This window comes from Saccharothrix sabaoui, assembly GCF_051756985.1.
Lineage (GTDB): Bacteria > Actinomycetota > Actinomycetes > Mycobacteriales > Pseudonocardiaceae > Actinosynnema.
Map to the genome: position 1 here is coordinate 1 of NZ_JBPKJK010000027.1, position 55,949 is coordinate 55,949.

General features: G+C 73.4%; 56 protein-coding genes, 1 tRNA gene and 1 riboswitch. Of the genes, 35 read left to right on the top strand and 22 right to left on the bottom strand.

The features are described from left to right. Nucleotides 1-3 precede the first annotated feature (3 nt). Complete coding sequence (locus ACR807_RS10945) at nt 4-1,293, bottom strand: ABC transporter substrate-binding protein (RefSeq protein WP_438921134.1); 1,290 nt, start codon at nt 1,291-1,293, stop codon at nt 4-6. Between the two features lie 158 nt (nt 1,294-1,451). Here ACR807_RS10945 and ACR807_RS10950 point away from each other — a divergent pair, with 158 nt between their 5' ends. The 3 genes from ACR807_RS10950 to galT are packed head-to-tail and all read left to right on the top strand — an operon-like array spanning nt 1,452 to nt 5,328. Continuing rightward, nucleotides 1,452-3,449: a beta-galactosidase gene (locus ACR807_RS10950; RefSeq protein WP_438921135.1), complete on the top strand. Its 1,998-nt coding sequence runs from the start codon at nt 1,452-1,454 to the stop codon at nt 3,447-3,449. Between the two features lie 2 nt (nt 3,450-3,451). Then, nucleotides 3,452-4,249: a DeoR/GlpR family DNA-binding transcription regulator gene (locus ACR807_RS10955; RefSeq protein ID WP_438921194.1), complete on the top strand. Its 798-nt coding sequence runs from the start codon at nt 3,452-3,454 to the stop codon at nt 4,247-4,249. Next, the gene (galT, locus tag ACR807_RS10960) at nt 4,246-5,328 is read left to right on the top strand and encodes a galactose-1-phosphate uridylyltransferase (RefSeq protein ID WP_438921136.1); all 1,083 of its coding nucleotides are present in this window, start codon (nt 4,246-4,248) and stop codon (nt 5,326-5,328) included. Before ACR807_RS10955 ends, galT begins: the two co-directional genes overlap by 4 nt. A 96-nt stretch (nt 5,329-5,424) precedes the next feature. On the opposite strand, the gene ACR807_RS10965 is transcribed toward galT, so the two are convergent. Then, the gene (locus ACR807_RS10965) at nt 5,425-6,030 is read right to left on the bottom strand and encodes a proteophosphoglycan 5 (RefSeq protein WP_438921137.1); all 606 of its coding nucleotides are present in this window, start codon (nt 6,028-6,030) and stop codon (nt 5,425-5,427) included. A 171-nt stretch (nt 6,031-6,201) separates the two neighbouring features. Here ACR807_RS10965 and ACR807_RS10970 point away from each other — a divergent pair, with 171 nt between their 5' ends. Next, nucleotides 6,202-8,007 carry a S1C family serine protease gene (locus tag ACR807_RS10970; protein WP_438921138.1) on the top strand — a complete coding sequence of 602 codons (1,806 nt, stop codon included), beginning with the start codon at nt 6,202-6,204 and terminating at the stop codon, nt 8,005-8,007. A gap of 98 nt (nt 8,008-8,105) precedes the next feature. Here ACR807_RS10970 and ACR807_RS10975 read toward each other — a convergent pair whose 3' ends face one another. From ACR807_RS10975 to ACR807_RS10995, 5 genes are all read right to left on the bottom strand, one after another. After that, nucleotides 8,106-8,525 carry a hypothetical protein gene (locus tag ACR807_RS10975; protein ID WP_438921139.1) on the bottom strand — a complete coding sequence of 140 codons (420 nt, stop codon included), beginning with the start codon at nt 8,523-8,525 and terminating at the stop codon, nt 8,106-8,108. Further along, nucleotides 8,522-9,601 (bottom strand): molybdopterin-dependent oxidoreductase, encoded by a 1,080-nt coding sequence (locus ACR807_RS10980; RefSeq protein WP_438921195.1) that lies wholly within the window; start codon nt 9,599-9,601, stop codon nt 8,522-8,524. The genes ACR807_RS10975 and ACR807_RS10980 overlap by 4 nt, the downstream gene beginning before the upstream one ends. A 463-nt stretch (nt 9,602-10,064) precedes the next feature. Further along, complete coding sequence (locus ACR807_RS10985) at nt 10,065-10,712, bottom strand: class I SAM-dependent methyltransferase (protein ID WP_438921140.1); 648 nt, start codon at nt 10,710-10,712, stop codon at nt 10,065-10,067. Continuing rightward, a complete protein-coding gene (locus tag ACR807_RS10990) occupies nt 10,709-11,368 on the bottom strand; it encodes a TIGR04282 family arsenosugar biosynthesis glycosyltransferase (protein ID WP_438921141.1) in 660 nt (219 codons plus the stop codon). Before ACR807_RS10990 ends, ACR807_RS10985 begins: the two co-directional genes overlap by 4 nt. Then, nucleotides 11,365-12,000, bottom strand: a complete 636-nt coding sequence (locus ACR807_RS10995) for a glycosyltransferase family 2 protein (RefSeq protein WP_438921196.1) — start codon at nt 11,998-12,000, stop codon at nt 11,365-11,367. The genes ACR807_RS10990 and ACR807_RS10995 overlap by 4 nt, the downstream gene beginning before the upstream one ends. Nucleotides 12,001-12,151: 151 nt before the next feature. On the opposite strand from ACR807_RS10995, the gene ACR807_RS11000 reads away from it, so the two are divergent. The 3 genes from ACR807_RS11000 to ACR807_RS11010 are packed head-to-tail and all read left to right on the top strand — an operon-like array spanning nt 12,152 to nt 15,076. Beyond that, the gene (locus ACR807_RS11000) at nt 12,152-13,372 is read left to right on the top strand and encodes a hypothetical protein (RefSeq protein WP_438921142.1); all 1,221 of its coding nucleotides are present in this window, start codon (nt 12,152-12,154) and stop codon (nt 13,370-13,372) included. A gap of 7 nt (nt 13,373-13,379) precedes the next feature. Continuing rightward, a complete protein-coding gene (locus tag ACR807_RS11005) occupies nt 13,380-14,063 on the top strand; it encodes a response regulator transcription factor (RefSeq protein ID WP_438921143.1) in 684 nt (227 codons plus the stop codon). Beyond that, nucleotides 14,063-15,076 carry a sensor histidine kinase gene (locus tag ACR807_RS11010; RefSeq protein WP_438921197.1) on the top strand — a complete coding sequence of 338 codons (1,014 nt, stop codon included), beginning with the start codon at nt 14,063-14,065 and terminating at the stop codon, nt 15,074-15,076. Before ACR807_RS11005 ends, ACR807_RS11010 begins: the two co-directional genes overlap by 1 nt. A 111-nt stretch (nt 15,077-15,187) precedes the next feature. Here the strand turns inward: ACR807_RS11010 and ACR807_RS11015 are convergent, their stop codons facing one another. The 3 genes from ACR807_RS11015 to ACR807_RS11025 form a co-directional block, all read right to left on the bottom strand. Then, on the bottom strand, nt 15,188-16,339 hold the full coding sequence (locus ACR807_RS11015) for an RNA polymerase sigma factor (protein ID WP_438921198.1): 1,152 nt from the start codon (nt 16,337-16,339) through the stop codon (nt 15,188-15,190). 8 nt (nt 16,340-16,347) lie between these two features. Then, nucleotides 16,348-16,755, bottom strand: a complete 408-nt coding sequence (locus tag ACR807_RS11020; protein ID WP_438921144.1) for a YciI family protein — start codon at nt 16,753-16,755, stop codon at nt 16,348-16,350. 126 nt (nt 16,756-16,881) lie between these two features. Next, on the bottom strand, nt 16,882-17,901 hold the full coding sequence (locus ACR807_RS11025) for an NAD-dependent epimerase/dehydratase family protein (protein ID WP_438921145.1): 1,020 nt from the start codon (nt 17,899-17,901) through the stop codon (nt 16,882-16,884). A 95-nt stretch (nt 17,902-17,996) separates the two neighbouring features. Here ACR807_RS11025 and ACR807_RS11030 point away from each other — a divergent pair, with 95 nt between their 5' ends. Beyond that, nucleotides 17,997-18,497, top strand: a complete 501-nt coding sequence (locus ACR807_RS11030) for a MogA/MoaB family molybdenum cofactor biosynthesis protein (RefSeq protein ID WP_438921146.1) — start codon at nt 17,997-17,999, stop codon at nt 18,495-18,497. Further along, nucleotides 18,494-18,673, top strand: a complete 180-nt coding sequence (locus tag ACR807_RS11035) for a hypothetical protein (protein WP_438921147.1) — start codon at nt 18,494-18,496, stop codon at nt 18,671-18,673. The genes ACR807_RS11030 and ACR807_RS11035 overlap by 4 nt, the downstream gene beginning before the upstream one ends. A gap of 76 nt (nt 18,674-18,749) precedes the next feature. On the opposite strand, the gene mscL is transcribed toward ACR807_RS11035, so the two are convergent. The 4 genes from mscL to ACR807_RS11055 form a co-directional block, all read right to left on the bottom strand. Further along, nucleotides 18,750-19,178 carry a large conductance mechanosensitive channel protein MscL gene (gene mscL, locus ACR807_RS11040; RefSeq protein WP_438921148.1) on the bottom strand — a complete coding sequence of 143 codons (429 nt, stop codon included), beginning with the start codon at nt 19,176-19,178 and terminating at the stop codon, nt 18,750-18,752. Nucleotides 19,179-19,479: 301 nt separating this feature from the next. Continuing rightward, nucleotides 19,480-19,986 carry an SAF domain-containing protein gene (locus ACR807_RS11045; protein WP_438921149.1) on the bottom strand — a complete coding sequence of 169 codons (507 nt, stop codon included), beginning with the start codon at nt 19,984-19,986 and terminating at the stop codon, nt 19,480-19,482. Nucleotides 19,987-20,071: 85 nt separating this feature from the next. Beyond that, entirely contained in the window at nt 20,072-20,395 is a 324-nt protein-coding gene (locus tag ACR807_RS11050) for an FmdB family zinc ribbon protein (protein ID WP_438921199.1), read from the bottom strand. Between the two features lie 100 nt (nt 20,396-20,495). Continuing rightward, the gene (locus ACR807_RS11055; RefSeq protein ID WP_438921150.1) at nt 20,496-21,086 is read right to left on the bottom strand and encodes a 5-formyltetrahydrofolate cyclo-ligase; all 591 of its coding nucleotides are present in this window, start codon (nt 21,084-21,086) and stop codon (nt 20,496-20,498) included. A 38-nt stretch (nt 21,087-21,124) separates the two neighbouring features. On the opposite strand from ACR807_RS11055, the gene ACR807_RS11060 reads away from it, so the two are divergent. The 5 genes from ACR807_RS11060 to ACR807_RS11080 all read left to right on the top strand — a co-directional run bounded on the left by ACR807_RS11060 (nt 21,125) and on the right by ACR807_RS11080 (nt 24,903). Then, complete coding sequence (locus tag ACR807_RS11060) at nt 21,125-22,006, top strand: UTP--glucose-1-phosphate uridylyltransferase (RefSeq protein ID WP_438921151.1); 882 nt, start codon at nt 21,125-21,127, stop codon at nt 22,004-22,006. Between the two features lie 12 nt (nt 22,007-22,018). Beyond that, nucleotides 22,019-23,242 (top strand): molybdotransferase-like divisome protein Glp, encoded by a 1,224-nt coding sequence (gene glp / locus ACR807_RS11065; RefSeq protein WP_438921152.1) that lies wholly within the window; start codon nt 22,019-22,021, stop codon nt 23,240-23,242. Then, nucleotides 23,243-23,899: a GNAT family N-acetyltransferase gene (locus ACR807_RS11070; protein WP_438921153.1), complete on the top strand. Its 657-nt coding sequence runs from the start codon at nt 23,243-23,245 to the stop codon at nt 23,897-23,899. It abuts the gene before it with no gap. Between the two features lie 158 nt (nt 23,900-24,057). Beyond that, the gene (gene sepX, locus ACR807_RS11075) at nt 24,058-24,768 is read left to right on the top strand and encodes a divisome protein SepX/GlpR (protein ID WP_438921154.1); all 711 of its coding nucleotides are present in this window, start codon (nt 24,058-24,060) and stop codon (nt 24,766-24,768) included. A gap of 62 nt (nt 24,769-24,830) precedes the next feature. Further along, nucleotides 24,831-24,903: transfer RNA gene (locus ACR807_RS11080), tRNA-Ala, on the top strand. 162 nt (nt 24,904-25,065) lie between these two features. Here the strand turns inward: ACR807_RS11080 and ACR807_RS11085 are convergent. Next, a complete protein-coding gene (locus ACR807_RS11085) occupies nt 25,066-25,986 on the bottom strand; it encodes an excalibur calcium-binding domain-containing protein (protein ID WP_438921155.1) in 921 nt (306 codons plus the stop codon). A gap of 222 nt (nt 25,987-26,208) precedes the next feature. Next, nucleotides 26,209-26,829 carry a TetR/AcrR family transcriptional regulator gene (locus ACR807_RS11090; protein WP_438921156.1) on the bottom strand — a complete coding sequence of 207 codons (621 nt, stop codon included), beginning with the start codon at nt 26,827-26,829 and terminating at the stop codon, nt 26,209-26,211. An 86-nt stretch (nt 26,830-26,915) separates the two neighbouring features. Here ACR807_RS11090 and ACR807_RS11095 point away from each other — a divergent pair, with 86 nt between their 5' ends. Then, nucleotides 26,916-27,119: a hypothetical protein gene (locus tag ACR807_RS11095; RefSeq protein ID WP_438921157.1), complete on the top strand. Its 204-nt coding sequence runs from the start codon at nt 26,916-26,918 to the stop codon at nt 27,117-27,119. Between the two features lie 26 nt (nt 27,120-27,145). On the opposite strand, the gene ACR807_RS11100 is transcribed toward ACR807_RS11095, so the two are convergent. Further along, complete coding sequence (locus ACR807_RS11100; protein ID WP_438921158.1) at nt 27,146-27,997, bottom strand: NAD(P)-dependent oxidoreductase; 852 nt, start codon at nt 27,995-27,997, stop codon at nt 27,146-27,148. A gap of 97 nt (nt 27,998-28,094) precedes the next feature. Here ACR807_RS11100 and ACR807_RS11105 point away from each other — a divergent pair, with 97 nt between their 5' ends. The 5 genes from ACR807_RS11105 to ACR807_RS11125 all read left to right on the top strand — a co-directional run bounded on the left by ACR807_RS11105 (nt 28,095) and on the right by ACR807_RS11125 (nt 35,253). Then, complete coding sequence (locus ACR807_RS11105) at nt 28,095-28,433, top strand: winged helix-turn-helix transcriptional regulator (protein WP_438921159.1); 339 nt, start codon at nt 28,095-28,097, stop codon at nt 28,431-28,433. A 213-nt stretch (nt 28,434-28,646) separates the two neighbouring features. After that, nucleotides 28,647-29,357, top strand: coding sequence for a Crp/Fnr family transcriptional regulator (locus ACR807_RS11110; protein ID WP_438921160.1), 711 nt, complete (start codon nt 28,647-28,649; stop codon nt 29,355-29,357). Between the two features lie 57 nt (nt 29,358-29,414). Continuing rightward, a complete protein-coding gene (locus tag ACR807_RS11115; RefSeq protein WP_438921161.1) occupies nt 29,415-30,011 on the top strand; it encodes a hypothetical protein in 597 nt (198 codons plus the stop codon). Between the two features lie 13 nt (nt 30,012-30,024). Beyond that, on the top strand, nt 30,025-33,036 hold the full coding sequence (locus ACR807_RS11120; protein ID WP_438921162.1) for a UvrD-helicase domain-containing protein: 3,012 nt from the start codon (nt 30,025-30,027) through the stop codon (nt 33,034-33,036). Nucleotides 33,037-33,231: 195 nt separating this feature from the next. Continuing rightward, nucleotides 33,232-35,253: a serine/threonine-protein kinase gene (locus ACR807_RS11125; RefSeq protein ID WP_438921200.1), complete on the top strand. Its 2,022-nt coding sequence runs from the start codon at nt 33,232-33,234 to the stop codon at nt 35,251-35,253. Nucleotides 35,254-35,319: 66 nt separating this feature from the next. Here the strand turns inward: ACR807_RS11125 and ACR807_RS11130 are convergent, their stop codons facing one another. After that, entirely contained in the window at nt 35,320-35,712 is a 393-nt protein-coding gene (locus tag ACR807_RS11130; protein WP_438921163.1) for a DUF2000 domain-containing protein, read from the bottom strand. A 103-nt stretch (nt 35,713-35,815) separates the two neighbouring features. Between ACR807_RS11130 and ACR807_RS11135 the strand changes: the two genes are divergently transcribed. Then, nucleotides 35,816-36,274, top strand: a complete 459-nt coding sequence (locus tag ACR807_RS11135) for an Lrp/AsnC family transcriptional regulator (RefSeq protein WP_438921164.1) — start codon at nt 35,816-35,818, stop codon at nt 36,272-36,274. Between the two features lie 12 nt (nt 36,275-36,286). Here the strand turns inward: ACR807_RS11135 and ACR807_RS11140 are convergent, their stop codons facing one another. After that, nucleotides 36,287-37,858, bottom strand: coding sequence for a dolichyl-phosphate-mannose--protein mannosyltransferase (locus ACR807_RS11140; protein ID WP_438921165.1), 1,572 nt, complete (start codon nt 37,856-37,858; stop codon nt 36,287-36,289). Between the two features lie 15 nt (nt 37,859-37,873). Here ACR807_RS11140 and rsmI point away from each other — a divergent pair, with 15 nt between their 5' ends. Further along, a complete protein-coding gene (rsmI, locus tag ACR807_RS11145) occupies nt 37,874-38,728 on the top strand; it encodes a 16S rRNA (cytidine(1402)-2'-O)-methyltransferase (RefSeq protein WP_438921166.1) in 855 nt (284 codons plus the stop codon). Here the strand turns inward: rsmI and ACR807_RS11150 are convergent. After that, nucleotides 38,701-38,961: a hypothetical protein gene (locus ACR807_RS11150; protein WP_438921167.1), complete on the bottom strand. Its 261-nt coding sequence runs from the start codon at nt 38,959-38,961 to the stop codon at nt 38,701-38,703. The genes rsmI and ACR807_RS11150 overlap by 28 nt on opposite strands. Before the next feature lie 89 nt (nt 38,962-39,050). Here ACR807_RS11150 and ACR807_RS11155 point away from each other — a divergent pair, with 89 nt between their 5' ends. From ACR807_RS11155 to ACR807_RS11200, 10 genes are all read left to right on the top strand, one after another. Beyond that, on the top strand, nt 39,051-39,893 hold the full coding sequence (locus tag ACR807_RS11155) for a helix-turn-helix domain-containing protein (protein WP_438921168.1): 843 nt from the start codon (nt 39,051-39,053) through the stop codon (nt 39,891-39,893). A gap of 13 nt (nt 39,894-39,906) precedes the next feature. Continuing rightward, on the top strand, nt 39,907-40,077 hold the full coding sequence (locus ACR807_RS11160) for a DUF397 domain-containing protein (protein WP_438921169.1): 171 nt from the start codon (nt 39,907-39,909) through the stop codon (nt 40,075-40,077). 51 nt (nt 40,078-40,128) lie between these two features. Next, nucleotides 40,129-41,919, top strand: a complete 1,791-nt coding sequence (metG, locus tag ACR807_RS11165) for a methionine--tRNA ligase (RefSeq protein ID WP_438921170.1) — start codon at nt 40,129-40,131, stop codon at nt 41,917-41,919. Further along, nucleotides 41,916-42,752, top strand: coding sequence for a TatD family hydrolase (locus tag ACR807_RS11170; protein WP_438921171.1), 837 nt, complete (start codon nt 41,916-41,918; stop codon nt 42,750-42,752). Before metG ends, ACR807_RS11170 begins: the two co-directional genes overlap by 4 nt. Before the next feature lie 278 nt (nt 42,753-43,030). After that, entirely contained in the window at nt 43,031-44,485 is a 1,455-nt protein-coding gene (locus ACR807_RS11175) for a resuscitation-promoting factor (RefSeq protein WP_438921172.1), read from the top strand. Between the two features lie 10 nt (nt 44,486-44,495). Beyond that, nucleotides 44,496-45,374 carry a 16S rRNA (adenine(1518)-N(6)/adenine(1519)-N(6))-dimethyltransferase RsmA gene (rsmA, locus tag ACR807_RS11180; protein ID WP_438921173.1) on the top strand — a complete coding sequence of 293 codons (879 nt, stop codon included), beginning with the start codon at nt 44,496-44,498 and terminating at the stop codon, nt 45,372-45,374. Nucleotides 45,375-45,461: 87 nt separating this feature from the next. Next, nucleotides 45,462-45,554: riboswitch (SAM riboswitch) on the top strand. Nucleotides 45,555-45,772: 218 nt separating this feature from the next. Next, a complete protein-coding gene (locus tag ACR807_RS11185) occupies nt 45,773-46,783 on the top strand; it encodes a methionine ABC transporter ATP-binding protein (RefSeq protein ID WP_438921174.1) in 1,011 nt (336 codons plus the stop codon). Next, nucleotides 46,780-47,463, top strand: coding sequence for a methionine ABC transporter permease (locus ACR807_RS11190; protein ID WP_438921175.1), 684 nt, complete (start codon nt 46,780-46,782; stop codon nt 47,461-47,463). Before ACR807_RS11185 ends, ACR807_RS11190 begins: the two co-directional genes overlap by 4 nt. A 38-nt stretch (nt 47,464-47,501) precedes the next feature. Continuing rightward, a complete protein-coding gene (locus ACR807_RS11195; RefSeq protein WP_438921176.1) occupies nt 47,502-48,308 on the top strand; it encodes a MetQ/NlpA family ABC transporter substrate-binding protein in 807 nt (268 codons plus the stop codon). 101 nt (nt 48,309-48,409) lie between these two features. Beyond that, a complete protein-coding gene (locus tag ACR807_RS11200; RefSeq protein ID WP_438921177.1) occupies nt 48,410-49,375 on the top strand; it encodes a 4-(cytidine 5'-diphospho)-2-C-methyl-D-erythritol kinase in 966 nt (321 codons plus the stop codon). A 3-nt stretch (nt 49,376-49,378) separates the two neighbouring features. On the opposite strand, the gene ACR807_RS11205 is transcribed toward ACR807_RS11200, so the two are convergent. Beyond that, nucleotides 49,379-49,723, bottom strand: coding sequence for a hypothetical protein (locus tag ACR807_RS11205; RefSeq protein WP_438921178.1), 345 nt, complete (start codon nt 49,721-49,723; stop codon nt 49,379-49,381). Between the two features lie 108 nt (nt 49,724-49,831). Between ACR807_RS11205 and ACR807_RS11210 the strand changes: the two genes are divergently transcribed. Beyond that, complete coding sequence (locus ACR807_RS11210; protein ID WP_438921179.1) at nt 49,832-51,604, top strand: ABC-F family ATP-binding cassette domain-containing protein; 1,773 nt, start codon at nt 49,832-49,834, stop codon at nt 51,602-51,604. Nucleotides 51,605-51,686: 82 nt separating this feature from the next. On the opposite strand, the gene ACR807_RS11215 is transcribed toward ACR807_RS11210, so the two are convergent. Further along, the gene (locus tag ACR807_RS11215; protein ID WP_438921180.1) at nt 51,687-53,069 is read right to left on the bottom strand and encodes a DivIVA domain-containing protein; all 1,383 of its coding nucleotides are present in this window, start codon (nt 53,067-53,069) and stop codon (nt 51,687-51,689) included. A 105-nt stretch (nt 53,070-53,174) separates the two neighbouring features. On the opposite strand from ACR807_RS11215, the gene ACR807_RS11220 reads away from it, so the two are divergent. Then, nucleotides 53,175-54,824 (top strand): fatty acyl-AMP ligase, encoded by a 1,650-nt coding sequence (locus ACR807_RS11220; RefSeq protein ID WP_438921181.1) that lies wholly within the window; start codon nt 53,175-53,177, stop codon nt 54,822-54,824. A gap of 56 nt (nt 54,825-54,880) precedes the next feature. Then, a complete protein-coding gene (locus ACR807_RS11225; RefSeq protein WP_438921182.1) occupies nt 54,881-55,720 on the top strand; it encodes a DUF3626 domain-containing protein in 840 nt (279 codons plus the stop codon). The last annotated feature ends 229 nt before the right edge of the window (nt 55,721-55,949 follow it).

Below are 55,949 nucleotides of genomic sequence, written 5' to 3' on the forward strand. Positions count from 1 at the left end.
CCGTCACCCCGTGAAGATCGTCTTCGCCTGGTCGGCCATGCCCTTCAGCACGGAGTCGACGTCGTCGGGGTCCTGGATGAACGCGTTGAGGCCGTTCGTCGCGGCGTCGGAGGCGAACCGGGGGTCGGTGTCGCGGTCGAGGAACTGGGTGATGTGCGCGGCCTCCTCGATGACCTGCGCGGCCTTGAGCTGGAGCGCGTTGTAGCCCGACGTGTCGGCCTCGCCGGAGGTGGCGATCGCGGTCGGGTCGGCCTTGAGGTAGGCCAGCTGCGCGGCGGGCGTGGCCAGGAACTCCAGCAGCTTGCGCGCGCCCGCGGCGTTGCCGGGCTCGCGGGACATCATGTAGCCGTCGATCGGGGCCTCGACGGTGTCCTGGCCGTGCTCGGGGTTGATCTCCGGGTACGGGAAGAAGTCGAGGTCGTCGGCGTCGGGCCCGGTGAACTGCTGGGCGACGAACGAGCCGAGCAGGTACATGCCGGCCTTGCCCTGCTGGAGGCCCTGCGCGGCCTCCTGCCACTCGCGGCCGAGCGCGTTCTCCTGGTGGAACGGCAGCAGCCGCTTCCAGGTGTCGAACACCTCGCGGACCTTCGGCCCCTGCCAGTCCTCCCTGCCCGCCATGAGGTCCACGTGGAACCGGTAACCGTTGACGCGGAAGTTCAGCTGGTCGAACGTGCCCATGCCGGGCCAGCCCTGCTTCTGCGCGAACGCGATGGGCACGAGGCCGTCGGACTTCATCCTCGTGGCCAGGGCGACGAACTCGTCGAGCGTCTTCGGCACCTCGTAGCCGCGCTGCAGCCACACGCTCTTGCGGTGGAACACGCCCCACGGGTACTGGGTGAACGGGATCAGGTACTGCTTGCCGTCCGAGGCGGTGGACGCCTCCTTGAGCGCGGGCCCGTACCCGGCGGAGACCGTCGACCACACCTCGGACAGGTCGCCGGTCAGGCCCTTCTCGGCGAAGAACCGCATCCGGTAGCCCGCGAACCAGGCCAGCACGTCGTCCGGCCTGCCCTGGAGGTAGTTGCTGATCTGCTCCTGGTACTGCTCGTGCTGCTTGGTGTTGACCGCGACCTTGAGCCCGGACCCCTCCTCGAAGGACCTGAGCACGGCGGTGATCGCGTCCTTGGGCACCTGGTCGGACTGGTTGTTGCCGAACGACACCGTGTCCGCCGAGGACCCGCTGCCGCCGGAGCCGCACGCGGCCAGTCCCGGCACGGCCGCCGCGCCCGCACCCGCGAGGAGCAGCCGTAACAGGGCCCGGCGGTTGGGCTTCGGTGCGTAGAACGTCGTCATTGTCGCTCCTACGGGTGACACTCGGCGGTGGTTAAACGAACAGAGAGTCAACAGAAGTACGCACAATGTGGTGGGCGCCACACGCCCTGTCAAGGCTTTCCGAGTGCTGTTGTTTGACTGTGTTGACGTTCGCGTGCAACGTCGAGCACTCTTGTGGCATGACGACTTGGCCCACCGGTATCGCCGGCCCGGCTTGGGGCGCCGACTACAACCCCGAGCAGTGGCCCGAGGCCGTGTGGGCCGACGACGTCGCGCTGATGCGCCGGGCCGGGGTGAACCTGGTGAGCGTCGCGATCTTCTCGTGGGCCCTGCTGGAAGTGGAAGAGGGGCGCTACGAGTTCGGCTGGTTGGACCGCGTCCTGGACCGTTTGCACGAGGCCGGCGTGCGGGTCGACCTCGCCACCGCGACCGCCTCGCCGCCGCCGTGGCTCACCGCCGCGCACGCCGACGAGGTGCTGCCGGTGACCGCCGACGGCACCCGCCTCTCGCACGGCTCGCGCCAGGCGTACTGCCCCAGCTCGACCGTGTACCGGGAGAAGGCCGTCGCGCTGGCCCGCGCCCTGGCCGAGCGGTACCGCGACCACCCCGCGCTGGCCGCCTGGCACGTCAACAACGAGTACGGCTGCCACGTGTCCCGCTGCTGGTGCGACCGGTGCGCGGTCGCCTTCCGGGCGTGGCTGCGGGAGCGGCACGGCACGCTCGACGCGCTCAACGAGGCGTGGGGCACCGCGTTCTGGAGCCAGCGCTACACCTCGTGGGAGCAGGTCCTGCCGCCGCGCGCCACGCCGTCGTTCGGCAACCCCGGCCAGCTGCTCGACTTCGACCGGTTCTCCTCCGACGCCCTGCTGGAGCTGTTCAAGGCCGAGCGGGACGTGCTGCGCGAGGTCACCCCGGGCGTGCCGGTGACGACGAACTTCATGGTGACGTGGACGTTCGGCGCGCTGGACTACTGGAAGTGGGCCGCCGAGGTCGACTTCGTGTCCAACGACCACTACACGCGCGCCGAGGACGACGAGCGGCACGTCGAGCTGGCGTTCTCCGCCGACCTGGCGCGCGGGCTCGCGGGCGGCGCGCCGTGGCTGCTCATGGAGCACTCGACGTCGGCGGTGAACTGGCAGGCCCGCAACGTCGCCAAGCTGCCCGGCGAGCTGCGGCGCAACTCGTTCCAGCACCTCGCGCGCGGCGCGGACGGCACGCTGTTCTTCCAGTGGCGGCAGTCGCGGGCGGGCGCGGAGCGCTACCACTCGGCGATGGTCCCGCACGCCGGCCCGGAGACGCGGGTGTTCCGCGAGGTCGAACGGGTCGGCGCGGAGTACGGCCGCCTCGCCGAGCTGCTCGGCTCCCGGGTCGAGGCGTCCGTGGCGCTGGTCCACGACTGGGAGTCGGGCTGGGCGCTGGCCCAGCCCGCCCACCCGACGTCCGACTTCGACCACCGGGCGAACGCGCTGGCGCTGTACCGGTCGCTGTGGCGCGCGGGCGCGACCGTCGACTTCGTGCCGCCCGGCGCCGACCTGTCCGGGTACGCCCTGGTCGTGCTGCCCGCCCTGCACCTGGTGGACGACGCGTCGCCGTACGAGCGGTACGCCTCCGGCGGCGGGCACCTGCTGGTCACCTACCTGACCGGCACCACCGACCGGCGCGGCCACGTGCACCTCGGCGGCTACCCCGGCCCGTTCCGCGAGCTGCTGGGCGTGCGCACCGAGGAGTTCCACCCGCTGCGCGCCGGGCAGGTCGTCGCGCTGGACGACGGCTCGACCGCCGGGGTGTGGACCGAGCACCTCCGCGTCGAGGGCGCGGAGGCCGTGGCCTCGTACGTCGACGGTCCGCTGCCGGGCGTGCCCGCCGTGACCCGCCACGCGTACGGCGCCGGCGTCGCGCGCTACCTCGCGTGCGGCCTGACCGGCGACGGGCTCGACCGGCTGGTGCGGACCGCCCTGGCCGACGCGGGCGTGCCGGCCGGCGTGCCGGGCGTCGAGGTCGTGCGCCGGCGCGGTGAGGTGTCCGGGACGCCCGTATCGTGGCTGATCGCGGTCAACCACGGCGACTCCGACGCGGAGCTGCCCGCCGCGGGGGTCGAGCTGCTCACGGGCGCACGCGCGTCCGGGCGCCTGGTCGTCCCCGCCGGCGACGTGGTCGTGGTCAGGGAAGAGGTGTGACGGTGCTGGCGCGGCAACGACAAGCGGTGATCCTGGAAGAGGTACGCCGCACGGGCGCGGTCCGGGTGAGCGACCTGGTCGTGCGGCTGGGCGTCTCGGACATGACCGTGCGGCGCGACCTCGACGTGCTCGCCGTGCGCGGCCTCGTGGAGAAGGTGTACGGCGGGGCCACGTCCGTGGTCGGCCGCAGCACCGACGAACCGGGCTTCGAGGCCAAGTCCGTGCGCCAGCTGCCGGAGAAGGAGGCCATCGCCGCGCACGCCGCGGGCCTGGTGCGCCCCGGCACGGCGATCGGGCTGTCCGCGGGCACCACCACGTGGACGCTCGCGCGGTTCCTCGACGACATCCCGGACCTGACCGTGGTGACCAACTCGATCCGGGTCGCCGACGTGCTCCAGCAGAGCGGGCGCACCGACCGCACGGTGGTGCTGACCGGCGGGGTGCGCACGCCGTCCGACGCGCTGGTCGGGCCGGTGGCCGTGCAGGCGCTGAGATCGCTGCACCTGGACGTGGTGTTCCTGGGCGTGCACGGCATGGCCGAGCGCTCCGGCTTCACCACGCCCAACCTGAACGAGAGCGAGACCGACCGCGCCCTGGTGGACGCGGCGGGACGCGTGGTGGTGGTCGCCGACCACACCAAGTGGGGCACCGTCGGCATCTCCACGATCGCCGGGCTGGACGAGGCGGACGTGCTGGTGACGGACGAGGGGTTGGCCGAGCCCGCGCGCGCGGTGCTCGGGGAGCAGGTCGGGGAACTGGTCCTGGCGCACGTGCCGGGGCGCGGAGAGGAACTGGCGTGAGGCGCACGGCGGGGAAACTTGCCGATGGTCGGGAGATCATCTACTTCGACGACACACCGGACGCGCCGCCGCGGCACGCGGTGGACACCCGGGACCTGCCGAGGACGCAGCCGCTGTCGGAGGTGCGGCGCGACCCGCTGACCGGCGAGTGGGTGGCGATGGCCGCGCACCGGCAGACCCGGACGTACAAGCCGCCGGCGGACCTGTGCCCGCTGTGCCCGTCCACACCGGACAAGCCGACCGAGGTCCCCGAGTCGTCCTACGACGTGGCGGTGTTCGAGAACCGGTTCCCGTCGTTCGCGCAGGGCGTGCCGGACCTGCCGTCCACCGTGGACGGGATGCCGATGGTGGCGCGCGCGCCGGGGCGCGGCCGGGCCGAGGTCGTGTGCTTCACCTCGGACCACAACACGTCGTTCGGGCAGCTGCCGGTGTCCCGGGTGCGCACCGTCGTGGACGTGTGGGCCGACCGCACCGCCGCGCTCGGCGGGATGCCGGGCGTGGAGCAGGTCTTCCCGTTCGAGAACCGGGGCGAGGAGATCGGCGTCACCCTGCACCACCCGCACGGCCAGGTCTACGGCTACCCGTTCGTGACGCCGAAGACCGAGCGGATGCTGTCGGTGGCCGCCGACTACCGCGCCGCCCACGGCCGTCCCCTGATGGGCGACGTGCTGGCGGCGGAGCGCGCCGTCGGCACCCGCGTGGTCGCCGAGGGCGCGCACTGGACCGCGTTCGTCCCGGCCGCCGCGCGCTGGCCGGTCGAGGTCCACCTGGTGCCGCACCGCCAGGTCCCCGACCTGCCCGCCCTGACCGACGCCGAGCGGGACGACTTCGCGGCGCTGTACCTGACCGTCCTGCACCGCCTGGACGCCCTCTACGACCGGCCGCTGCCCTACATCGCCGCCTGGCACCAGGCCCCGGTCCGCACCGGCCGCGACCTGGCGTGGCTGCACCTGGAGGTCTTCTCCGTGCTGCGCACCGCCGACAAGCTCAAGTACCTGGCGGGCTCCGAGTCCGGCATGGGCGTCTGGGTCAACGACGCCACCCCCGAGCAGATCGCCGACCGCCTCCGCCCCGCCTGACCCGCGAGTCCAACGCTCACGACCCGCGAGTCATGCGCTCACGACCCGTGAGTCATGCGCTCACGACCCGTGAGTCATGCGCTCGCGACCCGCGGGTCAGAGGAAGCGGCGGGCGGCGGCGGTGCCGGCCGCCGGGTCCCAGCCCGGTCGGGCGCCCACCACGGCGGTCACGAGGTCCTCCGTCACGTCGGCGTCGGCGGCGATCAGCGCGTCCACCGCCTCGGGGCCGGCGTGGTCCTCGGTGAAGTGGGTGATCAGCTCGCGGCACCGCACGTCGTCGGCGAACGGCGGGGCCAACGAGTCGAACCCGTCGTCGAGGTCGTAGTCCGCCCGCCGCCACGCGCCGTCCTCGAAGCCGTACGCGAAGCCCACCCACAGGCCGGCGGCCTGGGCCTCGTCCACGGGCCCCGCCCACCACCCGGGCGCGTCGGCCAGGAGGTCGGTCTCCTCCTCCTGGAAGTACTCGGCGGCACGGCCGTGGTACGTGTCGGAGTACTCGTGGTCGTGCCCCAGCAGCAGGGCCCGGCCCCCGTCGAACCGGTGCAGCTCGGCCCAGTTGCCGCCGCCGTCGTCGTAGTGCCACACCGCGCCGTCCGCCCGGCAGCCGTCGCCCCAGCCGCGCGCGGCGCGCACCGCGGCGAACGCCGCCCACCGCGCCCGCATCCACGTCGGGTCCGGCAGCTCCACCTCGACCAGTGCCACGTCCGCCTCCTCGCAGGGTCGGCGCACATCGTCGCAGCTCCCGCGCGGTCACCGGCCGTGACCCCGGCTCAGCGGGTCACCCGATCCAGGCGGGCCACCCCGGAGGAGTTCACAACTGATGCCCAGTTTCGTTTAAGGCTCCTCTCAGGCGGGCAACGCAGAGTGGTGGACATGACCGAGAGCGAGCAGCCGCGCCAGCCGCAGGAGCCCCAGCAGCACAGCCCCTGGGCCCGCGGCGCCGAGCACGGTCACGAGTACGCCGGCGACCAGCAGCAGGGTGCTGGGCAGCCGGGTCCCGACGGGTCGGCGGCAGGGGTCGACCGGTCGGACGCGGGATCGGCCGGCGCTGTGCAGGGCAGCGCCGGCCGCCCCCGGAACGACGACTTCGGCTCACCGGTCCCCACCGGCGAGCCCGCCCCCGGGACGTCGGCGCACACGAGCGCCGGCCACCCGGCGGACGTCGACCCGCCGGCGGCTGCCGGTCGGTCGAACCCCGGTGAGGCGGGTGCCGTGCAGGGCGGCGCCGGCCAGGCCGGGCAGGGTGTGGCCGGTGCCGTGCAGGGCGGCGCCGGTCGGACCGACGGCGGGGTGGGTGCCGTGCAGGGCGGCCCCCACCCCACCGCAGGCCAGGCCGGGACGGGTGGGTTCGGCGCCGCGCAGGGCGGCGCCGGGTTCCCCGCGACCGGTCCGGGCACCGGGGCGGGAGCCTGGCAGGGAGGCTTCCAGCGCCCGGAGCACACCGGCCCGTACGGCGCCGCGCAGACCGCCGTGCAGGGCCACCCCGGCTCGTCCGCCCCCTCCCCTTCGGGTGCGGCGCAGCCGGACGGGCCCGGCGCGCCGGGGGTCTTCCCCGGCCAGTCGGGCCCCTACTACGCACCGCCCGGATCGGTCGTCACCGCACCCCCGCGACGGGGTCGGGGCAAGGTGGTCGCCGGGGTCGCCGCGCTCGTGCTCGCCGTCGGAGGAGTGGCGGGCGGGGTCGGCGGCTACGTCGGCTACGAGGCGGCGGACCGGTCCGGGCCGGTCGCCAACGCGCTCAACCAGGCCCCACCCGCGCAGCGGACCGGCGCGGCGGCCGAGGGCTCGATCGAGCAGGTCGCCCAGAAGGTGCTGCCCACCGTCGTGCAGGTGCAGGTGAGCGGCGGCGCCGGGTCCGGGTTCGTGCTCAGCTCCGACGGCCTCGTGCTGACCAACAACCACGTGGTCGAGTCGGCCGCGGGCGGCGGCCCCATCAAGGTGCAGCTCCAGGACGGCCGCTCGTTCGACGCGCGGATCGTCGGCCGCGACCCGACGTCCGACCTGGCCGTGGTGAAGGCCGAGGACGTCGACGACCTGCCCGTGGCCGAGCTGGGCAACTCCTCGGACCTGCGCATCGGCCAGCAGGTCGTGGCCGTCGGGTCGCCGTTCGACCTCAACGGCACGGTGACGTCCGGCATCGTCAGCTCCCTCAACCGCCCCGTGCGGGCGGGCGGCGAGCAGGGCACCCAGGCCACGGTGCTCAACGCCATCCAGACCGACGCGGCGATCAACCCCGGCAACTCCGGCGGCCCGCTGGTGAACATGCAGGGCCAGGTCGTCGGCATCAACTCCGCCATCTACAGCCCGAACTCCGGCCAGTCGGCGCAGGGCGGTTCGGTCGGCATCGGCTTCGCCATCCCGGTCGACCAGGCCCGGCGGACGGCGAAGGAGCTGTCCGAGACCGGCAAGGCCACGCAGACCGTGCTGGGCGTCTCGGTCGGCGACGACGAGGACGGCGGCGCGCTGGTCCGCGAGGTCACGGCGGGTGGCGCGGCCGAGGCGGCAGGCGTGAAGGCCGGCGACGTGATCACCAGGTTCGGCGACCGCCCGATCGACAGCTCCGACGCCCTGGTGGCGGCCGTCCGGTCCCGCGCACCGGGCGAGAAGGTGCAGCTGACCATCGGCCGCGACCGGACCGTCGAGGTGACGCTGGGCAGCCAGCCCGTCGAGGTCAGGTAACCCGAGGCTCCACCGGCCCGACGTGCCCCGGGCCGGTGGTGGAACCCGGCTCGCGTGCCCCCGAGCCGGAGACGAGGCCGCATCCCGGCGAGTACCCCTCACCCGCCGGAGTGCGGCCCTTTCCTTTCCCGGACCAGGCCCCTCACGAGGCCGGTCACGAGCACGCCGAGCCAGATCGCGGCGACGGCCGCCAGCAGCCACGGCCCGTGGGCGCGGTCGTGCAGGCCGGGGTTGGCCGGTCCCGCGTGCGGCCGCCACAGCAGCGGCACGGCGAGCAGCACGAGCACCCCGGACAGCACCCCGCCGACCACCACCGGCACCCGCCACGGCGCGGCCACCCACCGCGCGACCGCCAACCCGACGCCGCCGACGAGCGGTGCCAGCAGCAGGTCGTGCGCCACCGGACCGCCGAGGAACCACACCAGCAGGTCAACGTCCAGCAGGGGGAGCAGCAGCACCGCGCCCCACAGCCCGGCGGCGACGCCGAGCGCGCCGAGCACCCACCTGAACGCCCTCACGTCGCCGGCCCCAGCTTCACGACCCACTTGGTCTGGAGCACCCCGGGGCGGTTCGGCGCGACGAGCCGGCACGGGTGGCCGTGGTCGAGCGGCAGGGGAGCGCCGTCGAGGCGCAGCGCCAGCAGCGTCAGCGGGTCGCGGACGTGCGCGGCGGGCAGCGTCGAGGTCCGGTAGAGCCCGTCGCGCTCCAGCGACTCGACCACGACGTCGGTGGGGTCCAGCCCGGCCAGCGCCAGCAGGTCCCGCACGGGCACGCCGGTCCACGTGGCCGACGCGCTCCACCCCTCGACGCACGCGATCGGCAGCTCGGCCGTCGTCTGCGGCAACGCCCCCAGCTCGGCCAGGCCGAACCGCCGGCCGCCCACGGTGAGCCGCCAGTCGTCGCCCACGGGTTCCACGCCGGCCGCCCGCGCCGTGCGGTTGACCGGCAGCCGGGTGGAGCGCGCGCCGAGCACCGACACCTGCCGCAGCCACGGCACCGTGCCGCCCGCCGTGGCCAGCACCGCGAGCGCCACCGCCCCGCCGGTGGTGAGCAGGAACCCGCGCCGCGACAACGTCCCGCGCCGGACTTCCTCCGTTGGTGGCGGGGTGCGGAACAGCGGCATCTTCACGGCGACGTGCACGAGCAGCGCGCCGACCGCGACCCAGGCGACCGCGTAGTGGGCCGGGGGGAAGAAGAAGCCCCACGGGTAGTTCTGGGCGGCGTTGAACAACCCGGTGACCAGTTCGAAGAACGCCGCGCCCAGCAGGACGAGGACGGAGCCGCGCTCCAGGGCGTGCGGGACGTTCCGCACGAGCGGGCGACCGAACAGCTTCGGGTAGACCGTCCACAGCTTGGCCAGCAGCAGCGGGATCGCCGCCACGCCCGAGGTGACGTGCACGCCCTGCGTGACCCGGTACAGCCAGACCGGCCTGGTGGGCCACGCGAACCACCCCGGCGGGTGCTGGATGGCGTGACTGAGCAGGCCGGTCACGAAGCACAGCCCGAATGCCACCCCCAACCAAGCGCCGATTCTGGTGGCGGTGTGCGGACTCGATTCCCGACGCACTCGCGGCACTCTCACAACCGCTCCAATTCCCACACCCGACAATCCCCTCGTTCAACAATCCAACAGACCCGCAACTGCACTGCACCAAGCCGACAATCCCCTCGTCCAACAATCCAACAGACCCGCAACTGCACTGCACCAAGCCGGCAATCCCCTTGTTCAACAATCCGGCGATCCGACCAAGCGTCGCGCCGCCCTGTAGACGCAAGCGTTTGCGCGCTGATCACCGCCCTGCTTGCCGCTCTAGTCACTGCCCTGATCGCCGCGCTGGTTGCCGCCCTGGTCGCCGAGTTGGTTGCCGCGCTGGTTGCCGCGCTGGGCGCCGCTCTGGTTGCCAAGCTGATTGCCGGCTGGTTGCCGCGCTGGCCCACGCGCCGGGTTGCGCGCAGGCGCAGGCGGTTGCCGTCATGAATTCGGCTCGGTTTGTGCGGCGGCTTTCGGGCGGCTTTCGGGCGGGCGTCGGTTGCCGCTGGGCTGCGGCCGCGGTGGGTCAGGATCGTTCTAGTTCTACGAAGCAGCGATTCTTTTGTTCAACAATCCGACGGGGTGACAATCCGGCGTGTTCGGCCGCCGCTGTGAGGGCTTGGGCGTCCACTCGGGCCCAGGGGAACCAGGCGCCGCCGTTGATCCGGGCTGGGCCACGCCACAGACCGCAGCCGGGGGGTTCGGTTTCGACCAGGACGGTGCCGTGGCGGTGCAGCAGGCGGCGGGTGCGGCGGAGGAGGGCTGTCGGGTCGCCGCCGATGCCGATGTTGCCGTCGGCCAGCAGCGCGTGCCGCCACCGTCCGGTACCGGGCAGCCGTCCGAACACGTCGCGCCGCAACGCGGGCCCGCCCCGCGCCCTGGTCAACGCCACCGCGAGCGGCGACTTGTCCACCCCCAGCACGGTGACGCCCCGCCTCGCCAACGCCGCGACCAGCCGCCCCGGGCCGCACCCGAGGTCGATGGTCGCGCCTCGGCAGGCGTCGAGCAGCACCGCGTCGCCGTTCGCAGCGTCGCCAGCCGCGGCGTCGCCAGCCGCAGCGCCGCTGCCCGTTGCGTCGTCGTGCCACCGCGCGACCGGCAGCACCTGCGAACCGCCGTCGCCGAACTCCAACCGGCACTCCGCACCGCCCAGCCCCACGTCGAACGCGGTCACCTCGCCACCCCCAGCCGCGCGAACGCCTCGGCGAACCGCGTCCCCGGCGCCGCGTCCGCGACCTCCCGGGCCGCCACCACGTCGTCCACATCGGACAGTGCCGGCGCGGTCCCCACCGCGCGGTCCCGGAAGGCGAGCACCGTGCGCACCCCCGTGTCGTCGCGCGACATCGGCACGTCCGCCAACCGCCGCGCCAGGGCGGGCTCCCGCAGACCGAGCGCCCACCAGCCGCCGTCCAGCGCGGGACCCACCACCACGTCGTGCCCGTCGAGCAGCCCGATCGCCCCGCCGAGCAGCGCGGGCGTGACCTGCGGCGTGTCCATGCCGATCTGGAACACCGGCAGGCCGTGCGCCCGGTGCGCGTCGGCGTGCGCGTTGGCCAACCGCTCGCCGAACCCGTCACCCCGCTGCGGGACGACGACGCAGTGCCGCAGCGCCGCCCGCACCTCGTCCTCGCGCCGGGCCGCGCCCAGGTCCCCGGTCAACGCCACCACCGGCCGCGCGCCCGGCGTCCGCAGCACCGCGTCCAGCGTGTCCAGCAGCGCGGCGGCGGCCAGGTCGGCCGCCTCCTCCGGCGACGCGGGCGGGCACAGCCGCGTCTTCGCCAACCCCGGCACCGGGGCCTTGGCGACCACCAGCAGGCTGACCGGCGTCACCGCAGCACCCCCGCCATGTCGCGCACCGCGCGCACCGTGCCGCGCACCGAACCCGACACCTTCGACCTCGTCCCGGCCGCGCGCGGGCCGTAGGGCACGTCCCGCTCCACCACCCGCCACCCCGCCGCGCCCGCGCGCAGCAGCAGTTCGAGCGGGTAGCCGAACGCCCGGTCGCGCACCCCCAGGTCGAGCAGGTCGCGGCGGCGGAACGCGCGCACCGGGGCGATGTCGCGCACCGGCAGGCCGCGCCGCCGCAGCAGGGCCGCCAGCACCGCGTTGCCCGCCCGCGCGTGCCACGGCCAACTCCCCGCCGACGGCACCCGCCGCCCGACCGCCAGGTCCGCGCCCGCCAGCAGCGCCACGAGCGCCGGCAGGTCGCCGGGGTCGAGCGAGCCGTCCGCGTCGAGCACGCACACCACCTCCGACCGCGCCCGCTCCACGCCCGCGTGCACCGCCGCGCCGTACCCGGGCCGGGGTTCGTGCACCACCTCCGCGCCGAGCGAGCGCGCGACATCGGGCGACCCGTCGCGCGATCCGTTGTCCACCACCAGGGGCCGGTAGCCGGCGGGCATCGCGCCGAGCACCAGCGGGAGCGCCGCCGCCTCGTCCAGGCAGGGGAGCACCACGTCGATTTCGTCCACACCCCGAGCATCGGTCCACCGTGGAGGGTGCAGAACCCTTGCGGTGCTTACCGAATCCTGACGTGCGGCCCACTCCTTACGGACCGCTGACGGATGCTGCCGCACGCCCTCCGCCGGCCCCCGGACGCCCTACGGTGGGCGCGTGCCCCGTGTCCTGGCCGCCGCGGCCCTGGTCGTCCTCGCCGCCGTGGTCGGTGCGGGCCTCGACCCCGACCTGACGTTCGCGGGCGCGCCGCCGCTGTTCGCCACGTGGCTGCCGCACGTCGGCGTCGGCACGCCCCTCGCGGTCCTGGTGGCCGTCGCCGTCGTCGCGCGCGGCCCGGACCTGGCGGCGCGGCTGCCGTGGCGGGCGGCCCTCGGCGCGACCTGGGTGGCGACGGTGGCGTGGACGACCTCCCTCGCCCTGGTGGACGGCTGGGAACGCGGCTTCGCGGGCAGGCTCACCACGTCCGACGAGTACCTGCACGAGGTGCCGGGCGTCACCGACGTGCCCGGCCTGCTGCGCGGGTTCGCCGACCGCGTCCTCGACTTCCAGCCCGACTCGTGGACCACGCACGTGTCCGGGCACCCGCCGGGCGCGCTGCTGGTGTACGTCGGCCTGGACCGGGTCGGGCTGGCCGGCGGCGCGTGGGCGTCGGCGTTCACCGTGCTGGTCGGCGCGCTGGTGGCGGTGGCCGTGCCGGTGACCGTGCGGGCGGTGGTGTCCGAGGGGCACGCCCGCGCGGTGCTGCCGTTCGTGGCGCTGTTCCCCGGCGCGGTGTGGTTCGGGGTGTCGGCGGACGGGCTGTTCGCGGGCGTCGCGGCGTGCGGGGTGGCGCTGCTCGCGGTCGGCCGGCCGCTGCTCGGCGGGGTCGTGCTCGGGTTCGCGCTGTTCCTGTCCTACGGGCTGGTGCTGCTGGGCGTGCTCGCGCTGGCCGTGCTGTGGCGGCGCGGGGCCGCGCGGTGGCGGGAGGTCGGCGTGGCCGTGCTGGGCGCGGCGGTGGTGGTGGCGGTGTTCGCGGCCCTCGGGTTCTGGTGGCTCGACGGCTACCACCTGGTCGTGGAGCGGTACCACCAGGGCATAGCCTCGTCCCGCTGGTACGGCTACTGGGTGTGGGCGAACCTCGCGGCGGCGGTCTTGGCCTGCGGGTTCGCCCCGTTCGCGGCGCGGTGGCGCGGCCCGGCGCTGGTGCTCGCGGGCGCGGCGGCGGCCACGGTCCTGCTGGCCGACGCGTCGGGGCTGAGCAAGGCCGAGGTCGAGCGCATCTGGCTGCCGTTCACGGTGTGGCTGGTGGTGCTGGTGCCCGACCGGCGACGACCATGGCTCGTGGTGCAAGCGGTGACCGCGCTCGCGGTCAACCACCTCCTGCTGACCAACTGGTGAGGCTGCTGTGGACAGGGTGCTCGTCGTGGACGACGACGTGGTGGTGCGGGACGTGGTCCGCCGCTACCTGGAGCTGGCCGGGCACGAGGTCGAGCTGGTCGGCGACGGCGAGACCGCGCTGCGCCGGTTCGCCGAGCGGGAACCGGACCTCGTGGTGCTCGACCTGATGCTGCCCGGCGTGGACGGCCTGGAGGTGTGCCGGCTGCTGCGGCGGCGCAGCGCCGTGCCCGTGGTGATGCTGACCGCGCTCGGCCAGGAGGAGGACCGCATCGCCGGCCTCCAGCTCGGCGCGGACGACTACGTGACCAAGCCGTTCAGCCCGCGCGAGCTGGCGCTGCGCGTCACGTCCGTGCTGCGGCGGTCGAGGGCGGCGGCGGTGCGGTCGCCCTCGGTGCTGGAGGACCGAGGGCTGCGCGTGGACGTGGGCGCGCGATCGGCGGAGCTGGGCGGGGCGGAGCTGGCGCTCACCACCCGCGAGTTCGACCTGCTGGTGTTCTTCCTGACCCACCGGGGCACCGCGTTCTCCCGCGCCGACCTGCTGGCGCGGGTGTGGGGCTGGGAGTTCGGCGACCAGTCCACCGTGACCGTCCACGTGCGGCGGCTGCGGGAGAAGGTCGAGGCCGACCCGGCGCGGCCGGTGCGCATCGCGACCGTGTGGGGCGTCGGCTACCGGTACGACGGGGGCGCGTGATGCTGGTCGAGGTCGGGCACGTCCTCCCGTACGCGGTGCTGTTCTCGCTGCCGCTGGCGCTGATCGGCGTGCTCGTGCTGCGGCGGTCGACGGACGGCTCGCTGGCGCGCGCGATGACCGTGCTGGCGATCGTGCCGGTGGTGGCGACCATCGGCGGGGTGCTCGCGGTGAGCGGGTTCATGTTCACCCCGATCCTGATGACGACGCTGCTGGTGTGCGTGCTGGTGGCCCTGGTGACGGTGCCGGCCGCGGTGCTGTCGGGGCGGGCGCTGGCGCGGCGCAGCGTGTGGGAGCGGGAGGCGCGGGCCCGGGAGCGCGCGGCCGAGGCGTCGCGGCGCGAGCTGGTGGCGTGGATCAGCCACGACCTGCGCACGCCGCTGGCGGGCATCCGGGCGATGGCCGAGGCGCTCGCGGACGGCGTCGTCGCGCGGCCGGACGAGGTCACCGACTACGCGGGGCGCATCTCGGCGGAGGCCGAGGCGCTGTCCGGGATGGTCGACGACCTGTTCGAGCTGTCCCGCATCACCGCCGGCGCGCTCCGGCTGACCCTCTCCGACGTGCCGCTGGCGGACGTGGTGAGCGAGGTCGTGGCGGCCGAGTCGCCGGTGGCGTCCCGCAAGGGCGTGGTGCTGCGGGCGGACGCCGCGACGTGGCCCGTGGTGCCGGGCAGCGACCCGGAGCTGGCGCGCGTCGTGCGCAACCTGCTGTCCAACGCGATCCGGCACACCCCGCCGGACGGCACGGTGGCCGTGCGGGTCGACGTGGACGGCCCCTCGGCGCTGCTGCGCGTGGACGACGCGTGCGGCGGCATCCCGGACACCGACCTGCCGCGCGTGTTCGACGTGGCCTTCCGCGGCGCCCCGCACCGCCGTCCCGTGGGCGGCGGCCTGGGCCTGGCCATCGCGCGCGGCCTGGTCGAGGCGCACCGCGGCACGATCACCGCCCGCAACCACGGCCCCGGCTGCCGCTTCGAGGTCCGCCTCCCCCTGGTCGCGGCCGACGGCCCCGCCTGACGCGCGGGGTCGCCCACTCCCGCACGCGTCAGGCGGCCGTCACCGCCGTCCGTCACCGCCGTCCGTCATCGGCGGGTGCCACTGGCGGCTGTCGGTGGCGGCTGTCGGGTATCACTCCCCGACGCCGGGACGGGCGTTGAGGCGGGCGGCCTGGCGGGTCAGGTGGACGTGCTCGGCGAGCGTGGTCGCCCGGCGGGCCGCCTCGGCGTACAGGCGCGCCGCCGTCACCGGGTCGCCGTCGCGCTCGTGCAGGTACGCCGCCACCGCCGTGTGGCGCGGCAGCGAGTCGTCCAGCTCCGCGAGCGCCGCCAGCCCCGCGCGCGGCCCGTCCGCCTCGCCCACGGCCACCGCGCGGTTGAGCCGGACGACCGGGCTGTCGGTCAGGCGCGCCAGCTCGTCGTACCACTCCACCACCTGCACCCAGTCGGTCTCCCCGGCGGTGGGCGCGTCGGCGTGCAGCGCGGCGATGGCGGCCTGGGCCTGGAACTCGCCCAGCCGGTCGCGGGCGAGGGCCGCCTGGAGGATGCCGACCCCCTCGGCGATCGCCCCCGTGTCCCACAGCCCGCGGTCCTGCTCGGCGAGCGGCACCAGGCTGCCGTCCGGCGCGGTCCGGCTCGCGCGCCGGGCGTGGTGCAGCAGCATGAGGGCGAGCAGCCCCGCCACCTCCGGGTGGTCGATCGACGCCGCGAGCTGCCGGGTGAGCCGGACGGCCTCGGCGGCGAGGTCGACGTCGCCGGAGTAGCCCTCGTTGAACACCAGGTAGAGGACGCGCAGCACGGTGGCGACGTCGCCGGGCCGGTCGAACCGCACGTCGGCGACGGTGCGCTTGGCGCGGCTGATCCGCTGCGCCATCGTCGCCTCGGGCACCAGGTAGGCCCGGGCGATCTGGCGGGTGGTCAGCCCGCCGACGGCGCGCAGCGTGAGCGCGACCGCCGACGACGGCGTCAGCGACGGGTGGGCGCACAGGAAGTAGAGCTGGAGCGTGTCGTCCACCGCGGGCGCGGGTCCGGGCGGCGGCTCCTCGTCGAGCGCGTCCTCCCGCCGGCGGCGGGCGGCGTCCGCCCTGGTCGCGTCGAGGAACCGGCGCCAGGCCACCGTGACCAGCCAGCCCTTCGGGTCGCGCGGCGGGTCGTCGGACCAGGTGCGGACCGCCTCGACCAGCGCGTCCTGCACGGCGTCCTCGGCCGCCGCGAAATCCACCCCGCGGCGGACGAGGACCCCGAGCACGCCGGGCGTGAGGCTCCGGATCAGGGCCTCGTCCATGCCGGTGGTCACTCCGTGATCGTGGGCGGCGCCGACAGGAACGGGCGCAGTTCGAGCCACTCGTGGATCGGCTTCCCGCCCGCCCCCGGCGCGGCCGACAGCTCACCGGCCAGCTCGACGGCGCGCTCGTAGCTGTCGACGTCGATCACCATCCAGCCCGCGATGAGGTCCTTGGTCTCGGCGAACGGGCCGTCGGTGACCGGCGGTCGCCCCTCGCCGTCGTACCGGACGAACGTCCCCTCGGGGGCGAGCGCCTGGCCGTCGACGAACTCGCCGGTCTTCTCCAGCCGGTCCGCGAAGTCCCGCATGTACGCGACGTGCGCCGTGATCTCCTCCGGCGCCCACTGGTCCATGGGGACGTCGTTGACCGCCGCCGGCGCGCCGCGGTAGTGCTTGAGCAGCAGGTACTTGGCCATCGTGGTTCTCCTCGGTGCGGGCCGACCCAGTGTGGTCGCGTTCATCCGGGGGACGCGGCCGGGTACGGGTTCTCGACATCGCCGGCGAGGATTCCCGCGAAATTTTTTGACGCTCCCCCGAACCGCTCAGCGCAGCGGGTCGGTGGCGAACCGCTCGACGCCCTCGGCGAACGACGTGCGGGCACGGAAGCCGAGCAGGTCACGGGCCCGGCCCGGGTCGGCCACCACGTGCCGCACGTCCGCCGCCCGCGCCCCGCCGACGACCCGCGGCGCGGGCCCGCCGCACGCCCGCGCCAGGTGCCCGGCCAGCTCGCCGACCGTGCGCGGCTCGCCCGAGCAGATGTTCACCGGCGTGAGGGCCCCCGCCTCGCCCTCCCGCTCCACCGCCGCCAGGTTGGCCCGCGCCACGTCCGAGACGTGCACGAAGTCCCGCCGCTGCCGCCCGTCCTCCAGCACGGTCGGGGCCTCGCCGCGCTCCAGCGCCGACCGGAACAGGCTCGCCACGCCCGCGTACGGCGTGTCCCGGGGCATCCGCGGCCCGTAGGCGTTGTGGTAGCGCAACGCCCACACGTGCCCGCCGGTCTGCCGCGCCCACGCCGCCGCGTAGTGCTCCTGGGCGAGCTTGCTCGCGGCGTACGTGCTGCGCGGGTCGAGCGGCGCGTCCTCGGGCACCAGGCGCGGCTCCAGCGGTTCACCGCACCGGGGGCACGGCGGCTCGTAGCGGCCCCCGTCCACGTCGGCCTGCCGGCGCGGCGCGGCCCGCACCACGCCGTGCTCGGCGCACTCGTAGCGGCCCTCGCCGTAGACCACCACGGACGACGCCAGCACCAGCCGCCCCACCCCGGCCCGGTGCATCGCGGCCAGCAGCACGGCCGTGCCCAGGTCGTTGTTGCGGGCGTACAGCGGGGCGTCGGCCGGGTCGAGCCCGTGCCCGACGACCGCCGCCTGGTGGCACACGACGTCCACACCGGCCAGCAGCCGGCGGACCGCGTCGAGGTCGGTCACGTCGTGCGCCGGCCCGGTCGGCGTCGGGTGCGCCTGGGGCAGGTAGGCGTCGAGGACGACCACCTCGTGCCCGGACAGCCGCGCCCGGTCGGCGATGTGTGACCCGATGAACCCGGCTCCGCCGGTGAGGAGAACGCGCACGTCACCGACGTTAGGGGCGCGACGACCGGAACACGCGGGCCCACAGCGTCATGTCACGGAACCGTCAGATCCGGTGATTGGCTACGGTTGCCCGCATGGAACGCAGCGCGCAGCGCCTGGGACGCGCCCTCGTCGTGATCGTGGACGACAGGGTGGCGCACGGGGAGCACGACGACAGCACGGGTCCGCTGGTCACCGAGCTGCTGGAAGAAGCGGGGTTCATCGTCGACGGCACCGTCGCGGTGGAGGGCGAGATCGTGGACATCCGCGCCGCCCTCAACACCGCGGTGATCGGCGGTGTCGACCTGGTCGTCACCGTCGGCGGCACGGGCGTGTCGCCGCGCGACGTCACACCGGACGCCACGCAGGGCGTCCTCGACCGGCCGATCAGCGGCATCGCGGAGGCGCTGCGCGCCTCGGGCCTGGCGGCGGGCGCCGTGGACGCCGGCATCTCCCGCGGCCTGGTGGGCATCTCCGGCAGCACCCTCGTGGTCAACCTCGCGGGTTCCCGCTCGGCGGTCCGCGACGGCATGGCGACCCTCTCGGCCCTCGTGCCCTACGTGATCGACCAGATCTCGGGCCTAGAAGAGTCGTGACGACCCCGCAGGACGACGACGCCGCGACCGCCCGCGCACGCGAGGCGGCCCGGCGTCGCCGCCTGGCCGAGGTCTTCGGCGACGTCCTCCCGGACGGCACCTCGGACGACCCGCGCCCCACTCCCCGGGACGAGGACTGGTACCGGGAGAACCGCCCCCCGCACCACGGCGGCTGACGCCCGAACCCGATCGCCCGGACCCGACCGGCCTGAACTGACCGGCCGGTCCGGCCGCCCCGCCCCTCCGGCGGGCTCAGGCGTCGTCGTCGTAGCGGCGCTGCAAGGGCGTCTGGGTCTTCTGCTGGGCCGCCATCAGGTCGCGGATCTCCTTGAGCAGCTCGACGTCGGTCGGCTCGTGCGGACCGGCCTCCTCGCCCCGCTTGCGACGATCCTTGATCTTGTTCATCGGCAGCACGAAGATGAAGTAGACGACCGCCGCCACGATCATGAAGTTGATGATCGACGTGATGATCGCGCCGAAGTCCATGACGGTCTTCTCGTTGTCGCCGAGCTGCACCGCGAGCCCGTTGACGTTGGCGCCGCCGAACGACGCGATGATCGGGTTGATCAGGTAGGACGTGAACGCCTTCACGATGTCGTTGAACGCGGCGCCGATGACCACGGCCACGGCCAGGTCGATGACGTTGCCGCGCATCAGGAAGTCCTTGAAGCCCTTGATCACTGCTGACTCCTCCGTCCGGGGGTGCTGGGCGAGCGGAGGGTAACGGCTCGGGCCGCACCGGGTGCCCGCGAGCCGGACGTGGTGCTCTCCGCGATCACCCGTCCCCTACCCGCGGACGCCGGACCCGAACGCACCGGACGGCCGAAACCGGTGGCGTTGGCGGTGGCGGCACGGTTCCGGCGCGGCCCCGGCGCGCGTGGCCCGCCGGGCTCGCCCGCCGGACGTGCCAGGCGTGCGGGAACCTGCCGGGTGCCAGGCGTGCGGGAGCGCGCCGGGCGGGGGTGTGGAACGCGGCCGGTGGTCAGCGGAGGGTGAGGGCGACCGGGTTGGCCAGGGACTCGGCGGCCACCCGCCGGGCCGTCGCGCGGTCCACCGAGATCACCACCACCTCACCGTCCCGCACCGCCACCACGGACGCGTCCGACGCCAGCACGCGCGCCTCCGCGCCCACCACGTCGACCCGGCTCCCCGGTCTCAGCAGCCCGGCCACGCCGGCGTCGGCCAGCCGCACCGCCACCGAGGACGCACCGGGGGTCGCCGACGCCAGCCGGGCGTCCGTCAACGGCTCGCCCGACCTCGCCGCGCTGACCAGCGCACGCCCCACCGCGTCCGCCCGCGCCACCGCGCCCGACGGCACCAGCGGCGGCGGCAGCGACGCCACCCGGACGTCGTCCTCCGTCAGCGGCACGTCGGGGGGCAGGTCGCGCGCCGCCACGACCACCTCGACCGAGGGGCCCGCCGGCAGCACGGCCAGGACGACCGCCACCAGCGCCAGCACACCCGCCAAGATCCTTCTGATGAGCACCATGGGATCGACGGTAGGGGCGGGCGGGAGGTGGGGACAGCACGAGTCCCGGAGCTGTGGACAACTCCGGGACCTGTGGACAACTACCTCAGGACGCGGCCGCGGCGGGCGTCGACGACGAGGAAGAGGAGGAGGAAGAGGACGGGGTCGAGGCCGGCGTCGACGAGGTCGACTCGCTCTTCGACTCGCCCTTCGACTCGCCCTTGGCCGCCGGCGCGGACGGGGACGCGGAGGAGGACCGGCTGTCGTTGCGGTAGAAGCCGCTGCCCTTGAACACCACGCCCACCGCGCCGTAGAGCTTGCGCAGCCTGCCCGCGCACTCGGGGCAGTCGGTCAGCGCGTTGTCGGTGAAGGCCTGCACCGCCTCGAACCGGTGGTCGCACTCGGTGCAGGCGTACTGGTAGGTCGGCACGGTCAACCCTCCAACGAGTCCTTTGGCACTCGGACGTCACGAGTGCCAACCACGATGATGCGGCATCCATTCCACGTGGCGCAAACACCACAGGTCAACGTCACAGCGGCGGGCCCGCCGGCGGCACCCCCGGCGGCACCTCCAGCGGCAGGCGGACCAGGCCCGACGGCGTCAGCACCGCGTCCACCCGGACGTCGTGCGGCTCGGCCGGCAGGACCGGCACGAACTCCTCGTCCCGCACCACCGCCACCTTCGGCGCCGCCCACGACCCCAGCACCCGGTCGTAGTACCCGCCGCCCTTGCCCAGCCGCACGCCCGCGTGGTCCACCGCCAGCGCCGGCACCAGCACCAACGCCGCCCCGGACGCGTCCACCGGCGCGCCCACCGGCTCCGGCAGGCCGAACGCCCCCGGCCGCAGCCGGCCGTCGTACCGGGCCCACGCCAGCCCGTCCCCGACGACCACCGGCAGCAGCACCCGCAGCCCCGCGCCGACCAGCGCGTCCAGCATCGCCACCGACCCCGGCTCGCGTGCCGACGCCGCGTAGGCGCACACCGCCTGACCTGGCCGGACGGCGAACGCCGCGACGGTCGTCAGCACCTCGGACGCCATCGACGGCATCACCGCGGCGCGCCGCAGGGACCGCAGCCGTGTGCGGAGAGTCGCCTTCCGGTCACGTTCACCGGACGTCATCGCGGATCACCCCGAGCACGCCGTTACCCTCGCATTTCATGAGCGCCTTCCAGACAGCAATCGTGCCCGCGGCGGGGTTGGGCACGCGCTTCCTCCCGACCACCAAGGCGGTGCCCAAGGAGCTGCTGCCGGTCGTCGACACCCCCGGCATCGAGTACGTCGCCGCCGAGGCCGCCGAGGCCGGCGCGACCAGGCTCGTGATCGTGACCTCGCCGGGCAAGGACGCGGTGGCCGAGTACTTCCGACCGCAGCCCGAACTGGAACAGACGCTCGAGGCCCGGGGCAAGTCGGACCTGCTCGACAAGGTCCGCCGCGCGCCGAACCTGCTCACCGTGGAGACCGCGGTCCAGGACAAGGCCCTGGGCCTGGGCCACGCCGTCGGCTGCGCCGAGGGCAACCTGACCGGCGACGACGAAGCCGTGGCCGTCCTCCTCCCGGACGACCTCGTGCTGCCCACCGGCGTGCTGGCGAAGATGGCCGCGGTCCGCGAGGAGCACGGCGGCACCGTGCTGTGCGCCTTCGACATCCCGCGCGAGCAGATCTCCGCCTACGGCGTCTTCGCCGTCGAGGAGATCGGCGACGACGACGTGAAGCGGGTCGTCGGCATGGTGGAGAAGCCCAAGGCCGAGGACGCGCCGTCCACGTTCGCCGCGGCCGGCCGCTACCTCCTCGACCGGGCGATCTTCGACGCGCTCAAGCGGATCACGCCGGGCGCGGGCGGCGAGCTCCAGCTCACCGACGCCATCGCGCTGCTGATCAACGAGGGTCACCCCGTGCACGTGGTCGTCCACCGGGGTGGGCGACACGACCTGGGCAATCCCGGGGGATTCCTCAAGGCTGCGGTTGACTTCGCGCTTGAGCACCCCGACTACGGCCCCGACCTGCGGGAGTGGTTGCGGGAACGCCTCGGCAACTCCTGAACGAGGACACACATGAGGTCAGTGGAAGAGCAGCTCGCCCGGGTCGTGGCCGCCGCCGTGCGGCCCGCCCCGGTGCGGGTGGCGATCTCCGAGTCGCAGGGCCTGCTCTGCGCTGAGGAGGTCGTCGCGGAGCGCGCGTTGCCCGGGTTCGACCAGGCGGCCGTCGACGGCTACGCGGTGCGCAGCGTCGACGTGCAGGCCGCCAACGAGGAACCGGTGCAGCTGCCGGTGGTCGGTGAGATCCCCGCCGGGTCGCGCCAGCCCAGACGGTTGCAGCCCGGTCAGGCGGTCCGGGTGGCGACCGGCGCGCCCCTGCCCACGCTGGCCGACGCCGTCGTGCCGCTCGGCTACACCGACGGGCACGCGGCGAAGGTGACGGTGCAGCGGTCCGTGCCGTCGGCGGCGTTCGTCCGCCGCACCGGCGAGGACGTGCAGACCGGTGACGTCGCGGTCCGGCGCGGCGCGGTCATCGGCGCGGCCCAGGTCGGCCTGCTGGCCGCCGTCGGCCGCAACAAGGTGCTGGTCCACCCCCGGCCGCGGGTGTCGGTGGTCTCCGTCGGCGAGGAGCTCGTCGACGTCGACCGCACGCCCGGCCAGGGGCAGGTCTACGACGTGAACAGCTACGCGCTCGCCGCGGCGGCCCGGGACGCGGGCGCCGAGGTGAGCCGGGTCGGCATCCAGTCCGCCGACCCGCGCCGGCTGCGCGAGGTCGTCGAGGGCAGGCTGCTGCTGTCCGAGATCGTGGTCGTCGCGGGTGGCGTCGGGGGCGTCATCGGCGACGAGGTCCGCGCGGCCCTGGCCGACCTCGGCGACGTCGACGTGACGCGGGTGGCGATGCACCCCGGTTCGGTGCAGGGCTTCGGCCGGCTCGGGCCGGACGCCGTGCCCACGTTCCTGCTGCCGGCGAACCCGATGAGCGCGCTCGTCGTGTTCGAGGTGCTGGTGCGCCCGCTGATCCGCGCCGCGCTCGGCAAGCGCAACCCGTACCGCCGGGCCGTCACCGCGCGCCTGCTGTCGCCGTTGACCTCCACGAAGGGGCGGCGCGGGTTCCTGCGCGGCCAGCTGCTGCGCGACGCGGACAGCGGCGAGTACCTGGTGCAGCCGCTCGGCACGTCCGGGTCGCACCTGCTGGCGTCCCTGGCCGAGGCGAACTGCCTGGTCATGGTGGACGAGGACGTGACGGACGTGGCGGTCGGCGAAGAGGTCGTGGTCAGCTTCCTGGCGCAGAGGGGATAGATGAGCCTGGCGTGGGAAGGCGGTCGCCATCCCGGCTGGCCCGCGCTGCTCGGGCCGCTGCGGGTGGACGCGGGGCTCGTGGCGCTGCGCCCGCCCAGGCTGTTCGACGCCGCCGCGTGGTCCAGGACCCGGCTGCGCGACCAGGCGTACCTGGAGGACTGGGAGCCCACCGCGGTCGACGGCTGGCAGGAGCGCAACGCCGTGCTCGCGTGGCCCGCGCAGTGGTCGTCGCTGAAGTCGATGGCCCGCCGCGGCCACGCCCTGCCGTTCACGATCACGGTGGACGGCGAGCTGGCCGGCCAGATCACCGTCGGCAACATCGTGCGCGGCTCGCTGCGCTCGGCGTGGGTCGGCTACTGGGTGGCCGCGGACCGGGCGCGCGGCGGCGTGGCCACGGCGGCGCTGGCGCTCGTCGTGGACCACTCCTTCGGCGAGGGCGGCCTGCACCGGTTGGAGGCGACCGTGCGGCCGGAGAACGCCGCGTCGATGCGCGTGCTCGCCAAGGCCGGGTTCCGCCAGGAGGGCCTGTTCCGGCGGTACCTCGACGTGGCCGGCGACTGGCGCGACCACCTCTGCTTCGCGATGACGGCGGAGGAAACATCACCGGAAGGGCTCGTCCGCCGATTGGTTGCACAGGGGTACGCCCGAACCGCCTGATCAGGACGCTGAACGGCTTATTCGTATCCCCCGAAAGTGGGTGATAGACCACACTTTGGTACGTATGCCGGTCGGCGAGCCTCCGACACTGGTGTGACTGTTGTGACTAGCGTGGCGTTCGCACCGAGCGCGCCGCGGGGTAGGGGGAGGTGACGGGGATGCCGAGCTCGCTGATCGTCGTGGGACTGGTCGTGGCCTGGTTGGTCGTCCTCGTCCCGATGGTCGCGCGCAAGCGCGCCGACGCGTCGCGCGGCAGCGCGGAGGAGGAGTACGACACCGTGCCCGACGCCGACGTGGAGCCCGAGGGCGAGTTCGACGACTTCGAGGACGACGACGAGTACGACGAGCCGGACGTCGACTTCGCCCCGCACCGCCCGTACCGCCCCGGCCGGGGCGGCTTCGACCCGGAGACCGCGGCGGTCGTGGCGCAGGCCAAGTACGCGTTCCGCCGCCGCGTCGTCGGCGCCCTGTTCCTGACCGCGGTGGTGACCGGCGTCCTCGCCGGCGTCCTCTACCCGCCCGTGTGGTGGGGGCACGCCGCCGTCGACGTGACGCTCGTCTCGTACCTCGTGTACCTGCGCATCCAGGTGCGCATCGAGGAGGACGTCCGGGCGCGCCGCCAGGCCCGCCTCGCCCCGTCCCGCCGCCGTCCCGCGCGGCACCCCGACGAGGTCGGCGAGCGCGGCGCCGCGCACCACCCGCACGACGACGCCGAGGTCACCGACCAGCACGGACTGTCCCCGCAGCCCCGCTTCCAGCACCACGTCCGCCCCGGCACCGTCGTGGTGGACGCCGACGACGAGGACCCGGTGTTCGTCGAGCTCGACGGCCCGGACGCCCTGCCGTACCGACGGGCGGTCGGCGAGTAGAGGGGGGTGGCGGAAGCGCCCCCCGACTACTGATATGCTTCCCCCGCACGACAACAGAACACGGGGCTGTAGCGCAGTTGGTAGCGCGACTCGTTCGCATCGAGTAGGTCAGGGGTTCGATTCCCCTCAGCTCCACAGTGTCGCGAGGGCGGCAACCGGTGAACCGGTTGCCGCCCTTCGTCGTCGGTGGCCCCGGTGTCGTCGCCGCGGGTGTCGCCGTGTTCGGGACCGCGAACCGTCCACGTAGAACGGCCCCCACCCGGTGTCGGGTGAGGGCCGTCGGGCGACACCGTCCTGCTACGGCAGGGCTTCGCACGCCCGTCCGTCGTTGTCGTCGTCGAGCAGCGCGACGTCCCCGTAGTACGGGTAGTAGGTGTCGAACCACGTCTGCGCGGCGCGCTGGGTGGCGAAGTCCGAGCAGTTCACGCTGTTGCCGGGGTTTGCCGGGGCTGTGGGCGCTCCCCGGACCTCCGGCGTCGGGAAGCCCGCGCCGCTCCACTCGCCGTAGCTGATGGCCCGGTGGAACGCGGGGCCCTGGTAGTAGATCGTCGAGCTGTTGTGCCACTTGTAGAAGTGGTCACCGACGACCCGCTGCACGACCTGCGGCGTCGGGAACGCCTCGGCGCTCCACTCCGCGTAGTCGATCGGGTAGCCGTAGCCGGTCGCCAGGTTGGGCATCCGCGTGATGGTCGACGCCCAGGAGAGCTTCATGAAGCCCTCGTTGGAGCGGCGGTCGAATGCGCGGTAGCCGGAGGCGGCCCACTCGGACGGGGTGAGCTTGTGGTTCACGCCGTCCGGTCCCTCGACGAAGATCTCGCCGGACGTGCCCCACTGGTAGTAGTAGCTGCCCGCGATCCAGCCCGCGTTGCGGGGGGCGGGGGTGCCGGCCGCCCGCCACTGGGCTTCGGTGAGCCGGTCCCAGTCCCACGTCGGGTCCTGGTCACCCCAGAACGTGACCGCGTAGATGGTGGGAGACCACGGGTATTTCACGTAGTCCGTCGGCGAGGCCGAGGGCACGGGGAAACCGGCGTTGGACCACTCGCCGTAGCTGATGGCGCGGGCGTGGCCGCTGTCGACGCGCCACACCGTCGAGTCGAAGGGCTGCTTGTAGTAGCCGTCGGCCACCGCCGCGCTCGCGGGCGTCGCCACGGCGACGGCCAGGCCCAGCGCCACTCCCATGCCGGTCAGCGCCGCCGCGACCCGTGTGATCGTCTTCAAATGACTTGCCTTCCGTCCGTCCCCGAACCTGATGTTCGATGGGACTTTCGGCATTCGGCCTCAGTTGTTACACACAGGAGTCGAGAGCGGTTGCAGTTAACCTGATTGGGCTAAGGGTAGAGGTAATTCAAGGGGGCGTAGTAACTGAGTGTCGAGATCTCGTAGCGCAATCGGATCTTGTGGCGACCGAAAAGATTCGTGAGAAATTGACAACGTCGGCGCTCAGGATTTCCCGGCGGCGGGTGTCCCGGCGAACACGCGGTCGAGTTGGCGGTCGACCAGGGCGACGGCCTCGTCCGCCGTGCGCTGTCCCAGCAGGACGCTCGCCTGGAGACCCGCGCTGCCCGCCAGCAGGAACGCGGCCTCGGCGGGCGCGTTGACGTCCGCCGGCACCTGGCCCAGCTCGCGCGCCCGCGCGATCAGGTCGGCCACCAGTTCCTCCAGCGCGAACGGCGACTCGCGGGCCGCCGCGTTCAGGGTCGGCTCGACGAGGAACGGGATGAAATAGGCCCCGTGCACCAGGTGTCGGGTGCGCCTCTCCTCGTCCAGCGGCAGGAACTCCAGCAGCACCTCGCGCACGACGGCGCGCGGTCCGGGGTCGTCGCCCAGTGCGGCCAACCGCTCGCGCACCTGCCGCTCGGCGTCGGCGTTGAGGATCTCCAGCGCGCCCAGCAGGAGTTGGTCCCGGGTGCCGAAGTAGTACTGGAGCAGCCGCGCGGACAGCCCGGCCTCGGTGGCGACCTGCCGCAGCGTGACCTGCTCCAGCCCGCCCCGCGTGGCCAGCCGCCACACCGCCTCCGCGATCTGGCGGCGGCGCAGGTCGTGGTCCACGTGCTTCGGCATGGTGTCCGTTCCCCAGGGACGTTTCGTGGTGCGATCGTACCAACACCTGTTATGGTTCGATCGCACCATGAAACGAAGGAGTGCGCATGAGGAACACGGCGGTCCTGGTGATCGGCATGGTCCTGCTGGTGGTGGGCGCGCAGGGTGCGGTCCGCCTGCTGGTGGACCACGGGAACGCGGGCCTCCTGGACTGGCTGCCGGGCGGGTTCGCGGTGCGGCTGTCCTGCTACGCCGTGCTCGCCGTCGCGGGCCTGCTCCTCGCCGGCCGGGGCAGCCGCCGGGAGTCCTGACGGCCGCGGGTCGGGTCGGCCGCGGGTCAGGTCAGCAGCAGGTCGACCAGGCCGCTGGTGTCCTCGGCGCCGTGGCCGTCGGCCAGGCGGCGTTCCATCAGGGCCGCGAACGGGAGCAGCAGCTCGGTGCTCACACCCTGTTCCTCGGCGGTGCGCAGCAGCGTGGTGTTGCCCGCCACCTGCATGGCGAGGTTCGAACCGACGCCCGTGGTGTGGTCGCCGCTCTCCAGGCGGGCCGCGGTGCCGTGGACGGCGCCCGTCATGGCGGTGAGCCAGTCCGCGAGCAGCGGCGCGAGGGCGGTCGGCGCGATGGCCTCCTTCCTGATCAGGGCGAACGCGTGCGTGATGCCCGCGAACATGGTTTCCATGGCGCTGAGCAGCGCCACGTCGTGCAGGGCGGCGAAGCCGGGGTCCTCGCCGACGTACAGCGTCCCGGCGGGCACGGCCAGGGTCTCGCGGTGCTCGTCGAACAGCGCGCGCGAACCGCTGTAGAAGACGTAGGCGCCCGAGCCCGGCACGCCGATCATCGGCGGGACCGCCATGACGCCGCCGTCGAGGAAGCGCGCACCGCGCCCCCGCGCCCACTCGGCCCGCGCGCGGGCCCGCGCAGGGGTGCCGGTGGTGAGGTTGACCAGGTCCTTGCCGGTGAGGTCCACGTCGGCGAGCGCGTCGTCGACCGAGTCGTCGTCGAGCAGGCAGACGACGACGAGCCGGCTCGCGGCCACCGCGTCGGCGGCGGTCGGGGCGGTGACGACGCCGGTGAGCCCGTCGGCGCGGCCGGGGGTGCGGTTCCAGGCGGTCGTGCGGTGGCCCGCGGCGAGCCAGGTGCGGGCCAGGGCCGTGCCCATGGCGCCGAGGCCGAGGAGGGAGATGTTCATGCGCACCAGCCTGGGGCGACGCTCACCCCATGATCAAGTACGTACTTCAGGGTGCGTGGTTACCCTGGGGCGAGGGAACAGGTGGGAGGGGTGGGGGATGGCTGTCTCACGCAGGCCGGGCGCGCACCACTGCGGCACCGACGCGGCCATGGACGTGATCGGCGGCAAGTGGAAGGTGGTGATCCTCTGGGCGCTGGACCAGCGCCCGTGCCGCTTCGGCGAACTGCGCCGCGAGCTGGGCGGGGTGAGCGAGAAGGTCCTCGCCGCGCAGCTGCGCGAGCTGGAGGAGGACGGCGTGGTGCGCCGCGAGGTGTTCGACGAGGTGCCGCCCCGCGTCGAGTACTCCCTGACGCCGCGGGGCCTTTCGCTGAACGCGGCGCTCGCCCCGCTCGGCGAGTGGGGACGGGAGAACGTCCTGGAGACCGCCTCCCGCTGACGGGCGCCCGCCTCCGTCCGCACCGCCGCTCGGCGACTCCGTGGGCCCATCTGTCCGTTCGACTGGCGATTCCATGATCCTCCGGGCACAGTGTCACTCCACCGAGTTTCACTCGAAGGAGTTCCTTGATCGGGTGGAATGGAAAAGCTTTCACATTCGAAGGTGAGGGCATATGTCCGTCCAGGTGAATGGGAGTCGGGGAGTCGGCGGGGAATGAGCAGCTTCTTGGGGCAACTGAACGATCACCAGCGAAGTGAGTTGTACCGGTCCGGCACGAAGGTCAAATACCGGCCGGGTGACTACCTCATGCGCGAGGGTGAACGTGGCGACTACGTCTTGTTGATCGACCGCGGCGGCGTCCAGGTGACGAAGAACGACGCGGGCGGCACCGAGCAGGTGCTGAACTTCTGCCGCGAGGGCGACCTCCTCGGGGAGATCGCGTGCGTCCGCCCCGGGGGACGCCGCTCCGCCTCGGTCATCGCCCAGGAGGTGGTGGCCGCGATCCGGGTCACCCGGGACGTGTTCATCGACTTCCTCAACCGGCACCCCGCCCTGTGGCTCCGGATCGTCGAGCGCATGGCCGGGCTGCTCGTGCGCGCCGAGGGGCAAGTGGACAAGAAGGCCGACCGGGTCCTGCTCGCGCTGCTCTCGCAGGCCGAGCAGCAGAGCGGCGGGGCGAGGAGCGCGGAGGTCCGCCTCACCCAGGCCCTGCTGGCCAAGGTCGCGCACGTGTCGTTCCCGACCGCGCAGCGCGTCCTGGGCGGCCTCAAGGCGGCCAACCTGGCCTACTCGCTGCACGGCCGGATCGTCGTGCCGTGCGTCCCGTGCCTGCGCGCCGCTGCCGCCGCCGACAGTTCGTCAAGGCAAAATTACGGCTTCGACATCATCGGATGTAGCACGATCGGCGACTGTCCCCGAGGCTGAGGCCCAACAGCGGTCCACCTCAGACAGGACGCCGGAGACGCCGTGCTCTCACTCCCCTTGCCCTACATCGTTCTGCGCATCGACATCGTCCGGTCCAGCGCCGAGGGCCCCGGCCGTCAGACCTTCCTGGACCAGCAGCTCAAGGTCGTCGTGGACAAGGCGGTCGTGGTGCTGCACGTGCTCTTCCCCGGCGCGGCGGTGCACATCCGCCCGGACGGGGACAGCATGACCGTCCTGATCGGCCCCGACGTGCCGAAGGCGTGGTTGCTCGCCGACTTCGTCCTGCGGGAACTGGTCATCGCGCTGCACGACGCCAACCGCCGCACGGACGACGAGCACCGGCTCCGGGTGCGGTGCGCCCTCGACCACGGCGAGACCGTGGTCGACGCACCCCACCTGGGCGGGTCGGCGGTGGTCGCCACCGCGCGGCTGGTCGACGCGCGGCCGCTGCGCGACCTCGTCGGGTCCGACACCCGGCACGACCTCTGCCTGATCATCTCCGACCGGTTCTACCGGGACGTCGTGACGAGCGGCGAACGCGGGCTCGACCGGGTGCTGTTCGAGGCGGTGGACGTGGACGTCAAGGAGTTCCACGGGATCGGCTGGCTCTTCCTGCCGGTGGCCGCTCGGGCGAAGCTCCACCCGTTGGTGTGACTAGAATCGCGCGGTGCGCTTTGTGGCGGATCTCCACATCCACTCCAAGTACTCCCGGGCGTGCAGCCGCGACTGCGACCTCGAACACCTGACGTGGTGGGCTCGCCGCAAGGGGATCTCGCTGGTCGGCACGGGCGACTTCACGCACCCGGCCTGGTACGACCACCTCACCGAGAGCCTGGTCGAGGCGGGACCCGGGCTGTTCCGGCTGCGCGACGACCTGGACCGCGACATCGACCGCACGTTGGCGCCGTCGCTGGCCGGCGCGCCCGTCAGGTTCATGCTGTCGGTGGAGATCTCCACGATCTACAAGCGCGACGGGCACACGCGCAAGGTGCACCACCTGATCTACATGCCGGACCTGGAGTCGGCGGCGCGGTTCAACGCGCGGTTGGCGAAGATCGGCAACCTCGGGTCGGACGGGCGGCCGATCCTCGGGCTGGACTCGCGCGACCTGCTGGAGATCACGCTGGAGTGCGGCGGCTACCTGGTGCCCGCGCACGTGTGGACGCCGTGGTTCGCCGTCCTCGGCTCCAAGTCCGGGTTCGACGCCGTCGACGACTGCTACGCCGACCTCGCGCCGCACGTCTTCGCCGTGGAGACCGGGCTGTCCTCCGACCCGGAGATGAACTGGCGGGTGTCCGGCCTGGACCGGTTCCGGCTGGTCAGCAACTCGGACGCGCACTCGCCGCCCGCCCTCGGGCGCGAGGCCACGCTGTTCGACACCGATCTCGACTACCACGCCGTGCGGCGGGCGCTGGAGACCGGCGACGGGTTCGCCGGGTCGCTGGAGTTCTTCCCCGAGGAGGGCAAGTACCACGTCGACGGCCACCGCAAGTGCGGTGTGCGCATGGAGCCGCGGGAGACGTTGGCGCACAACGGGATCTGCCCCGAGTGCGGCAAGCCGATGACGGTGGGCGTGCTCAGCCGCGTGGAGGCGCTGGCCGACCGGCCGTCGGGTTCGCGCCCCGAGGGCGCCGCCGGGTTCACCAACCTCGTGCCGCTGCCGGAGATCGTGAGCGAGATCGTCGGCACCGGGCCGAAGAGCAAGAAGGTGCTCGCGGAGGTCGACCGGTTGACCGCCGCCCTCGGGCCGGAGCTGGTGATCCTGCGCGACGTGCCGGTGGACGACATCGCCGCCCACTCGCCGCTGCTGGGCGAGGCGGTGACCCGGCTGCGGCGCGGCCAGGTGGTGCGCGACTCCGGGTACGACGGCGAGTACGGCGTGATCCGGGTGTTCGAGGCGGGGGAGCTGGCGCGGCGCGACGCGGCGTTCGCGCTGTTCGACGCCGCGCCCGAGCCGTCCACTGTGGAGCGCCCGGCTCCCCGGCCGGCACCGGCCGCCCCCGCCGCGCCCGACCCCGCCCCCTCCGCGCCCGAACCCGCGCCCGCCGCGGCTCCCGACGGCCCGGGGCCGGGCTCGTCGCTGCTCGACGGGCTGGACCCGGAGCAGCGCGCGGCGGCGGCGGTCGAGTCCGGGCCGCTGCTCGTCGTCGCCGGTCCGGGCACCGGCAAGACGCGGACGCTGACGCACCGCGTGGCGGACCTCGTGACCGCGCGCGGCGTGCCCGCGACGGAGTGCCTCGCGATCACGTTCACCCGGCGCGCGGCGGAGGAGATGGCCGACCGGCTGGCCGTGCTCGCGCCCGACCACGTGGCCGCGCTGACGATCGCCACGTTCCACTCGCTCGGCGTGCTCATCCTGCGCGAACACCACTCGTCGGTGGGGTTGTCGGCCGCGTTCGGGGTGGCGGACCCCGAGCAGCAGCTCACCGTCGCCCGCACCGTCGTCGACGACGAGAAGGCCGCCCGGGCCCTTGTCGCGGCCGGTGACGACCGGTACAAGGAGGCGCTGCGGGCGCGGGACCTGGTCGACTTCGACGACCTGATCACCCTGCCGCTCGCGCTGCTGGAGGGCTCGCCCGACCTCGTCGACGCCTACCGCGCCCGGTGGCGCTGGGTGTCGGTCGACGAGTACCAGGACGTGGACGAGCAGCAGTACCGCCTGCTGCGGCTGCTCGTGCCCGCCGACGGCAACCTGACCGCGATCGGCGACCCCGACCAGGCCATCTACCGCTTCCGGGGCGCCGACGTCGGGTTCTTCCTGCGCTTCCGGGAGGACTTCCCGACCGCGCGGACCGTGCACCTGACCCGCAACTACCGCTCGTCCGCCGCCGTGGTGACCGGGGCGCTCGACGTCATCGCGCCGTCGTCGCTGGTGCCGGGCCGCGAGCTGCGCCCGATGGTCGACCACGGGGCCGCGCCCGTCGGCGTGCACCACGCGGCGTCCGAGTCGGCCGAGGCGGCGTTCGTGGCGCGGACCGTCGAACAGGTGCTGGGCGGCGCGTCGTTCCACGCGTTCGACAGCGGCCGGGTGTCGTCGGACGGCACCGCCAACCTCGGGTTCTCCGACTTCGCCGTGCTCTACCGCACCGATCGCCAGTCCAAAGCGCTCGTGGACGCGCTGACCACGGCGGGCCTGCCATTCCAGAAGCGCTCGCACGACCGGCTGGCCGACCGGCCCGGCGTGGCGCGGATCGCGGCGGAACTGCGCGCGGCGACGGGCGCGACGGTGCTGGAGCGCGTGCGCGCGGTGGCGGGCGAGGACCACACGGCGTACGAGCTCCTCAAGCCGCTGGCCGCCGAGTGCGGGGACGACTTCGAGCGGTTCCACACCTCGCTCGCGCTGGGCGTGGAGGTCGACACCTGGGACCCGCGCGCCGACCGCGTCTCGCTGCTCACGCTCCACGCGTCGAAGGGGCTGGAGTTCCCGGTGGTGTTCATCGTCGGCTGCGAGGACGGGCTGCTGCCGATGCGCCGGCCGGGCGACGACGACCCCGAGGCGGTCGAGGAGGAGCGCCGCCTGCTGTTCGTCGGCATGACCCGGGCGCAGCGGCACCTGTTCCTCAGCCACACCACGGCGCGGCCCCGGTCGCCCTTCCTGGCGGACCTCACGAACTTCGAGCAGATCGGCGCGCCGCAGCCGAAGCGCAGGAAGAAGGGCACGCAGCTGAGCCTCATGTGAGGGGCGTGCGCCGACCCCGCTCACGCGGCGTGGCGGTTCGACCACGGACGAGGAGCGCCGGGGGCGCGACCCGCGAGCCCGCCGTTCGGGGGAGCCGCCCGCCACGCCGCCGTACCGGGAGAAGCAGCCGGACACCGCCGGCGGCGGGGGCCGCACCCGTACCCTGAGAGGCGACGAGAAGGGGCGGTGCGCGTCGTGGAGCTGGCCAGTTCGCTGTTGGCGTGGCTGCACGGCTGGGCGGACCTGCCCCTCTGCCCGGGCGACTGGGCGTGGACGACCACCGCGTTCGGCGCGCTGGTCGGCGTGCTGCCCACGATCGCCGCGCTGCTGTCGATCGCCGTGCGCCGGGTCGTCGGCAACTCCTACGGGGCGGTCACCGGCGCGGTCTTCGCGGTGCTGGGCGTGACCAGCACGTTGGCGCTGCCGTGGGTGGCGTTCTCGGCGGTGTCCACGCTGCTGCGCTCCCGCGGGCTGCCGGGCGCGGCCTCGTTGGACGAGGCGCCGTGCGTGGCGTTCACGCAGTACGAGTACCTGGTGGGCGCGCCGTCGATCGTCGAGGCGTTCCGGGGCGGCGGCGGGTACGGCGTGGTCTACCTGGTCGCCGCGTGCGCGACGGCGCTGCTGGCGCTGCTGTGCCTGCTGTTCGTGATGCTCCAGGCCGGTTCGGCGTTCCGCCTGGGCCCGAACTGGCCGCGCCGGGTGTTCTGGCCCCCGTTCGCGGTGTTGTTGCTGGCCACGTCGGCGCTGCCGGTGACGCTGGTGGGGCACCTGCTGCTCGGGTTCTTCCCGGTCGCGCTCATCGGCTCCCTGGTGGTGCGGGTTTTCGGGTTGACTACCGCCATGCTCAACCGCCCCGGTCGCGATCGCGGGACCCCGAACCCGCAGCCCGCGGTGTCCCGGACGCCGCAGACGCCCCACCTGCCCGCCGGTCAGCCGTCGGGCCGCCAGGCTGCGAACCAGCAGTCGGCGAACCACCAGAGCCACCAGAGCCACCAGCCGTCCGGGCACCAGTCCTCGGGCCACCAGCCGTCCGGGCACCAGAACCACCAGCCGTCGGGCCACCAGCCGCCGAAGCCGCCGCCCTACCAGGTGGAGAAGCCGCCGCCCTACCAGCCGGCGCAGATCCCGCCCTACCAGCCGCACGGCGCGCCGCAGAAGCCGCCGCCGTACCGGCCGACCCCGCCGCAGCGGCAGTACCCGCCCACGCGGGTCGCCGAGGTGCCCCCGGAGCCGCCGAAGCCGACCCGCGTGGAGCAGCCCGCGCGGCTGGCCGACACGCCGGGCCCGCTGCCGTTCGGCCCCGGCGCGGCGTCCGCGTCGAACCCGGCCCCGGCGCAGGACTCGGGCAAGGTGTGGAACCCGGCGGGCGGCCGGTTCCGGCGCATCCGCCAGCTCGGCCGCGGCGGGTTCGGCACGGTGTGGCTGGCCGTGGACGAGCAGCTCGCGCGGACCGTCGCGGTGAAGCTCGCGCACGCCCCCGACAACGAGACCGAGCAGCGCATGGTGCGCGAGGCGCGCGCCCTGGCGGCCGTGCGGCACCCGAACTGCGTGCGCGTGTTCGACATCGTCCAGGACCCGGACGGCCTGGCGATCATCATGGAGTACATCGACGGCCAACCGCTGTCGGACGTGGTGCTCAAGAGCGGCCTGCTGGCCGACGCGCTCGCCGCGCGGCTGTGGGTGAACATGGCGGACGCGCTGGTCGCGGCGCACGAGCAGGGCGTGCTGCACCGCGACGTGAAGCCGTCGAACGTCATCGTCGACACCTCCGGCACGGCGCACCTCATCGACTTCGGCATCGCCCGCTCCAAGGGCGACAGCACGCTCACCGCGACCGGCATGATGGTCGGCACCCCGGACTTCCTCGCCCCGGAGACCGCGCGCGGCGAGGCGGCCAGCCCGGCGTCGGACGCCTGGCAGCTGGCCGCGACGGTCAGCTACGCGCTCACCGGCCACCCGCCGCGCGGGTCCCGGGAGAACCCGATCTCGTCGCTGATGGCCGCCGCGCAGGGCGAGCCGTGCGTGAAGCTGCCGCAGCGCAGCGCCCACACCCGCCTGCTCACCAGCGCGCTGGACACCGACCCGGCCAAGCGCCCGTCGCTGGCCGCGGTCCGGGCCGAGCTGAACACGTGGATGTCGCAGGCGGGCCTGAGCAAGGAGGGTCCGGTCACGCGGATGATCGACCGCCCGGAGCCGCCGACCCGCCCCGTCCGCTGACACCACCCGGCTTCGCGCGAGCAGCCGGTCCCACGCCGGCAGCCGGTCTCACGCGAGCAGCCGGTCTCACGCGAGCAGCCGCAGCCTGCGGGTCAGCCGGCTGACCTCGGTGCGCGGGCCGTACAGGGCGACGGCGGTGAACTCCGGGTCCGGCGTCACGGCCAGCGCTTCGAGGTACTCGGGGTAGGTGCGGGACGCGCGGGCGACCTCGGTGAACCCGACCTTCAGCACGCCCTCGGCCCGGTGCAGGGCCTTGAGCTGCTCGGGAGGCGCCACCAGCACCGGCACGGGGTGGGTGTTCAGGCCCAGGTGGACGGTGCCGTCGGCGTCCTTCGCGTCCTCGCCGAGCAGGTCGGGCAGGCGGGCGCCGAGGGTGAGGCCGAGGACGGCGGCGGCGTTGGCGGCGAGGTTGCGCGGCAGGTCGTCACGCAGGACCAGGGCGAGTTTCGTGGGCAGCACTTCGCGTCCGTTCGTTCGGTGTAGTGCTGTCGAAACTATTCACCTGAACGCTGTTGTCCAGCGATACCGAACTTCGTTCGGTGCGGTTTGGCATGATCGCGCCGTGGACGAACTTGATTCGGCGATCATCAGGAACCTGCAACTGGATGCGCGGCTGACGAACCGCGAGCTGGCCAGGCGGCTGGGCGTGGCGCCGTCGACCTGCCTGGAGCGGGTGCGGGCGCTGCGCGAGCGCGGCGTCGTCAAGGGCTACCACGCGGACGTGGACCTGACCGCCCTGAACCGGCCCGTGCAGGCGTTCGTGGCGGCCAGGCTGCGCCCGATGAGCCGCCCGGTGATCGCCGCGTTCAAGGCGGCGATCGGCGGGCTGCCCGAGGTGACGGCGATGTTCGTGGTGGCGGGGGACGACGATTTCCTCATCCACGTCGCCGTGCAGGACCTGGAGCACCTGCACGCGTTCCTCATCGACCACCTCAGCGTGCGGCGGGAGGTGATCAGCTTCCGCAGTTCGGTGATCTACGAGGCGCTGCGCAACCCCGTGCTCACCGAACTGCCGCGGTGACCGGTCACGGCGTCAGTTCCAGGACGGCAGCCACTTCTGGGCGTCCCAGACCTCCGGCGTGATCGGCAGGCCGTTGAGGATCGGCCACAGCCACACGAAGTTCGCGACCACCAGGCCCACGTAGAGGGCCACCGCGAGGCGACCCGTGCCGCGGCGCTCGGCGCCGTCCGTGCTGCGGCCCAGGACCTCGCCCAGGGCCAGCGCGATGCCGAGCACCAGGAACGGGGCCATCGGCGTCACGTAGAAGAAGTACATCTGCCGGTCGACGTTGGTGAACCACGGCAGGAAGCCCGCGCCGTAGCCGACGAGCACGGCGGCGTAGCGCCAGTCGAGCCTCGTGATGGCCTGCCACAGCGCCCAGGCCAGGACGGGGAACGCCAGCCACCACATGGCGGGGGTGCCGATCAGCATGACCGCGCCCACGCACGTCGCCGCGCCGCAGCCGGCGACCGCGCCCTCGAAGTAGTAGAGCATCGGGCGCAGGCCCATCGGCCACGTCCACGGCTTCGACTCCCACGGGTGGGGGCTGTTCGCGGGCGTGACCAGCTTGGTGTGGAAGTCCAGCACGTTGCCGCTGTAGTACCAGAGCGCGCGCAGCGGCGCGGGGACCCAGCCGTCCTCGGGGATCTTCACGCCCGCCACGTGCCGGTCGATCGCGGTCTCGGAGGCGAACCACGACCACCACGTGGCCAGGTACGCCAGCAGCGGGACGGCCAGGAGCGCGAACAGCGACGGCGCCAGGTCCTTCACGGCCGCGCCCAGCCAGGGCCGCTCCACGCCCGCCGCGCGCCGGGCCGTCGCGCTCCACAGCACCGACATCACGCCGAAGAACGCGATGTACCAGACGCCGGACCACTTCACGCCGCACGCGAGGCCGAGCGCGATGCCGCCCGCGAACCGCCACCAGCGGAAACCCAGCCACGGGCCGTACGGGGACGCGGTCGCCCACCCCTCGCGCACCGCGACCGCCATCCGGGCGCGCACCTGGTCGCGGTCCGCGACCAGGCAGGCGAACGCCACCACCACGAACAGCGCCAGGAAGATGTCGAGCATCCCCATCCGCGACTGCACGTGGCTCACGCCGTCCGCGATCAGCAGCACGCCCGCGACGGCGCCGATCAGGTCCGAGCGGGTCAGGCGGCGCGCGATGCGCACCACCAGCAGGATCGTGATCGTGCCCGCGACCGCCGAGGCGAACCGCCAGCCCACGCCGTCGTAGCCGAACAGCCACTCGCCGAGCGCGATGAGCTGCTTGCCCAGCGGCGGGTGCACGATCAGCTCGTACCCCGGGTTGTCCTCGTAGCCGCCGTTGCGCAGCACCTGCGCCGCCTGCGGCACGTAGTGCTTCTCGTCGAAGACCGGGGTGCCCTTGTCGGTCGGGAACCCGAGGTTCCAGAACCGGACCACGCCACCGATCAGCGCGACGGTCAGCGTGACGAGCCAGCCGCGCAGCGGGCTGCTCAGCGGGCCGGGGTCGAGCTGGCGCGCCCGCGTCTCGCGGTCGTTGCCCGGTGGCGGGCTCGCCGGCGGGACCTCGCCGGCGGTGACCACGTCGTCTGCGGACTGCGGTGCGATCAGGCTCACGGGGCCGATCGTAGGGTGAGGGGCGTGAGTCCTGTATCTGGATCAGGCCGTTTGGTTCTCGCGGCTACTCCGCTCGGCGACGTCCGAGACGCCTCGCCTCGGCTGGTCGACGCCTTGGCCACCGCCGACGTCATCGCGGCCGAGGACACGCGGCGGCTGCGGTCGCTGGCCTCGGCGCTGGACGTGACGCCCACCGGTCGGGTCGTCAGCTTCTACGACCAGGTGGAGACGTCGCGCCTGCCCGGGTTGCTGGAGGCGTTGCACGAGGGGCGCACCGTGCTGCTCGTGACCGACGCCGGCATGCCCAGCGTGTCCGACCCCGGCTACCGGTTGGTGGCGGCGTGCGTGGCGGAGGACATCCGCGTCACCTGCCTGCCCGGCCCGTCGGCGGTGACGACGGCGCTGGCCGTGTCGGGCCTGCCGTCCGACCGGTTCGCGTTCGACGGCTTCCCGCCCCGGAAGGGCGGCGAGCGGCAGCGTTGGTTCGCTGGATTGTTGAACGATCCTCGCACCGTGGTCTTCTTCGAGTCACCCCACCGGCTCGCGGCCACCCTGGCGGACGCGGTGGCGGTGCTCGGGTCGGACCGGCGGGCGGCGGTGTGCCGGGAGCTGACCAAGACCTACGAGGAGGTGCGGCGGGGGACGCTGGCCGAGCTGGTGGAGTGGGCCGAGGGGGGCGTGCGGGGCGAGGTCACGGTGGTGCTGGCGCCCGGCGAGCCGAGCGCGGCACCGTCGGTCGAGTCGCTGGTGGCCGAGGTGAAGCAGCGGGTGGCCGACGGCGAACGCCTCAAGTCGGCGGCGGCCGAGGTGGCGGAGGCGGCGGGCGTGAGCAAGAAGGCGCTCTACGACGCCGTGGTCAGCAAGGGCTGATCGAGCCAGACCAGCTCGGTGTCGCCGAACGCCCGGTGCGCCTCGGCGATCTGCTCGGCGGAGTCCCCGATGTGGGTGCCGGTGGTGCCCCACAGGTACGCCTTGTCCAGGCCGGCGAGCTGGACGCCCCAGCCGACGAAGGTCACGGCGGGCTCGCGCCGGAACGCGCCGTAGAGGGCGAACATCCGGGGCTGGGCGGCCACGACCTGCTCGCGGAGGTGGTTCTTGGTCATGCCGCGAACGCTAAGGCGAGAAAGCTAGCGCGCATAAGTACACCTTCGAGTGATCGTCCCGGCGGGCGGGGTCGGCCAGGATCTCCGGCATGACCCGGAACGACCCGTCCGCCCTGCGCTGGCTCGTGGGCGTCGAACTCGCGCACTACCGGAAGCTCAGCGGGGTGACCCTGGCCAGGGCCGCGGCGGCGGCCGGCATCACGCGGGCCAAGGTCGGCCACATGGAGACCGGCCGCTACCAGCAGTTCCCCGACGACGTCGCCAAGCTGGTGGAGGTCTACGGGGCGGACCGGAAGGACGTCGACCGGCTCGCCGCGCTGGCGGGCAGCTCGACCGGCCGGAGCTGGTGGGCGCCCTGGTCCCACCTGGTGCCGGACTGGTTCAAGACCTTCGTCGGCCTGGAGGGGCTGGCGACCGCCGAGTTCTGCTTCGAGCCGATGGTGCTGCCGGGCCTGCTCCAGACCGAGGACTACGCGCAGGCGATCACCGAGGCGACCGGGTTCGTGCGCCGCGACCACAACGAGCGCTTCGCCTCCTTCCGGATGGCGCGGGCCAGGCGGCTGACCGAGGACCGGCCGCTGGCGCTGCACGCGGTGATCGGCGAGGCGGCTCTTCGGCTCGACGTCGGCACGCCCGAGGTGCGGCGGGCGCAGTACCGGCACCTGGTGGACATGAGCGGGTTGGACAACGTGACCATCCAGCTGATCAGGCCGGAGGACGGGCCGCACGCGGCTACCAGCGGCAGCTTCTTCGTCCTCGACTTCGCACAGGCGCAGTCCGTGGTCTACGCCGAACGCCTCGACGGTGCCGTCTACGTGCAGGACCAAGACGACGTGCGGTCTTATAAGATGGCGGTGGACAACCTGCGTTCGACGGCGTTGTCCGCCCAGCAGTCGCTCACGTTGATCCGGTCGTTGGTCGACGGTGGATGACCGAGGAGGCTCCATGTCCGAGCCGCAGTGGTTCAAGAGCAGTCGCAGCGCCAACAACGGGGCCTGCGTGGAGGTGGCGTTCACCGAGGACAGGGTTCTCGCGCGGGACTCGAAGAACCCCCGCGCCGGGCACCTGAGCTTCCCCGCCACCGCCTGGGTGAGGCTGCTCCGCACGACCGGGTAGCGCACGCCCACCCGGCAGAATCCGCCAGCGGGGCCTCCGTAGGCTTAGCACATGAGTGCCTCCGTGTTGACCGCGGTGGCGTGGCCGTACGCCAACGGCCCCCGCCACATCGGTCACGTCTCCGGTTTCGGTGTCCCCTCCGACGTGTTCTCCCGCTTCATGCGCATGTCGGGGAACCGGGTGCTCATGGTCTCCGGCTCCGACGAGCACGGCACCCCCATCTCCGTCCAGGCGGAGAAGGAGGGGCTGACCACGCGCGAACTCGTCGACAAGTACCACCGCGTCATCGCGGACGACCTGCACGGCCTGGGCCTCTCCTACGACCTGTTCACCCGCACCACCACGGGCAACCACTACAAGGTGGTCCAGGAGCTGTTCCTGGCCCTGTGGCGCAACGGCTACGTCATCCCCAAGACCGAGATGGGCGCGATCAGCCCCTCGACGGGCCGCACGCTGCCCGACCGCTACATCGAGGGCACGTGCCCGATCTGCGGCTACGACGGCGCGCGCGGCGACCAGTGCGACAACTGCGGCAACCAGCTCGACCCGGTCGACCTGAAGAACCCGCGCTCCCGCATCAACGGGGAGACGCCGAAGTTCGTCGAGACCGAGCACCTGTTCCTGGACCTGCCGCAGTTCATCGACGCGCTGGGGTCGTGGCTCCAGACGCGCACCGAGTGGCGGCCGAACGTGCTCAAGTTCAGCCAGAACCTGATCGGCGACCTGCGCCCGCGCGCCATCACCCGCGACCTGGACTGGGGCATCCCCATCCCGCTCGACGGGTGGAGCGAGCAGCCGATGAAGCGGTTCTACGTGTGGTTCGACGCGGTGATCGGCTACCTCAGCGCGAGCGTCGAGTGGGCCCGCCGCAGCGGGGACGACGACGCCTGGAAGGAGTTCTGGACGGGTGACGCCCAGGGCTACTACTTCATGGGCAAGGACAACATCGTCTTCCACTCGCTGATCTGGCCGTCGCTGCTGCTGGGCCAGAACGGCCAGGGCGCGAAGGGCGGGCAGCCGGGCGCGTTCGGCGCGCTCAACCTGCCCACCGAGGTGGTGTCCTCCGAGTTCCTCACCATGAGCGGCTCGAAGTTCTCGACCTCGCGCGGCACGGTCATCTACGTCACGGACTTCCTGAAGCAGTTCGGGCCGGACGCGCTGCGCTACTTCATCTCGGTCGCGGGACCGGAGAACCAGGACACCGACTTCACCTGGGAGGAGTTCGTCCGCCGGACGAACTTCGAGCTGGCCAACGAGTGGGGCAACCTGGTCAACCGGTCGATCTCCATGGCGCACAAGAACGTGGGCGCGGTGCCGAGGCCGACCAAGCCGACCGCCGCCGACCACGAGCTGCTGCTGCTGTCGAACAAGGCGTTCGACGTGGTCGGCGCGCACCTGCGCCGCTCGCGGTTCAAGCAGGCGTCCGGCGAGGCGATGAAGGTGGTCGCCGCGGCCAACCGGTACCTGTCGGACCAGGAGCCGTGGAAGCTCAAGGACGACCCGGAGCGCCGCGACACCGTGCTGCACACCGCGCTCCAGGTCGTACAGGACGCGAACACGCTGCTCACGCCGTTCCTGCCGCACTCGGCGCAGAAGGTGCACGAGGCGCTGGGCGGCACGGGCGTGTGGGCCGCGCAGCCGCAGCTGACCGAGGTCACCGACCTCGACGCGCCCGAGCGCGAGTACCCGGTGCTGACCGGTGACTACGCGTCCGAGCAGGCGACGTGGGGGTCCACGCCGATCGAGGTGGGACGGCCGCTGGTGAAGCCGAGCCCGCTGTTCGCCAAGCTCGACCCGGAACTGGGCGAGACCGGTCCGGAGTGGGCGCCGATCGTCACGTGAGCAAGCGCAGGGGCGAGCGACCGCCGGTGCCGGAGACCCTCCCGGCGCCGGTGGTCGACGCCCACACCCACCTCGACGCCTGCGGCGCCAAGACGCCGCAGGACGTCCGCGAGATGCTGGACCGGGCCAACGCGGCCGGGGTCGACCGCGTGGTCACGGTCGCCGACGACCTCGACGCCGCCCGCTGGGCCGCCGAGGCCGCCACGTGGGACGAGCGGGTCTTCGCGGCCGTCGCGCTGCACCCGACCCGCACGTCCGACTTCGGCGACGACGTGAAGGCCGAGCTGACCCGGCTGGCCGGGCTGCCCCGCGTCGTGGCGATCGGCGAGACCGGGCTCGACTACTACTGGGACTACGCGCCCAAGGACGCCCAGCACGAGGCGTTCCGGTGGCACGTCGAGCTGGCGAAGTCGGTCGGCAAGCCGCTGATGATCCACGACCGGGACGCGCACGAGGACGTCCTCGCCGTGCTGGACTCCGAAGGCGCGCCGGACTCGGTGGTGTTCCACTGCTTCTCCGGCGACCTGGCGTTCGCCGAGGCGTGCGTGGAGCGCGGGTTCGTCCTGTCCTTCGCGGGCACGACCACGTTCCGCAACGCCCACGCGCTGCGCGAGGCGGCCCGCTGGGTGCCCGACGACCACCTGCTCGTGGAGACGGACGCGCCGTTCCTGACGCCGCACCCCTTCCGGGGTCGCCCGAACGAACCGTACTGCGCCGCCTACACGCTCCGGGACATCGCGACGCTGCGTGAGCAGGACCCGGCCGAACTCGCCACCATGATCACCCGAACCGCCGAGCGGGTCTTCGGGCTTCGTGACGTGGCGGAGTCGTAATCGGTCTTACGACAAACGGCGGACGACTGTGCTCCGCCGGGGGAGTGAGCGAACTCACAAGCTCGGTAGGGGTGTTGGCACAACCCCCGTCCACCCGTTACGGTCCCGTGACCGTGCCCCACGTATCCACGGGGCGCACCCGCAGTCGGGGCGGGTCGACACACACCAGAAGCGATGAAGCACCGAACCGCACGGGAGTTGCCGGAGATCACTAGCTGACCACCGACACCGAACGTGCGCGTGGCTGGTCTTCGCGCCTTCAGGAGGTATGGAACCCCGTGAACTCGTTCAACGAGGACACCGACTGGTTTACGCCCGTGAACACCGCCCCGGCGGTGGCCACCTCGGTGGACGTCCTGGACAGACCGGGACCGCTCTACGACGTGGACAACTCGGGCTGGGAGACCGCCGTCTTCAGCATCACGCCCGACGACGTGCTGGACGTGCTGGGCCCCGAGGCCGACGAGCTGCTGGCGAACGCCAACGTCGACGTCGACGAGCTGATCCGGCTGATCAACGCCGAGACCACGCTCCTCCCCCCGATCATCATCCCCGACGAGGTCTCCCAGGACCGGGTCGCGGGCGGACCGGCCGCCGAGCGGCCCGACGCCCCGCCGGCCGCCCTGGTCGAAGCCGCGGGGAAGTGGAAGCGGCGCTTCCTCAAGGCCGCGGTCGCCACCGTGCTGGTGACCATCTCCGGTGGCGGCGCGACCGCCATCGCCCTGGACAAGTCCGTCACGGTCGACGTGGACGGCGAGGCCAAGACCGTGCGGACCTACGAGTCCACCGTCGGCGAGATCCTCGCGGACGAGGGCATCGTGGTGGGCGAGCACGACGCGCTGAGCCCGTCCCCCCAGGCCAAGGTCGGCGACGGCGGCAAGATCTCGCTGGACCGCGGTCGCCTGGTGAAGATGACCGTGGACGGCGAGCAGCGCGAGGGCTGGGTGCGCTCGGTCACCGTCGACGAGGCGCTCGACCAGATGCAGGTGCCGGACGAGGGCGCGTGGCTCTCGCACGACCGCGGCATGGACGTGCCGCTCCAGGGCCTGTCCCTGGAGGTCAAGAGCCTCAAGACCATCACGCTCTACGACGGCGGCAACCCGCCGAGGCAGCTGCGGACGACCGCTCTGACGGTCGACGAGATGCTCAAGAACGAGAACCTCTCCCTCGGCGCCGAGGACAAGCTCGAAACGGCGCCGGACCTGCGCATCACCAACGGCGCCGAGGTCCACATCACCCGCACCGGCGTGTCCGTGATCAACGCGACGGAGGCCATCCAGCCGCCCGTCGAGGAGGTCAAGGACGACACGATGATGAAGGGGCAGAAAGAGGTCCTGGAGCCGGGCGAGCCCGGCGAGCAGATCGTCACCTACCGCGTCACGCAGAAGAACGGCCAGGAGACCGGCCGCGAGAAGCTGGGCGTGAAGGTCACCAAGGAGCCGAAGGCCAAGAAGGTCAAGGTCGGCACCAAGCTCCCGCCCGACGGCGCGGTGTGGGACTCCCTCGCCCAGTGCGAGGCGACCGGCAACTGGGCCATCAACACCGGCAACGGCTACTACGGCGGCCTCCAGTTCAACAAGAGCACCTGGGACGCCTACGGCGGCGCGCAGTACGCCGCGTACCCGCACCAGGCGAGCCGCGAGCAGCAGATCGCCGTCGCCACGAAGCTGCGCGACGCCCGCGGCGGCTACTCGGCGTGGCCCCACTGTTCCTCGAAGCTGGGCCTGTCGTAAGAATGCACGGGTGACCAACGCTTCACCGTCGACCGACCCGGGGAGTTCGCTCCTCGGGCCGGCTGACGTTCGCCGGCTCGCCGCCGAGCTGGACGTCCGCCCCACCAAGAAGCTGGGGCAGAACTTCGTGCACGACCCGAACACGGTGCGCCGCATCGTGGCCGCGGCCGAGCTGACCGCCGACGACGTCGTGCTGGAGGTCGGGCCGGGCCTGGGGTCGCTGACGCTGGCGCTGCTGCCCGCGTGCCGGGCCGTGGTGGCCGTGGAGATCGACGGGAAGCTCGCCGAGCGGCTCCCGGCCACCGCCGCCGAGCGCGCCCCGCTGCTGGCCGACCGGCTCACCGTGGTGCACGAGGACGCGATGCGCGTCACCGCCGACCGGCTGCCGGTCGCGCCCACCGCCCTGGTGGCGAACCTGCCGTACAACATCGCCGTGCCCGTCGTGCTGCACCTGCTGGCCGAGCTGCCGTCGTTGCGCACCGGCCTGGTGATGGTGCAGTCCGAGGTGGCCGACCGGATGGCCGCGCCCCCCGGCAGCAAGGTCTACGGCGTGCCGAGCGTCAAGCTCGCCTGGTACGCCGACGCGCGCCGGGCCGGCCCGGTGTCGCGCGCGGTGTTCTGGCCGGTGCCCAACGTGGACTCCGCGCTGGTGGCGTTCACCCGCCGGGAGAGCCCGTCCTCTGTGGACCGCAAGGCGCTGTTCTCGTTGGTGGACGCGGCTTTCGCGCAGCGGCGCAAGATGCTGCGCGGCGCGCTGGCCGGCTGGGCCGGGTCGGCCGCGGCGGCGGAGCGGCTGCTCGTCGAGGCGGGCGTCGACCCCGCTGTCCGCGGCGAACAACTGGGGGTCGCCGACTTCGTCCGGATAGCCGAGGCCGCCTCCACTCGGTAGTCGTCGATCTTTCGGCCGAAAGTGTGATTTGCCGGACGATCCTGTTTCAGGCTTGCGTCGGGAGTGGGTCGTCGGGTGTACTCGGTGCTGCCATCCCGAGCGGCCGAGAGACCTGGCTCTACGACGCCGCAGCAACCACTCCTCCACAGGGGCAGGTGCTTCAGCCAGGACCGATGGAGGATCACGTGCCCAGGATGCTGCTCACGAGAAGGCGGGTCGTCGACCACGGCCGCCGCACGGCCTCCGGCTGTCGCAGCCTCTAGAAGAGCCCAGAGCCCGCTTACCGGGCCGCTTTTCGATCCTCGCCGTCCCCGTCGCGGGACACCTTCCTGAGCTGAGCCCGCCGGTCGACGCGCGCCACGAGCGCGCGCCGCCGCACGCCTTCGTGGAGCGAAAACGTGATCACTGTCGAGAACCTCACCAAGACCTTCCCCGGGAGTACCGGTCAGGTTCGCGCGCTGGACGGCGTGAACCTGGACGTCGCGGCCGGCACCGTCCTCGGCGTCGTCGGCCCGAGCGGCGCCGGCAAGTCCACCCTGGCCCGCTGCGTCGCCCTGCTGGAGCGCCCGGACAGCGGCGCGATCCGCGTCGACGGCACGGACCTCGTCTCCCTCGACGGCACCGCGCTGCGCGCCGCCCGCCGGCAGATCGGCGTCGTGCCGCAGGGCGACTCCCTGCTGCGCCAGCGCACCGCCGCCGGCAACGTCGCGCTGCCGCTGGAGGCCGCGGGCATCGCCGGCCCGCAGCGCCGCACCCGCGTCGCCGAGCTGCTCGACCTGGTGGGCCTCACCGACAAGGCCGGGTCGTACCCCGACCAGCTCTCCGGCGGCCAGCGCCAGCGCATCGCCGTGGCCCGCGCGCTCGCCGCGTCGCCGTCGGTGCTGCTGGCCGACGAGCCGACCTCGGCGCTCGACCCCGACACCACCGGCTCGGTGCTGACCGTGCTGGACCGGGCGCGCGCCGAGCTGGGCGTGACCGTCCTCGTCGTCACGCACGACATGGGCGTGGTCCGCCGGATCTGCGACGACGTCGCGGTGCTGGAGGGCGGCAAGGTCGTGGAGCACGGCAAGGTGCTCGACCTGGTGTCCGACGCGGCCAGCCGCACGGCCGCCTCGCTGCTGCCCGCCGTGGACCAGAACCCGGGCGCGGAGGCCGCGTTCGACCGGGTCGCGGACGTGGTGCTGGTCGGCTTCGCCGCCGTCGGCGCCCTGCTGCCCGAGGCGACCAGCCGGTTCGGCGTCGACCTGAACCTGCTGGGCGGCGGCCTGACCCGCCTGGGCGAGACCCCCGTCGCGCGGTTCCGCGTCGGGTTGAAGGGTGAGCGCGCCGACTCGGCGCTGGAGTGGATCTCCGAGGCCGGCGGCTCCGTGCGCCGGACCCTCGCGGGTCCGCAGGGAGTAGCTGCGTGAGGTCTGCAACACCCTGGTCGGAGGTCTTCGACCAACTGCTCGTCGCCACCGGTGAGACGCTCTACATGGTGGTGGTCTCCACCCTGATCGCGGTCCTGCTCGGCACCCCCGTCGGCATCTGGCTCCAGCTCACCGCACCCGGTGGGCTGAAGCCGCGCCCGGTGGTGCACAAGGTCCTCGGCTTCGTCGTCGACCTCGGCCGCTCCATGCCGTTCCTGGTCCTGCTGGTGGTGCTCACCTCGCTGACCAGGCTCCTGCTCAGCAGCACGATCGGGCCGACGGCGGCGATCGTGCCGCTGGCGGTGGGCGCCATCCCGTTCGTCGGCAGGCTGGTGCAGAACGTGCTGGCCGAGGTGCACGTGGCGGTGGTCGAGGCCGCCGTCACGACGGGCTCGTCCACGCTGCGGATCGTGCGCAGCGTGCTGCTCCGCGAGTCGCTGCCCGCCCTGGTCAACGCGGTCGGCGTGACCGCGATCGCCCTGCTCGGCTACTCGGCGATGGCCGGGGTCGTCGGCGGCGGCGGCCTCGGCGACCTCGCGGTGCGCATGGGCTACCAGCGGTTCAACGACCGGTACCTGTGGAGCACGGTCGTCGTGCTGGCGGTCATCGCCACCACGATCCAGGTCGTCACCAACGTCGTCGCGCGCCGCGTCGACCGCCGCCGCACCGCGTCGGTCTAGCCCCTCCCCACCTCACCACTTTTCCCAGAAGGAACGACATGCGTATTCGTGCTGCCCTCCTCGCCGTGCTGCTGACCGCGGTGGGCTGCGGGAGCGGCGACACCGGCGCCGCCTCGAACCCGGACGCGGCGCTCAAGGTCGGCGTGAGCCCCGTCCCGCACGCCCAGGTGCTGCGGTACGTCGCGGACAACCTCGCCGCGTCCAAGGGCCTCAAGGTCGAGGTCGTCGAGTTCACCGACTACGTGCAGCCGAACACCGCGCTGGTCGACGGTTCGCTGGACGCCAACTACTTCCAGACCGTGCCCTACCTGGACACCTTCAAGTCCGAGAGCGGCGCCGGCCTGGAGTGGATCGGCCCGGTGCACGTCGAGCCGCTGGGCGTGTACTCGAAGAAGCACCAGTCGCTCGCCGACCTGCCGGACGGCGCGAAGGTCGCCGTCGCCAACGACGCCACCAACGAGGCCCGCGGCCTCAAGCTGCTCCAGGACAACGGCCTGATCAAGGTCAAGGCCGGCAGCGAGAAGACGGCGACCATCCGGGACATCGCGGAGAACCCGAAGAACCTGGAGTTCGTCGAGCTGGAGGCCGCCCAGCTGCCCCGCTCGCTGGACGACACCGACGCGTCCGTGGTGAACGGCAACTACGCCATCGACGCCGGCCTCAAGCCCGCCGACGACGCCCTGGTGCTGGAGAAGGCGGAGGGCAACCCGAACGCCAACGGCCTCGTCACCCGCGCCGAGCTCAAGGACGACAAGCGGATCAAGGACCTGCTCGAACTGCTCCAGTCGCAGCAGGTGAAGGACTACATCAAGAACGAGTTCGCCGGGTCCGTCCTGGCCGTCTGACCGACCCCGCGAAGGCCGGGCGGGTAACCCCCGCCCGGTCTTTCGCCTGCTCAGGTGGTCTTTGGCGCGGGCGACCCGGAAACGCCCGTAGGCTTCACGGCGTGCTCGCAGTCGTCCCGCCCCCGGTCACCGTCCGCGTCCCGGCCAAGGTGAACCTGCACCTGGCCGTCGGCGATCCCCGCGCGGACGGGTACCACGACCTGGTGACCATCTTCCAGGCGCTGTCGCTCACCGACGAGGTCACCGTCGCCATCGCCGACGACCCCGGGGTGGAGGTGCACGGCGAGGGCGCCGACTCGGTGCCCACCGGCCCGTCCAACCTGGCGTGGAAGGCCGTGCGGGTGCTCGCCCGGCACGTCGGCCGCGACCCCGACGACCCGAAGGTCCGGGTGGTGATCCGCAAGGCCATCCCGGTCGCCGGCGGCATGGCGGGCGGCAGCGCGGACGCGGCGGCCACCCTCGTCGGCCTCGCCTCCCTGTGGCGGCTGGAGACCACCCGCGACGAACTGGCCGTCCTGGCCGGGACGATCGGCGCGGACGTCCCGTTCGCCCTCTACGGCGGCACGGCCCTGGGCACCGACCGGGGCGACCAGATCGTGCCCGTGCTGGCCCGGCACACGTTCCACTGGGTGCTGGCGTTCGACCGGCGCGGGCTGTCCACGCCCGAGGTGTTCGGCGAGCTGGACCGGCTGCGCGCGGACGGCGACCCGCCCCGCGTGGGCGACGCCGAGGCCGTCCTGGAGGGCCTGTCGTCCGGCGACCCGAGGCAGCTCGCGCTGCTGCTCGGCAACGACCTCCAGGCCGCCGCCGTGTCGCTGCGGCCCAACCTGCGGCGCACGCTGCGCGCGGGCGTGAACGCGGGCGCGCTGGCCGGCATGGTCTCCGGCTCCGGGCCGACCTGCGCGTTCCTGTGCACGGACGGTGACTCCGCGGTGCGCGTGGCGGCCGAGCTGGCGGGCGCGGGCGTGTGCCGCACGGTCCGCGTGGCCCAGGGCCCCGTGCACGGCGCGCGCGTCATCGGCACCGAGGAGGCGCCCCGCCCCGCGCCGCCCGAGGTGCACGCCTGAGGCTCACTCGCCGATCTTCTTCGCGGCGAGGGTGATGTCGGTGCCGCAGTCCACCACCTGCCCGCCGGGGACGCTCTGCGCCGTCGTGACCCAGTTCCGGTCCACCAGCACCATCCGGCCCTGACCGGTGGCGTCCTCCTCCAGCAGCCGGAACAGGCCCGCCGCCTGGAGGGCGTCCTGGGCCTCCTGGTGGACCATGCCCACGACCTGCGGCACGGTGCACGTGTCGGCGGCCCGCCCGCCGGGCGGCGTCGCCCCGCCCGACCCCTGGTCGTCGCCGTTCACGACGCCGATGACGAACAGGACGGCCAGGCCGCCCGCGATCCACACCCACTTCGGTTGCGCCACCACCCGATTACAGCGCGTGAGGTGGTCGCGGGCACACCGCCGTTCCGGGAGCGCCGGCTAGGCTGGAGTGTCGCTGTGTCCTCGCGTTCCCGATGAAGGTGCTGGTAGATGGCCAACTTGGTCAACTTGGAGAACGTCTCCAAGTCGTTCGGCGTTCGCCCGCTGCTCGACGGCGTGTCCCTGGGTGTCGGTGAGGGCGACCGCATCGGCGTCGTGGGCCTCAACGGCGGCGGCAAGACGACGCTGCTGGAGGTGCTGGCCGGGCTCGCCGAACCGGACGAGGGGCGGGTCAGCCAGAACCGCGGCCTGCGGATGGCCGTGGTCACCCAGCGCACCGAGCTGGGCGAGGGGTCGACGGTGCGCAACGCCGTGCTCGACCCGCTCGGGTACGGCGCCGACGACCACGAGTGGGCCGCCGACGCCCGCGTCCGGTCCATCCTCGACGGCCTCGGCATCACCGGCTTCGGCCTGGACTCGCCGGTCGCCACCATGTCCGGCGGCGAGCGGCGGCGGGTGGCCCTGGCGGCGGCGCTGGTGCAGGACCTCGACCTCGTGGTGCTGGACGAGCCCACCAACCACCTCGACGTGGAGGGCGTGCGCTGGCTGGCCGACCACCTGCTGACCCGGCGCACGGCGCTCGTCGTCGTCACCCACGACCGGTGGTTCCTGGACACCGTGTGCACCCGGACGTGGGAGGTCGTCGGCGGTCGCGTCGAGCAGTACGAGGGCGGGTACGCGGACTGGACGTTCGCCCGCGCCGAGCGCGGTCGCCTCGCCGACACCCTGGAGGAGAAGCGCCGCAACCTGGCCCGCAAGGAGCTGGCGTGGCTGCGCCGCGGCGCGCCGGCCCGCACGTCCAAGCCGCGCTACCGCATCGAGGCCGCCGAGGCCCTGATCTCCGACGTCCCGCCGCCGCGCGACTCGGTCGAGCTGCTGGCGTTCGCCAAGCGCCGCCTGGGCCGCACCGTGCTGGAGCTGGAGGACGCGACGCTCACCGTGCCCGACCGGGTGCTGGTGCGCGACCTGACGTGGCGCATCGGGCCCGGCGACCGGGTCGGCATCGTCGGCGTGAACGGGTCGGGCAAGACGACGCTGCTGCGCGCCCTGGCCGGTGAGCGCGAGCTGGAGTCCGGCAAGCGCGTGCAGGGCCAGACGGTGAAGCTCGCGCACCTCAGCCAGGAGCTGCACGACCTCGACCCGACGATGCGGGTGCTGGAGGCCGTGGAGGAGGTCGCCCGGCGGGTGGTGCTGGGCAAGCAGGAGATGTCGGCGTCGCAGCTCGCCGAGCGGTTCGGGTTCTCGTCGCAGAAGCAGTGGACGCCGGTCGGCGACCTGTCCGGCGGCGAGCGGCGGCGGTTGCAGCTGTGCCGGCTGCTGATGGCCGAGCCGAACGTGCTGCTGCTCGACGAGCCCACCAACGACCTGGACATCGACACCCTCCAGCAGCTGGAGGACCTGCTCGACTCGTGGCCGGGCACGCTCGTGGTCATCTCCCACGACCGGTACCTCGTGGAGCGCGTGTGCGACCACGTGGTGGCCCTGTTCGGCGACGGCGGGCTGACCGACCTGCCGGGCGGCATCGAGGAGTACCTGAAGCGGCGCGACCGGCAGAAGGAGGCGGCGGCCCCGGTCGCGGCGCCGAAGGCCGCGTCGACGTCGAACGCGGCCGACCAGCGCGCGGCGCGCAAGGAGCTGGCCCGGCTGGAGCGGCGGCTGGAGGTGCTCCAGAAGAAGGAGGCCGAGCTGCACGCGAAGCTCGCCGAGGCCGCCACCGACCCGGAGCGGCTGCTGGCCCTGGACGCCGAGCTGCGCGCCGTGCTGGCGGAGGCGGGGGACGTCGAGGCGCAGTGGCTGGAGGCCGCCGAGAGCGCCGAGGGCTGACCGGGGCCCGCCCGGCGGCGGGCGGGTCCCGCGTCCCGCGTCCCGGGCCCGGGGTCCCTGGTCGCGGGTCCGGGGTCCGGGGTCAGACGCCCCGGCGGCGGAGTTCGGCGACCAGCAGCGGCATCAGCTCGTCGACGAACGCGGTGTCGTAGCCCTGGCCCGCCATGATCGACTGGGTGAACCTGGTCTTCGCGATCTCGGCCGAGGTCGCGCCGACCATGCCGTCCAGCGCGATGCCGACCTCCTCCAGCACCCGGTCCACTTGGGACGTGCGGTAACCGCGCGCGGCGGGACCGGCCAGGGGGATCTTCAGCCTGCGCAGCTGCTTCCACGACGTGATCGGGGGCAGCGCGTCGGGCGGCAGCGGGCCGTCGCCGAGCTGCTTCTCCACCCGCGTCAGGAAGGCGTCGACCTCGGTCTCGTCGTAGCCGCGCCGGCCGAACATGGGCCGGCTGAAGCGGACCTCGCGGACCTCGCGGGCGGTCAGGTCGTCCTGGCCGAGGAGGGTGTTCTCGATGCGGTCCAGGAACCGGTCCACCTGCGACTCCTGGTAGCCGCGCCGGCCGCGGGGCGGTTTGCCGAACGCGGCGGTGCGCACGTCGCGCGCGGTGAGCGGGCGGGTGCCGGGGCCCTGGCGGGGGCGGGCGGGCAGCGGGGGCGGCGGGGTGGTCGCCGTGGTCGGGCTCGTCGGCGGCGGGACGAGCGGCGCGGCGAGCGACGGGGTGGTCGGCGGGGTGGTCGGGGGGACGACCGGTCGTGAGGCGGGCGGCGGGATGCGGCCCGAGGGGGTGCGGTCCGAGGGGGTGCGGGGCGGGGTGCCGCGCGGCGGGGTCGTGCGGCCCGGCTGGGGCGGGGTGCGCTCCAGGGTGACGACGACCAGGTCCAGGAACGTGTCCACGTCGTCCTCGTCGTACCCGACCTGGCCGGGCGGGGCGTAGCGGAACTCCTGCTCCTGCACCTCCAGCGCGGTCAGCGTGTCGCGGCCCGCCAGGGTGTTCTCGATCCGGTCGAGGAACGCGTCGATCTGGCCCTCGTGGTAGCCGCGGTTGCCCGGTCTGGGCTTGTGGAACCGCACGCCGCGCACGTCCTGAGGGGTCAGCCGCGGTGCCGCCGGGCGCATCCCCGTCGACGTGGCGTGCGCGCCCTGCGCGGGCGCGGTGGCCTGCCGCCGCTGCGGGGTCGAGCCGAGGGTGTCCGCGACGAGGTCCATGAACGCGTCGACCTCGGCCGCGTGGTAACCCGGCCGCGCGGGTCTGAACCTCGCTCTCCGCACGTCGTCCTCGGTCACGTCGTCCCGGCCCAGCAGCGTGTGCTCGACGCGGTCGAGGAAGGCGTCCACCTGGGCCTCGTCGTACCCCGGTTGGCCGGGGGGCGGGCGGTGGAAGGCGACCTGCCGCAGATCCTGCGCGTTCAACAGCGGCGCCGGATGTGCCGGCATGTGCTGGCGCGCGTCGAACCCGGCCACCCATTACCTCCTTCGTGCGGTGTACCGGGGAGTATCGCCGGATGGTGGCGTCGTTGTTTCGCCCTATCGGCTCAATGCTGGGCGGATCGCTCTACTCTGGCCCCCATGAGCCGGTTCGTGGACACGATGGTGGCAACCGCTGCGGGTGCCGGGGGACGGTCGCGGGGAATGACCACGGGGGAGCCGGGCGCGCCGGTCCGCCGGACGTGGGCCGAGGTGCACGAGCGGGCGACGCGGGTGGCCGGCGCCCTGGTGGCCGGCGGTGTCCGCCCCGGCGCGTCCGTCGCCGTCCTCGCGGGCGACCCTGCGTCCATCGCCCCCGCCGTGCAGGCGGTGTGGCTGGCGGGCGGCAGCACGACGATGCTGCACCAGCCGACGCCCCGCACCGACCTCGCCGAGTGGGCCGACGACACCCTGCGCGTGCTCCGCATGATCGACGCCGAGCTGGTGCTGCTCGGCGCGCCGTTCGACGCCCTGGCCCCGGTGCTCGACCAGCACGGCGTGACCCACCGCCGGCTCGACGACCTGGACGGCGAGCCCCTGGCCGCGCCCGTCGAGGTCGACGAGGGCATGACCGCCCTGCTCCAGCTCACCAGCGGCTCCACCGCCGACCCGAAGGCCGTCCGGATCACCCACGCGAACCTGTGGTCGAACGCCGAGGGGATGCGGGTCGCCGCAGCCCTCGACCCGGGCCGCGACGTCATGGTGTCGTGGCTGCCGCTGTTCCACGACATGGGGATGGTCGGCTTCCTGACCGTGCCGATGCTGCTCGGCATCGAGCTGGTCAAGGTCACCCCGGCCGACTTCCTCGCCCGGCCCACGCTGTGGCCGGACCTGATCTCCCGCCACGGCGGCACCATCACCGCCGCGCCGAACTTCGCCTACGCCATCGTCGCCCGCCGCATGAAGGGCGTGGACGACGGCGCGTTCGACCTGTCCACGCTGCGCCTCGCGCTCAACGGCGCCGAACCGATCGACCCGGCCGCGGTGAAGGCGTTCACCGACGCGGGCGAGCGGTTCGGGATGCCCCCCGAGTGCGTGCTGTGCGCGTACGGCATGGCGGAGACGACGCTGGGCGTGGCGTTCGCGCCGCTGTTCTCCGGCCTCTCCGTCGACTGGGTGGACCCCGAGGAGCTGGAGGCCGGCAAGCGGGCCGTGCCGGTCCCCCCGGACACCCCGAACGCGCGGGCGTTCCCGCTGAACGGCCCGCCGCTGCCGGGCCTGGAGGTGCGGGTCGTCGACGAGTCGGGCGCGGTGCGCGGCGAGCGCGAGGTCGGGCAGCTGCGGGTGCGCGGCGAGGCGGTGACGCCCGGCTACCTGACCGTGGACGGACCGCTGGCCACCCAGGACGCCGACGGCTGGCTCGACACCGGCGACGAGGGGTACCTGGTGGACGGCCAGGTCGTCGTGTGCGGGCGGCGCAAGGACGTGATCATCATGGGCGGCCGCAACATCTACCCCACCGACATCGAGCGGGCCGCGCTGTCCGTGGACGGGGTGCGCGCGGGCAACGCGATCGCCGTGCGGCTGGACGCGGGCACCCGGCGCGAGCGGTTCGCCGTGGTCGTCGAGTCGGCGCTGGCCGGTGAGGACGAGGCGGTGAAGGCCCTGACCAAGGAGATCAGCGCGCGGGTGGTGGACGCGGTCGGGCTGCGGCCGTTCTCGGTGGTCGTGCTGAAGCCCGGCAGCCTGCCCAAGACGCCGTCCGGCAAGCTGCGCCGCTCCTCGGCGGCCTCGCTGGTGCCGCTGCCCTGATGCCCGCCGGGGCGGCGTCGGGCGGGGCGGCGGGTACTGGGCCGCCGCCTGCCGGGGTGGCGCCTGCCGGGGTGGTGTCGGGCGGGGTGGTGTCGGGCGGGGCGGTGGCCCGCGCGCTGGCCTTCGTGGCGGCGCGGTCCGGCGGTCCGCCGCTCGACCGCGCGCTGCGCGTCACCCTGAACTTCCACCCCGAACGAGTGGTTCCCGCGCTGGCGGACGGCGACGCGTACCTGTCGCAGTTCGTCACCGGGACCGGCAACGGCGGCCTGACCGCGTTCGAGGGCGGCGCCCGGTGGCGCTGGGAGAGCCGCATGTTCGGCGGCGCGTACAACTCGGCCCCGCCCCGCGACCGGCCGGTGTACGGCGGGCTGGACCTCCGGCGCGACCCGTACGGCGCGTCACCGCGCTTCGGCTCGTCACACCTGCGGCTGAAACCGCACGTCCTGCCGCGCACCACGTTCTGCTACCCGGACAGCGTGCTGGAGCCGGAGCACTTCGGCGTCGCCGACCGGGTGGGGCTGGTGGTCGCGGCCCTGGCCGACGCACGGGACCCGCTGGACGACTACGTCGAGGCGCACGTGCACGGCGGGGTGTCCGTCGCGGCCGACGCGGAGGCCCTCGTGCTCGACCCGAGCTACCGCGGCACGCCCGTCGAGGAGGCCGCGTCGCGCCTGCCCTGCGCGGTCGAGTGGCACCCCGGTTTTCACCTGCACGTGGACGAACTGCGCCGCCACCCGGACTTCCGCGGGCCGCGGTCCACGGCGCTGGGGGAGGAGATCGCCGTGGACGGCGTGCTGACGCCGGCGGTCGTCGGCGGCACCGCGGGCCGCCACGACCCGCAGGACCTCAAGAAGGTGTGGCACCTGCTGGCCCGCTTCGGCCGCCGCGACCGCTGACCCGGGCACGATGGTCGGGTGACGACCGAGATCCGCCCCGCCCGCCCCGAGGACCTGCCGATCGTGGCCGAGCTGCGCTCCCGGTGGGAGCACGAGAGCCGGGTCCGCGCCCCCGGAGGGGTTCGCGGCCCGCTTCACGGCGTGGGCCCGCGAGCACGCGGCCACCCACCGGTGCGCGGTCGCCGTCGTGGACGGCCGGGTCGTCGGCATGGCGTGGCTCGCGGTCCGG

Bases quoted from the DNA above. Each gene is read 5' to 3' on its own strand.
- ACR807_RS11110 (WP_438921160.1), top strand. From the start codon at position 28,647: ATGAGCAGCTTCTTGGGGCAACTGAACGATCACCAGCGAAGTGAGTTG.
- ACR807_RS11160 (WP_438921169.1), top strand. From the start codon at position 39,907: ATGTCCGAGCCGCAGTGGTTCAAGAGCAGTCGCAGCGCCAACAACGGG.
- ACR807_RS11220 (WP_438921181.1), top strand. From the start codon at position 53,175: ATGAGCCGGTTCGTGGACACGATGGTGGCAACCGCTGCGGGTGCCGGG.
- ACR807_RS11070 (WP_438921153.1), top strand. From the start codon at position 23,243: ATGAGCCTGGCGTGGGAAGGCGGTCGCCATCCCGGCTGGCCCGCGCTG.
- ACR807_RS11095 (WP_438921157.1), top strand. From the start codon at position 26,916: ATGAGGAACACGGCGGTCCTGGTGATCGGCATGGTCCTGCTGGTGGTG.
- ACR807_RS11010 (WP_438921197.1), top strand. From the start codon at position 14,063: ATGCTGGTCGAGGTCGGGCACGTCCTCCCGTACGCGGTGCTGTTCTCG.
- ACR807_RS11155 (WP_438921168.1), top strand. From the start codon at position 39,051: ATGACCCGGAACGACCCGTCCGCCCTGCGCTGGCTCGTGGGCGTCGAA.
- ACR807_RS11055 (WP_438921150.1), bottom strand. From the start codon at position 21,086: ATGACGTCCGGTGAACGTGACCGGAAGGCGACTCTCCGCACACGGCTG.
- ACR807_RS11195 (WP_438921176.1), top strand. From the start codon at position 47,502: ATGCGTATTCGTGCTGCCCTCCTCGCCGTGCTGCTGACCGCGGTGGGC.
- ACR807_RS11060 (WP_438921151.1), top strand. From the start codon at position 21,125: ATGAGCGCCTTCCAGACAGCAATCGTGCCCGCGGCGGGGTTGGGCACG.
- sepX (WP_438921154.1), top strand. From the start codon at position 24,058: ATGCCGAGCTCGCTGATCGTCGTGGGACTGGTCGTGGCCTGGTTGGTC.
- glp (WP_438921152.1), top strand. From the start codon at position 22,019: ATGAGGTCAGTGGAAGAGCAGCTCGCCCGGGTCGTGGCCGCCGCCGTG.
- ACR807_RS11020 (WP_438921144.1), bottom strand. From the start codon at position 16,755: ATGGCCAAGTACCTGCTGCTCAAGCACTACCGCGGCGCGCCGGCGGCG.
- ACR807_RS11090 (WP_438921156.1), bottom strand. From the start codon at position 26,829: ATGCCGAAGCACGTGGACCACGACCTGCGCCGCCGCCAGATCGCGGAG.
- ACR807_RS11030 (WP_438921146.1), top strand. From the start codon at position 17,997: ATGGAACGCAGCGCGCAGCGCCTGGGACGCGCCCTCGTCGTGATCGTG.
- ACR807_RS10970 (WP_438921138.1), top strand. From the start codon at position 6,202: ATGACCGAGAGCGAGCAGCCGCGCCAGCCGCAGGAGCCCCAGCAGCAC.
- ACR807_RS11015 (WP_438921198.1), bottom strand. From the start codon at position 16,339: ATGGACGAGGCCCTGATCCGGAGCCTCACGCCCGGCGTGCTCGGGGTC.
- ACR807_RS11210 (WP_438921179.1), top strand. From the start codon at position 49,832: ATGGCCAACTTGGTCAACTTGGAGAACGTCTCCAAGTCGTTCGGCGTT.
- ACR807_RS11105 (WP_438921159.1), top strand. From the start codon at position 28,095: ATGGCTGTCTCACGCAGGCCGGGCGCGCACCACTGCGGCACCGACGCG.
- ACR807_RS11150 (WP_438921167.1), bottom strand. From the start codon at position 38,961: ATGACCAAGAACCACCTCCGCGAGCAGGTCGTGGCCGCCCAGCCCCGG.
- ACR807_RS10945 (WP_438921134.1), bottom strand. From the start codon at position 1,293: ATGACGACGTTCTACGCACCGAAGCCCAACCGCCGGGCCCTGTTACGG.
- ACR807_RS10950 (WP_438921135.1), top strand. From the start codon at position 1,452: ATGACGACTTGGCCCACCGGTATCGCCGGCCCGGCTTGGGGCGCCGAC.
- ACR807_RS11100 (WP_438921158.1), bottom strand. From the start codon at position 27,997: ATGAACATCTCCCTCCTCGGCCTCGGCGCCATGGGCACGGCCCTGGCC.
- metG (WP_438921170.1), top strand. From the start codon at position 40,129: ATGAGTGCCTCCGTGTTGACCGCGGTGGCGTGGCCGTACGCCAACGGC.
- ACR807_RS11045 (WP_438921149.1), bottom strand. From the start codon at position 19,986: ATGGTGCTCATCAGAAGGATCTTGGCGGGTGTGCTGGCGCTGGTGGCG.